Raw genomic sequence first — 57,671 nt, 5'->3', positions numbered from 1 at the left:
TTACGACCGCAGGACCAACCGGTCGGCGCACGCGACCGTACCGGCGCATTGGGTCGACCCCGCGACCGGCGCCCTGAATGTGCCCGGTTACGGCACCGTCCGGCCGTTCCTGCCGCTCCGTACCGAGCACGGCGGATTCTCGTACGCGCCCTTCCCCGGCCGCCCGGCGCTGATCAGCACCACGGAGTGGGACCAGCCGGAGACCGGGACGCCGATGAGCCTCGAAGAACTGGGCGCGAGCGTCCAGCGTGTACTGGGCGCCGATCTGCCGCTGAGCCCGCCGGCCGGCGAAGGGCCGTACGTCCTACGGCGGTTGACCGGCGGCAACACGCGGGTGGCCGAGCGCTTCCGGGACCGGCGGGTGTTCCTCGTCGGCGACGCCGCCCACATCTACACGGCGGGCGGCGGCCCCGGCCTGAACCTCGGCCTCCAGGACGCGGTCAACCTCGGCTGGAAACTGGCCGCCGCGATCCACGGCACCGCACCGGCCCACCTCCTCGACAGTTACGACGCCGAGCGGCGCGGGGCCGCCGACCGTATGGTCGTCTACGCCCAGGCGCAGGCCGCGTTGACCGCTCCCGGCGATGACGTCACGGCGCTGCGTCAGCTCTTCTCCGAACTGCTCGCCCAGCCCGCGACCGTCCAGCACCTCGCCGACCTCACGGCGGGCACCGACGTCCGCTACGACATGGGCGATCCCGAACCGCACGCGCTGGTGGGGCGGTTCGCGCCCGACCTGGACCTCCCCACGCCGGACGGCACGGTCTCGGTGGCCGAACTGGCCAGATCGGCGCGGCCGTTGCTGCTCGACCTGACCGACGACGCGTCGGCCGCGGCGACGCTCGGCCCGTGGAGCGACCGCGTCACCGTCGTCACGGCGCACGCGCCGTCCCGGTCACAGCAGCCGCCGTCGCGGCCGGACGACGCTGCCGACCCGACCGCCCTGCTGATCCGTCCCGACTCCTACGTGGCCTGGGCGTCCTCCGACCCGCGTCCCGGCGCGGCGGCCCTGGACGCGCTCCGGTCGGCCGCGCGGCACTGGTTCGGCGCCGGGGAAGCGGCCGGGGATCAGGCCGGGCGTCCGGCCGGGGGCGCCGTCTAGCAGGCCAGCATCTTCTGGATGGCCTGGCGGCTCACGCCCAGTTCGCGGGCGATGTCGGACTGCGAAACGCCCTGCCCGATGAGCTCCTGCATCAGATCGCGCCGCTCGACGGCGAGCTGTCGGGCCAGGCGGGTGTGGTGGATGGCCTGGGCGCGCACTTCCTTGATGCGGGCGAAGGTCGGCTCGTACATCGAGAGATCTTTCCTGTCTGCCATGCCCCCCACAGTGACAACGAGGGGTTGTCACTGTCAACCCCTCGTTGTCAAAAGCGGCCCTCACTCGTTCGGGGGACGCTCGGCGTAGCCTGAAGTGGTGCCGCGTCGAGCCGAGCCGAGAAGGAGCCGCGATGTTCAACTTCATGGATGAGCTCTTCGCGCCCGGCCGCAAGCACACCGAGGACGAGCGCAACCGCCTGGAGCTGTCCCGCGACGACGAGGGCAGCAGCGATCCGGCGCGCGGGGCGATAGACCTCGACTCCGGCTCGGTGGTCATCCGTCCGGCCCACGCCGATGCACACGTCACCGAGGCGGCCCCGTCGGAGCCCGCCCCCGCCGGGGAACCGGCCGTGGACGCGGACGAGGAGTGAGGCGCGGGCACGCCTCATCCGCAGGTCCCGAGCGATCCACGCCTCACGGCTCCTCGCCACCGAGACGACCGGCCGCCTCGGTCGCCACCCTGGCCGTGAAGTCCTCCCGGATCGGTGCTGCCATCGTCGGAGCGGCCGGCGGGCGGCGCCCGTTTCACACGCGGCAGTGCGATATCCGTATCACCGCAGGTCAGAGGGTGCGGGTCTACGGGTGGTCGGCGCAGCAGGGGGTCGGGTTCGGCACCTCGAAGGGGGCTAGCGTGCCACCGGGCGCGGGGGTCAGGTCCAGCACGAGCCGTCCGTCGCGCCACTGCGGGCGTACGTGGTCGCGGGTCCGCACCGCGATGTGCGGATCGGGCCCGTCGCCGTCCGTCGCGGGCGGCGCGCCGACCAGGACGACCTGGTCGATCGCGGTACGTGCGAGCAGGTCCGCGAGCGCGACGGTGCCGGTCAGGGCGTCGGCGCCCGGATAGAGCACCGCCCGGCCGCCGCTCCTGAGGGTGTGTTCCGCCGCCGCCGCGGTCGCGGAGCGCGCCTCCTCGGCCGGGCCGTGCGCATCAGGGCCGAGCGCGGCGCCCGCCCCGTCGAGTCCAGCGCCGGCGAGTCCCGCACTGTCGAGCCCCGCCCCGCCCGGTCCCGTCGTGACCTCGGGCGAGAGCCGGGCCAGCAGCCGGTCCCATGCCGCCGTCGCGGCCTCGGCGTCGGGCAGCGCGAAGGAGACGGCCGTACGCGGGCGGGCGGTGGTGCGTACGAGGTGGGTGCAGGCGACGGTGGCGGCCGGGAGGTCGAGCACGTCGGCGAGGTGCCGGATGAGGTGGTCGGCCTCGCGCAGATTCACCGACCCGGCGGCCACGCCGATGACGGTGTGGCCGCCGGGGCCTTCGTGCGGGGTCGTCATGCGGGCAGGACCCACATCGGGTTGGAGTAGAACCACAGGTCCTTCCACGGGTCGGCGTCACCGATCACGTCCATGGCGGGGCCGACCGGGTCGACGGAGGCGCCGTTGACGCCGACGGCGGTGCGGTTGCCGTCGGTGCCGCGCAGGCGGACGTACACCGGCTTGTCGACCCGGCCCAGGGAGTAGGTCAGGCGGACCGTGCCGGTCGACTTGTCGACCTCGAAGGACTTCACGACCTTGGTGTTCGGCGCGGCGAGGGTGTCCTTGTCCCGCGCGGCGCCGGTCACCTGGCCCTGGATGACATCGACGCGGGCGAGCTTGGGGACGAACTGGGACCAGTTCGGGCCGCCCGCCAGGGCGACGGTGACGACCAGGTCGACCTTGCTGCCGCGGCGCACGTGCAGGACACCGCCGAGGGTGACCGACCGGCTGCCGTCGCCGAGCCGCGCGTCGAGCCCGCTGATCAGGCCGCCGTGGTCGACCCAGACGCGTCCGGCGCGGATGCCGTCCATGACGGCCGCGTAGGAGAAGCTGGCGGAGCCGACGTGGGTGCGGCTGTACTGGCCGGGCCAGAAGTCGGTGTCGGTGAGGTTGAGCGCGCCGCCGTAGACGGGGTCGTCGTACTTGCCGTTGGCGTTGAAGTCGCCGTTCGGGCCGCGCACCGAATTGTCGGCGTAGACGTTGTGCGAGTCGGAGTTGGCGGTGATCCACCAGGGCTTGCCCTCGGCGAGGAGGCTGTCCCACAGGCCGCCGACGGTGGAGGTCATCCAGTCGAAGCCGCCCCAGGTGCGGTAGCTCTCCAGCGGGTAGCCCGGGAAGGAGTCGGCGCTGGGGCTGTTGTCGTAGATGCCGCGCCCCGACCCCGCGCCCTGCGGGGCGGGCAGGCCGCCTGCCTGGTGGCCGGGGGCGCCCTCCATGCCGACGGCGATCCCCGGCTGGGCGTCGCGCCAGGCGCGGATCTCGTGCGGGGAGTCGATGCCCTTGCGCGCCGGGTGGTTGGCCAGGAACAGCACGTCCTGGACCTTGCGCCGCCTGACCTGGTCGGCGAGGAAGTTCAGGCCCGAGATGGCCAGCGCCTCGTTGGCGGGCGTGCTGGCGCTCGCGCCCTTCACCGAACCGTCGAAGGAGTTCTCGAACTCCTTGAGGACCGCGACCTCGTTGCGGCCGGGGTGGACGAAGACGGTGCCGTGCTCGGCGGCCGGGATGTTCCACTCAAGCCCCTGGAAGACCAGGGTGTCGGAGACCTTCGCGCGGGCCGCGACGATGTCCGGATTGACCTTCTCCACACCGATCTTGGCGTGCTGCTCGCTGCCGTGGTCGGTGATGACCATCCAGTCGAGGCCGTGCGCGTTGGCCTGCCGTACGTGGTCGATCACGCGGTACTTGGCGTCGCTGCTGTACTGGGTGTGGATGTGGTGGTCACCCGCCAGCCACAGCAGGCCGCCGGGGTGCGAACCGCCGTGGCCCGCCTGACCGCCGGAGGAGTGCGCCGCCGCCTGGCCCGCTCCGGCCAGGACGCTCCCGGCCGCGAGTCCCGCGCCCAGCAGGCCCGTTCGACGCAGCATGGAGCGCCGCGAGAGCTGACTGGGTGTCAACTCCTCGTCCGGTACCGAGGTGTCGAGGGCGGGAGGCAGCGAACCGCCGTCGGTGTGACCGCCGTGCGCGTGATCGTGGGGCCCGTGCTGGTGACCGTGGCTGTGGCCGTGGCTCATATTCAGCTCCCGCTGACGACAGGATGTACGCGTAGGACGCGGCGAGTCTGGGCAGCGCGGGTGAACGGCGGGAGGCACCGCGGGGTGACAAAGGCGAAGTAAGGCGTAAGCAAAGGCCCACGGCGTGCGCGTCGCGTCACGAGGCCCCCTCACATGCGAGCGTCGTCGGCGGTACGGGCGAGGACGCGTCCGGCCCCGGACAGGACCGCGTGGCGGCCCGTCGTCCACGGGCTCGGGACCGGTCCCGAGTCGGCGCCCGTAATCTCCGCGGACGAGGGACGACCCGAGGAGTACCCGCGTGACCGCTCGGCAGAACTGGTCCCTGCCCGCGTCGGTGAACTGCGTCCTGGCGCGCCGCGGCCCCGCCGGGCTCGCCATGGAACTGGCGGCGGCCCGCCGGGACATGACCGAACTCACCCTCGCGCCGGACGACAGCCGCACCTGCCTCTGCCCCAAGCGCGCCAGCGTCGTCCGCCACCAGGGCAAGGCGCTCGCTGGCAGCCTCCGCCGGATCAGCGCCCGCCTCCGCCGGGGCGGCTGCGCGCGCCTGCGGGCGCACCCCAGGCTGGGACGGTACGTCAGCGTCCACGAACGCGACGTGCTCGACGGCGGCGGTGTCCTCGCCGTCCGCCGGGGCGTCCTCGAACCGACCCGCGCCCTGGCGACGTTGCGCAGCCGCGAGTCGTTCTACGTCCGGGACCGGGACCGCGAGATGTCGAGCACCAGGTCCCGGATGAGCGCGTACGGCGCTTCGCTCGGCACCCTGCTCGACACGGTGGTCCTCGACCTCACCGCCGCGGACCTGTCCGGCCTGAACGCGCACGCCGTCTCCGGGCTGCACGCCCTCTGGTCCCCGAGTACGGTCCGGACCCCGGCCGCCGCCAAGAAGGCGCGCGCGACCTCCCGCGAGATCGGCCCCGGCGTCTTCCTGCTCTGACGCGGTCCCGTCGCCGCTCCGAAGCGGTGGGCGCGGCGCCCGCCGGGCGTGGTGTTCACCAGCCCGTCGCGGCGACCACCTCGCGGGCGATGTCCACGACGCTCCTGCCGTCCGTGGCGATCCGTACCGCGTCCGGAGGCGCGTGTTCTGCCAGGTGGCGCGCCATGACGTCGCTCCGGCTGATGTGCGGGGCGAGTTGGGAGCCGATCTCGCGCCGGGCGAGCCGGGCACGGGCCGTCGCGTCGTCGGCGGTGAGCAGCACCCGGACGACGCGCGGCGGGCCGCCGCCCAGGGCCCGGACGACCATGTCGTGCTCCAGCACGCTCACCGTGTTGGTGTAGATCAGCCTGCGGTGCCCCAGCGCCGCGAAATTCGCCCACACCGCGGCCAGATTCCGCTCGGTGATCGCGGAGCGGTGCGGATCGTCCGGCGGCGCCGGGTGCACCTGCCCCATGAGGTCGCCCTCGATCACGCAGTGCGCGACCTCCGCCTCCCGCAGCAGTTCGGAAACCTCCCAGGCCACCGTGGACTTGCCCACGCCCGAACGCCCCCCGATGAGCAGCACCTCATACGTCGTCACGCCGGGAGCCTCCCAGAGGCGGGCCCCGTCGGACCACGCGTTTTCCCCGGCCAGGGCGCATACAGGCTTACGCGCGAGCCGACCGGCCGCGTTCGGACCCGGCGCGGCGCCGGGAGCCGCCGGGACCCGGAAGGGGCGTGGGGGTCCGCGCCGCGCGCCGCCCTGTCATACGTCAGGAGCGCGGCGCCGCGCCGCGCTCCTACGGTGCTGGTGGCCCTGCCGGGCCGTCACGCGACGAAAGGAAGAGACGATGCGCAAGATCACGCGAGGCGCCGCGGTGCTGGCTGCCGCTGCCGCGACGGTGACCGTACTCGGCGCGACGCAGGCCCACGCGGAGGGTGTGCACGGGTGTCCCGTGGGGGCGGTCTGCGTCTATCCGGGGAGCGACTACAACAACGACCACCCGTCGCTGGCGTTCTACAGCTACGGCGCCCACAATCTCAGCGGCCAACTCGGCACCCACATGGTCGTCAACAACCAGTACGGCGGCGCCAAGGCCAGCTTGTGGAGCGGGTACAACGGGACCGGCTACGTCCTGGACATCCTCTCCGAGGGCGCGGCCTACCTCGAGAATCTGACGCCGGTGAACTCGATCAGCCTCGACCGCCCCTGACGGGGCATCACCCACACCACCCTGAGGATGCCCGGCGGTCGAGAACGACGCGCGCCACCGCCGGTCTCGGCGCCGTGCGGACGACCCCCCATTTTCCAACGTTGACCGCCGCCCGTATGGACACCGGCCAGGCGCTGTGCTGTCATGCCATCGACATCGTTTGCAACGATGGAAGAAGTGCGGGGAGGTGCCCGTGGGACGCGGGTGCCGCCTTTGTCCAGCATTCCGCCAGGTCGGACCTCAGGAGCCCACGCCGTACGGGGGGCCGGGCTCCGACAACGCTGTCAGCGGCCGACGGAGCCTCACGACGGGTCGACAAGGGGCCCGCTTCAGGACGGAGTTGTGCGTGAGAAGAAGACGAGCGTGGCGCACGATGCGGTACATGCGGCGACGGGCAGCGGTGGTCGCCGTGACCGCCTGCGTGGCGGGGATGACGGTGGCCGGGGCGGGCCAGGCGTCGGCGGGGCCGGGGCACGGGGTGGGCCACCACGCCATCCCTTCGGTGACCTCGGGCGGTGCCCGCTTCCAGGTGCTGTCGCCGACGTTGATCCGTACCGAGTACGCGCAGGACGGGAAGTTCACCGACGCCGCGACGTACAACGCGATCGGCCGCGGCGACTTCGCGCCGGCCGCGTACACGACGAGCACGTCCAACGGCTGGCTGACGGTCGCGACGAGTGCGATGACGCTGCGGTATCAGGTGGGCTCCGGGCCCTTCAGCGCGCGGAATCTGTCGGTGCGACTGACAGCCGGATCCTCGGCGGTCACCGCGGCGCCGTGGCAGCAGATGACGTGCGCGGTCGGCGCGCTGTGCGAGGCGGAGAGCCTGTCGTACAGCGGGGTCGGTGTCGCCACGGACCACACCGGGTACACCGGCTCCGGCTTCCTGGCCGGCTTCCAGGGGACGGGCAGTTCGCTGTCGGCCGATGTCGAGGTCGCGACGGCGGGCACGTACCAATTCGACGCGCGGTACGCCAACTCCGTCGCCGGCGACGGCCAGAACACCACGCGCACGCTCACCTTGACGGTGGACGGCGGCGCGGCGCGGACGCTGAGCCTTCCGGTGACCGGCAGTTGGGACACCTGGAGTCTGGCGACCGCCGCGGTGCAGCTCGGCGCGGGCCGGCACACCGTCACGCTGTCCAGGGCCGCCGGGAACTCCGGCAATGTGAACATCGACAGCGTCGCGCTGGTGAACTCGGGGAGCGCGTTCCCCTCGGCCTCGGCGACGGCGATCACGGACTGTGCCTTCGGCGCGAGTTGTGAGGCGGAGGCGGACCGGATCGCGGGTTCCGCGAAGGTGGCCACCGACCACGGCGGATACTCGGGCAGCGGCTTCCTCGGGGAGCTGAACCAGGGGTCGAGCGTGACGACCCATGTCGTCGGGGTGCCGTCGGACGGGACATACTCGGTCCAGGTGCGCTACGCCAACTCCACGGGCGGCGACGGCCTGAACCAGACCCGTACGGCCACGGTGTCGTCCGGCGATACGAGTCAGACGCTCTCGCTGCCGGTGACCGGCAACTGGGACACCTGGCAGACCGCCTCGGTGCCCGTGGCGCTGAAGGCGGGCGCCGACGACATCACCGTCGGCTGCCCGAACGCGGCGAGTTGCCACATCAACCTCGACACGCTGTCGGTGACCGCGTCCGGCGCGGCGGCCCCGCAGCCGCACCTCGCGCTCGGCGGATACCGGCGCAGCCTGGACGGGCTCAACGGCGACAACGGCAATCCGACGACCACGCCCGGCCTGATGTACAAGGACGGCTGGTATCTGCTGGACGACACGACGTCCGCGCTGTACGACACCGCCGCCAAGAAGGTCACGCAGCGCCCCTCGCACAACGGGACGCCGTACCAGGACGGTTATCTCTTCGGGTACGGCCACGCCTACAAGCAGGCGCTGTCGGATCTGGCGACGCTGACCGGCCCGGCGCAACTGCTGCCGCAGTGGGCGTACGGCGTCTGGTACTCGGAGTACATCGACAGGACCGCCGCCGACTACGCGAACAAGATCCTGCCCGCCTTCCGCTCCGAAGGCGTCCCGCTGGACGTCCTGGTGACCGACACGGACTTCAAGTCGCCCAACGCGTGGAGCGGTTGGGAGATGAACACCGCCAAGTTCCCCGACCCGAAGGGCTTCTTCGACTGGTCGGCGGCGCAGGGGCTGCACAACACGCTCAACACCCACCCGAGCATCCTGGCCTCGGACCCGCAGTTCGCGCAGGCCCAGGCGACCGCCAAGGGCAAGCTGGTCAAGGGCGGTTGCGCGGCGGGGGCGAGCGCGGGAGGCGACTGCTACGTCTTCGACTTCGGCGACCCCGACCAGCTCAAGGCGTACATGGACCTGCACAAGACGATGGACCAGCAGGGCAACGACTTCTGGTGGTTCGACTGGTGCTGCGACAACTCCCAGTCCTCGCTCGCCGGTGTGACGCCGGACGCGTGGATCAACCAGGCGTACGCGGCGGAATCCGCTCCGGCGATCGGCCGCGGCTTCGTCATCTCCCGTGCCTACGGCTCGCTCCAGGCCGGCGGGTACAGCGGCCAGCAGGGGCTGCCCACCGGACCGTGGGCCGACAAGCGCACCACCGTGCACTTCACCGGTGACACGTCCTCGACCTGGGGCACGCTGCGGTCCGAAGTCGGTTACACACCGGGCGAGTCGGTCGCGACCGGCATGTCCGCGGTCAGCCACGACATCGGCGGTCACAACGACACGACGGGCCTGACCGGCTCCGAGACGTACACCGACGGCGGCGCCACCCACACCACGCACAAGCTGCCGGACGACCTGTACGCCCGGTGGGTGCAGCTCGGCACCTTCCAGCCCGTCGACCGCCTGCACAGCAACCACAGCGACCGGCTGCCGTGGCAGTACGGCACCGCGGCCCGGCAGTCGGCGGACAAATTCCTCAACCTCCGCGAGAACCTGGTGCCTTACACGTACAGCCTCGCGCAGCAGGCGGCCACCACGGGCGTCCCCGTGGTCCGCGCCACGTATCTCGAATACCCGGACGAGCCGCAGGCGTACGCCACCGCGGGCAGTGAGTACTTCTACGGCTCCGACATGCTGGTCGCTCCCGTCACCACCCCGGGGACGACGGCCACGACATCGGTGTGGTTCCCGCCCGGCCAGTGGACGGACTACTTCACCGGGCAGACCTACACCGGCGGCACCACCCAGAACATCACCACGGGGCTCGACCGGATGCCGGTGTTCGTGAAGGCGGGCGCCGTCATCCCGACCCGTACGGACGATGTCACCGCCAACGACAAGGCGCCGCTGACCAAGGTCACGCTGACCGTGGCAGCGGGCGCCTCCGGCTCGACCTCGCTCTACGAGGACAACGGCACCACCGGGGGTCCCGGTCGCAGCGCCACCACGACGGTCCGGTACCGCGAGAGCGGCGGTCGGCACACCGTCACCGTCAGCCCGGCCGCCGGGTCCTTCCCCGGCCAGGTCAGGACCCGGCAGTGGACGGTGACGCTGCTCGGCGTCGCCGCGCCGAGCCACGTCACGGCGGCCGGCAAGGGATTGTCGCCGGACGCGTACCACTACGACAGCGCGACCCGCTCCCTCACCGTCACGCTGCCTGCGCGCAGCGTGCACGCACCTGTCACCCTCAGCTACCGCTGACCGACCGGCCCCGTACGGGCCCGCGCGTACCCCCGCGCGGGCCCGTACCCACGCAACAGGCCCTAGCCCGCGCCACCGCACAGCTCCGCGAAGCGCGCGGTGTCGATGTTGCCGCCGGACAGGATCAGGCCGACGCGGGGCGGAAGGGGGGTGACGCGGGCGGAGAGCAGGGCGGCCAGTGGCGTGGCGCCGCTGGGTTCGAGGACGATCTTCAGGCGTTCGAAGGCGAAGCGCATCGCCTCGCGGATGGCGTCCTCGGTGACCAGGACGATGTCGTCCACCAGCCGCCGGTTGATGGAGAAGGTCAACTCGCCGGGCACGGAGGCCGCCTGCCCGTCGGCGATCGTGCGCGGGACGGGGATGGCGACACGCTCGCCCGCCTCCAGCGAGCGCTTGGTGTCGTCGCCCGCCGCCGGTTCGACGCCGATCATCCGGATGGCGCTGTCCAGCCCCTTGACGGCGGTCGCGCTTCCCGCGAGGAGTCCCCCGCCGCCGACCGGCACCACGAGGGCGTCCAACGGCCCTGCCTCCTCGAGGAGTTCCAGGGCGGCGGTGCCCTGTCCCGCGATGACGTGCGGGTGGTCGTAGGGCGGGATCAGGGTGAGGCCGCGGTCGGCGGCCAGCGCCTCGCCGATGGCGACCCGGTCGCCCGTATACCGGTCGTAGGTGACGACCTCCGCGCCGTAGCCCTCGGTGGCCTCCCGCTTGGAGCGCGGGGTGTCCTCGGGCATCACGATCACCGCGGTGCTGCCCAGCTCCCGCGCGGAGAGCGCGACGGCCTGCGCGTGGTTGCCTGAGGAGTACGCGGCGATGCCCTTGGCCAACTGCTCGGGCGTGAGCCGTGACGCGGCGTTGTACGCGCCGCGGAATTTGAACGCGCCGACGCGCTGGAAGTTCTCGCACTTGAGATGGACCTCGGCGCCGACGAGGTCGTCCAGGGTGCGCGAGCGCAGTACGGGCGTACGGTGCGCGACGCCGTCGATGCGGGCGGCGGCGTCGCGGACGTCGGCCGGCGTGACCGGCGCGGCGGCGGTCGGGGGGCGGTGGGTTGAGGTCACCACCGCACCCTACGCCGTGCTCCTTGAGGGTCTCGCGGGTGGCCGGACCTCGGACGCTACGGTCCCGCGGCGGCCGCGGCGGCGGTGCACGGGCCCGGGGGCGCGCCCGGAGTGGGTGATTCCGGCAAGGCGTTCATGTGCGCTTCGTCGCGCGTTGGCTGGGGCTGTCATCTCGGTCCGTAGCGTCGGCTTCTGCCGGCCGGACCTGCCCCGTCGACCTCTCGGGGACCCCTCACAGGTTCCGTGCTGCCCCACGGCGACGACCGATGAACCGAACAACAGCGCAGACGAATGAGAGACGCCCATGTGCAGTCCGCAGCACCAACCCGAGGGACCCCTGCCCGGCGCGAGCCGCCGATCGTTGCTCGTCGGAGCCGGACTCGCCGGAGCCGCGGTGGCCGGTCTGTCGGCCGCGGGACCCGCGTCGGCCAGTACGCCGGGGACGGCCGGAACCGCCGGCCTTCCGGGGTTCGGCGGGCCGTGGCGGCCCGACACCGACGACCAGCGCTTCACCGTCGTGGTGATGCCGGACACGCAGTACATGTTCGACGGTGACGCCCTGTACCCGGCGCCGGTCGAGGCGGCCTTCCGCTATCTGCTGGCGAACGGCAAGGACGAGAACATCGTCTTCATGGCCCACCTGGGCGACCTCACCCAGAACGGCAAGGCGGGCGAATTCACCTCCATCAGCAAGGCGTTCAAGATCCTGGACGACCACCAGGTGCCGTACAGCGTCCTGGCGGGCAACCACGACATCCCCGGCAAGGACGACCAGCGCGGGAACACGCCGTACCTCGACCACTTCGGACCGCAGCGGTTCCGCAAGGCACGCTCCTTCGGCGGCGCGAGCCCCGACGGCTACAACACCTTCCACACCTTCCGGGCCGCGGGCCGGGAGTGGCTGGTGCTGGCCCTCGACTGGCGGCCGTCGGCCGCGGGCGTCGCGTGGGCGAAGAAGGTCATCGCCGCGCACCCGAAGTCCCCGGTCATCCTCACCACGCACGAGATCGTCGGCGCCGACACGTACGGCGACGAGGCCGAACTGTCGGCCTTCGGCCAGCAGTTGTGGGCCGACCTGATCGACGGCAACGACCAGATCTTCCTCACGCTCAACGGCCACTTCTGGCCGCCCGCGCGCACGGTGAAGAAGAACGCCGCCGGGCACGACACGCATCTGCACATCACCAACTACCAGGACCGGTACTACGGCGGCGCCGCGATGATCCGGCTCTACCGCTTCGACCTGGCGCGCGACACCATCGACGTCGAGACGATCTCCCCGTGGATCCTCGGCAAGGCCGCCGACAGCCTCAACGAGTTGGAGCGGCAGGAGATCGAACTGACGGGACCGCAGGACCGGTTCTCGCTCGACATCGACTTCGAGCAGCGCTTCTCGGGCTTCGCCCCGGCCACCCCGCGGCCCGCACGGCCCGTCAACCGGATGCTCGTCCCCGGCACCCTGGCGTACTGGCGGTTCGACGGCTCGCACGGCACCGACCGGATCGTCGACCTGTCGGGGCGCGGCAACGACCTCACCAAGGTCGCGCTGCCCGGCGCCACGGACGCGGCGCTGACCTGGTCGGCCGACCACCACCCGGACCAGCCCGGCCACGCCAGCCTGTACTTCGGCGGCGACAGGGACAGCGGCGGCCCGCACGGCGCCTACCTCCAGACCGTGGACAGGGCGCCGCTGAACGCGGCCACCTTCCGCTCGGCATACACCTTCGAGGCGTTCTTCAAGCTGCCCGCCGACTGGGACGGCAACCGCAACGGCTGGTCGGCGCTGCTGAGTCGCTGGGGCACCAGCGGCCAGGCGGGCAAGACGGGTTACTCCGAAACCGAGCCGATCGTCACCCTCAGCCTGTCCGGCGGCGCCGAACTCCAGTGGAACGTCTACCCGTTGAACCTCACGACGTCGACCACCAACTGGGGCCACTACCTGCCGATCAACGTGTGGTGGCACGTCGCCGTCGTCAACAACGGCCGACAGACCACGATGTACGTCGACGGCTGCCCGGTCGTCCGCAATCCGTCCACCCGCAACAACGGCCTGACCTCGCTCAATCTGCCGTGGATGATCGGCGGTCACGCGGACGGCGGCAAGCCGGACCAGGTCATGCGCGGCTGGATCGGTGACGTCCGGATCGCCGAACGGGCGCTGACCCCGCGCGAGTTCATGAACGCCTGACGGACACAGCCGCCGGGGGGCGGGTCCCGACCCGACCGCACCCGTCCCCCGGCCCCGTCCTGCGCCTTCCGTCCCGTTGCCTTCCGTCCGGTCCGGCCCGCCGTGGTCCGGCCAGGTCTGAGCCCGGTGCACCCGCCCGTGCGGACCGCACCGTCGGCCGATCCCGGATCCCAGGGCCGAGCCCGGACCCGGACCTCGCCCTCGACCGGACCCGGACCTCACCGCCCGAGCAGCGGTTAGCCTCGGGCGGTGAAACGCATCCTCGTCGCAGGCATCACCGGGGCGGGCAAGACCACCATGGCGCGGGCCCTCGCCGAGCGGCTCCGCCTGCCCTTCCACGAGATGGACGCCCTGCGGTTCTCGGGGCCCGACTGGGCCACCGACCCGGAGTTCGAGCGGAAGGTCGCGGACCTCGCGGCCGGCCCCGAGTGGATCGTCGACTCCTTCGGCTACCCGGAGGTACGGGACCTGCTGTGGACGCGCGCGGACACGGTGGTCTGGCTCGACTACCCGCGAGCGGTGATCATGCCGCGCGTCCTGCGCCGGTCGCTGAGCAGGACGCTGCGCCGGGAGCGGGTCTTCGGCGGCAATGTGGAGACCGTGTCGGGCTGGTTCAGCGGCGAACACCCGGCGTGGTGGGCCTGGTCCCAGCACGGCGCCCGGCGCGCGGACATCGGCGGGCGCGGCCGGGACCCCCGCTTCGCACACCTCCAGGTGCTCCGTTTCCACTCGCCGCGTCGGGCCGAGGCGTGGCTGCGCACCGTGCGCCCGTGACGCGGTGACCTCGCGGGCTCGTCGGCCCGATGGCCGCGTGCCGAACCCGGTACCCCCGCGACCGACGGCTGAGCCGGGTTCCGGATCGTGCCCCGCGCCTCCCCCGGCCGCCCGTCCCTCGCCCCCCGCAGCCCGCGCGCACCGCGACTCCCACCGGCCACAGTCCGCCCGGTCACCGGTCGCGGTCCGTCCGCTTTGCCGTCTCCCCAGACCTTGACGGCCGCGTCCAAGACCGCAAAGAATGGCTCGGCAGCCAATGACAACGTTGTCTAAATGCAAGAGGAGATCTGCCGTGACCCACGACCCCGCCGGACTGGGCAGACGGCGCTTCGCCCAGCTCGCCGCGCTCACCTCCCTGGCCGTCGCCACGCCGCTGTCGATCGGCGCCGCCTCCGCGGACGCCGCGCCCGCGGGGCAGCACGGCACCGGAGGGCACGGCCCTGGCCACGCTCCCGACGACGATGTCGCCGCCGCCTACTACCAGGCACTGCTGACCCACACCCGCTGGGCCGAGACCCAGTGGGACGCTTCGAAGGGCTACTACACGGGGACCGACTACAACTTCGTGGTCGTCCTCGGCAACGCGGTGCTGCTGACCCGCGGTACGTACGACGCCACGAGCGCGGGCATCGACAAGGAGACGCTGCGGGCGCACACGCTGGCCACGATCAAGCACTTCGCCGCGTCCAACCGCCTGACGGGCGGCACCGAGTGGGGCCGCACCCTCTTCTTCGACACGACCTTCCAGCTCTACTTCGTGCTCGCGGCGCACCTGCTCTGGGACCAGTTGGACGCGGTGACGCGAGGTCACGTCGACACGATCGTGCGCGAACAGGCCGCGTACACCACGGCGTTGGGCACCGCCAACGACCCGGCGTCCGGCAGCTGGACGCCGAACGGACTCAAGGGCGGCTTCGTCGGGGACACCAAGCTGGAGGAGATGGGCGTCTACGCCCAGTCCCTGGCGCCGGGTCTGGCCTGGGCCAGCGACGATCCGCGGTATGCCGACTGGAGCGCCGCGTACGGCCGTTGGAGCCGGAACGAGACGGGGCTCCCGGCCGCCGACCTGGCCAATCCGACCGTGGTGGACGGCGTCGCGGTCAGCGCGAACACCGCGACGAATCTGTACGACTCCTTCATCGTGGAGAACCACGGCTCCTTCGGACCGCACTACCAGCAGGAGTTGTGGCGCACCTCGGGCCGTAACGCCGTGCACTTCATCACCGCGGGCCGTCCGCTGCCGCAGGTGCTCACCGAGCAGCCGAACGCCAAGCAGTTGTGGCGCACGCTGCTGATGGTGATGAGCGACGCGGGCGAGCCGCTGATGCCGATGGTCGCCGACCGCGAGCACCTCTACGGCCGTGACGTGATCCCGCTGGCGTTCCTCGCGCAGGTCGCCGGGGACCGTACGGCGGCGTGGGGCGAGGCCGCGATGGCGGCGCGGCTGGCGCCGTACCAGGCGTACGCGCCGCTGTACCGGCTCGCGAAGTTCTCCGGTGAGCCGAAGTACGAGCCCGAGGCGCGCGCCGAGGTGGCGATCAGCTATCTGCTGCACGAGTGGCGGGCGGCGCACGGCGGGATCGTCAAGCCGCTGTCGGACGCGGAGATGTTCGCGCGGGCCTCCGGCGTCAAGGACTTCGGCACCGGCCCCGGTCTGGTCGCGCAGCAGACCCCGGCGGCCTGGGCGGCGGCGGTCAGCAAGCCGGGCTTCGTGAAGTTCGGCTGGCAACCCGCCCACGACGACTGGCTGTTCGCGCTCAGCGGCACGACGCCGATGTTCCTGCCCGCGACGGCGGCGAAGGTGCTCAAGCGGTCGGTGACGACGTACCGGGAGGTGCGCGACGGCTTCGACGCGACCGCGACCGTGCTGACCCTGGACTCGGGCACCGCAGGCTTCACCACTCTGCCGTCCGGCGCGGTGGTCTACGCGACCAGCGGTACGGCGTCGGGCGAGGGCTCGCTGCGGGTGCAGAATCTGACGATGCCCGGTGTCGCGGGGCTCGTCGGCAGCCGTACGTACACCGCGGCCGAGGGCAGCGCGAAGGTCGCCTCGCAGGACAGCGGCAACGCCGGTGTCGGTCCCGGGCCGCGGGTGGACGAGCTGACCGTGCCCAGCGGTTCGTGGCGGTACGTGCGCATGCAGGGCGTCGCGGGCCACACCACGTACGGCTACTCGCTGTACGCCTTCGAGGTCCGTGACGGCGCGAGCGGTCCGGATCTGGCCCAGGGCAAGACGGCCACCGCGTCGTCCGCGGACTCCGGCAAGGGCGCGGCGCTGGCCGTGGACGGCAATGCGACGACCCGGTGGGCGGTCGCGGTCTCGGACCGCGGGCGCGCGGACAGTTGGCTGACCGTGGATCTCGGCGCCGCCAGCGCCTTCGACCGTGTGACGCTGCGCTGGGAGACGGCGGCGGCGCGCGCGTACCGCGTGCAGGGCTCGGCGGACGGTAAGACCTGGACCGATCTGATCCGCTTCCCGAGCGCGGACCTGTCCAGCCGCGGCGGCTGGCTGTCGGTGGACGGCCGGGCGGGGCTGGTGGTGCGCGGCGCCGCCAACCCGCTGTCCGTGTACGGCGATCTGGTGGTGCTCTCCGACGGTCCCGCCGAGCCGTTGCTGGTGGAGGGGCTGCCGTCCGGCGACCCGCGTGCGGTGAAGGCCGCCGCCGCGCTGCCCGCGCCCCAGGCGCGCGACGCGGCGGTCAAGGCCAGTACGGCGGGCGGGCACTTGAGCCTGTTCAACCTCTCCGCCGGCTCCGTCGCCACCACGGTGTCGGTGCCGCAGAGCCGGTCCCGTCTCACGCTCTACGCGGGAACGCAGCACGTCACCGCGGACGGCACCGACGTCGCGGCCGAGCTGACGGCCGCGAGCGCGGCGGTCGTCCCGGCCCGCTTCACCCTGACGTCCCGCGCGGGCGGTTCGGTCCCCACCGGTCTGCGGGTGGAGGTCGTGGACGCCGCGACCGTACGGGTGAGCGGTCCGCGCGCCCGTCTGCTGGTCACGGCGCCGTCGGGCGCCTGCGCCCAGGTCGATGTCCAGCCGGGCAGGACCGCGCAGGTCACCGTGCGCGGCGCGAAGCCGTACCCGCTGGAGGACGTGGCGGTCGGCTGCGACACCTTCCCGACCGGTCCGCTGCCCGCGGGGATGTCGGATCCGGCCGCGGCCGTGGACGGCGACCCGGCGACGTCCTGGCGGCCCGGCTCCGCGCGCGGCCGCATGGTGGTCGATCTCGGCGCGGCGGTCGATGTGCGGGAGATCCGCACCACCTGGACCGGCGGCCATGTGCCGTCCGCCGCCATCGAGTTCAGCGCGGACGGGCTCACGTACACCTCGGCGGGAGAGCTGCGGCGGCGCGGCCGTGCGGCGACGCTCGCGGCGCGTACGACGGCACGCTATGTGGCGCTCGCCGTGTCCGGCGGTCGCGACACGGACGCGCGGCTGGTGAGCCTGGAGGTCGTTCCGGCCTGACCACGGCCGGACAAGAGCCCCGGTTCGGGGCGGCAGACCGGGTCAGGCCGGTCTGCCGCCCCGAACCGGCATTGCCGCGAGGATGTGGTCGACGCCCCAGGACGCGAAGAGGTCGGCGTACCCCTGGACGTACTGCTGCGCGCCGGGCTTGCCGAAGTCGATCCGCCAGGAGTCGTCGTGCGTGTTGCCGGGCCGGGTGGTGTCCGCGATGTCGGCGAGTGGTACGCGGTGCCCTTGATCGGCAGGTTGGCGTCGACTGCGGCCTTGGGAATGCCGGGGGTGAGGTAGACGCCGAATTTCAGGCCGAGCCGGTGCTGGTAACCGGCCACGGCGGGAAGGCCGTTCGGGAAGCGGTCGGTGTTCCAGGCGTCGCGGCCGTACGCGTCCAGGTGGTCGGACCATCCGGCGTCGATGTTGATGTAGCGGTAGCCGTGCGCCGCCAGGCCGCTGTCGCGCATGGCCAGAGCCTGGGCCTCGATGTTGTGTTCGGTGGGCTTGCTGCGCAAAAAGCTCCAACTGCTCCAGCCCATGGGCGGGGTGGCGGCGACGCGCGGGGCGGGTGCGTGGGCGCGGCCGGGCGCCGCGGTGGGTGGTGCGGCGCCGCCGGGTGGTGCGGCGAGCAGGGTTCCGGCGCCGGTGAGGGCCAGGGCTGTCGGGGCGACGAGGGGCCTGCGGGACAGTCGCATCGTGCACACGACGGGTTTTGATGCCTGAAAGGGAGTCATAATCGTGAGCGCGTTCGATCCGATGACTGCCGCGTCTGCGCAGCTCCTTGACGCCCCGTTCGTGTCTGCCTCCCGATAGGTCGGATGTGTGTACGCATATGTGAATGCTGACATGCGTACCTGTGAATGCTCGGACAACTCAGGAGGCGTCATGCACGGCGGAAGTGATCTCTCCCGGCGCACGGTGCTGGGCGGCTCGCTCGCGGGAGTCGCGGCCGGTATCGCGGCGGCCGCCGCCGCGGCGGCCCAGGACACCGCGGGCCCGGAGGCGGGCAGTGTGCTTCCGGCGGCGCCCACCGGAGTCAAGCTGCGCGCCCAGGCCACCGCGGGCACCGTGGCGTGGACGCCGCCCGCGGACATGGGCGCCTCGGTCGTCATCGGCTACCGGATCACGCTCGCCGACGCGTCCGGCGCGCGGACGGTCGAGGTCTCCGGGCGGGACGCGCTGGTCACCCAGCCCACGCTGAAGGGGATGTTCCGCGTCGTCGGCGCGCTCACCCCGGGCACGTCGTACACCGTGAGCGTCGCGGCCGTCACCGGGACCGGCGTCGGCCCCGCGGCGACGGCCACCGGCAGGACGCCGTCCGCGTAGGGCCCATGAGGAGGCCCGCTCCCGCCGAGGGTGGGGCGGGCCTTCAGGCCACGTCGGCCGCGAGGCGGCTGAGCAGGAAACCGGCCATGCCGCGGACGCCGAACCCCAGCGCCCGCTCGTCGGCCGCGAAGTCCGGTGCGTGCGGGGCGCCGTTCATCCCGGCCTCGGGATTGGCGACGCCGAGGTAGAACATCGCGCCGGGCACGCCGTTCAGGAAGAGCGCGAAGTCCTCGCCGTTGAAGGGGAAGGAGGCGTGCAGCACCTCGACCGCGTCCGGACCGAGCGCGCCGCGCAGGTACTCCGCCGCGGTCTCGCTCAGTTCCGGCGAGCAGACCATCGCGGGGAACGGCTCGTCCGCGAAGACGGCCGTGGCGCCCGGCAGCATTTCCACCGCGGCGCGTACGGTGTCGCGGATCTCGGCGTAGCGGCTGTCGGGCCAGGCGCGCAGCGAGACGCGGACGAGCGGGCTGCCGTCGTCGAGCGCGGTCAACTCGGGCCAGGTGACGACGAATCGCGCCAGCGGCCCGTCGGGGTCGCGGAGGTCGGCCATCAGACGGTCGTACTCCTCGGGGTTGCGCGGAAGGCGGACGGTGGACAGGCCGTCCACCAGGTCGAGAATCCGGCGCGCGTCGGACGCGGCGTCCCGGCCGGTCAACTCGACCTGGAAATGGTCCTGTCCCGGCAGTCCGTGACCGGGCATGACCGCGAAGGTGCCGACCGGGAACGGCCCGCAGTGCAGCGCGTAGACCTCGCGCGGGGGTGTGTGTTCCAGGGCGCCGTCCTCGATCATGGCCCGCGCTCCGGCCAGCGTCTCCTCGGCAGGTTGAAAGAGGAAGACGATCCGGCCGTGCCAGCGCTCACGCAGCCGGGCGAGTACCTGGGCGACGCCGACCCCGACGGCCGTGTGCAGATCATGGCCGCACAGGTGCGCGGTGCCGGGGACGCAGGAGGCGAAGTCGCTCTCGAACAGCTCGTCCAGTTCGTCGTCGTCCACGGCGTCCATGTCGGCGCGGTAGGCGAGGGTCGGTCCCGGTCCCGCGCCGTCGAGCACCGCGACCACGCCGTGGCCGCCGACGCCGGTGGTCACCGTCAGGCCCGCGGCCCGCAGCCGTTCGGCGACCAGCGCCGCCGTACGTTCCTCGGCGCCTGCGGGCTCGGGGTGGCGGTGGATGTCGCGGCGCAGCAGCACCAGGTCATTGTCGAACTCTTGCGCGATACTGCCGATCTCCTGGCTGTCCAGTGCTGATGGCATGCGTGGGAGGGTACCGGACTGCGGCGCAGGGTTCGTCGCGCCCGACAGCCTTGACCGGGCGAATGGTTGACCCGCGCGTGCGACGTGAGTAATTTACCGACGCCAGCTGCCATGCGGTAGGAATCCTTCCACTCCCCCGGCGTCCCTCCCTGCCGCTCCCGACCACTGCTCCCGATCCAGCCGGCCTCTACAGACGAGGTTTCCATGCGGACCCCTGCACTGACGGCAGCCGCGGCGCTGCTCGCCTCCCTCTCCCTCGTACTCGCCGGGAGCGCCGACGCGACCCCGGCCCCGCAGCACGGCGGGAGCGGCCGGTTCGACCGGCCGTACTCCGGATTCGCCCCGGCGGACACCGTCCTGCACCGGGGCACCCCCCGGTCGGCCGGGCTGGACGCGGCGCCGATCGACGCCTTCGAGCGGCAGATGGCGGGCTGGGAGGACCCCGCCTCGGGTGCGAATCACCTCTTCCCCGGCGCGACCACGCTGATGGCCCACGACGGCGTGGTGGTGGAGCGCGACGCGGGCGGTTACGCGGTCGAATACGCCGACGCCACCCACGAGTTGCCGGCCGACCAGCGGGTCCCGGCGCGTACCGACACCATCTACGACCTGGCCTCGCTGTCGAAGCTGTTCACCTCGATCGTGGCCATGCAGCAGCTCGAAGCGGGCCGGATCGACCTCGACACGCCGGTGGCGCACTACCTGCCGGAGTTCGCCACCAACGGCAAGGGTGCCATCACCGTCGAGCAACTGCTCACCCACACCTCGGGGTTCGACGCCGATCCGGTCCCCTCCCTGTGGCAGGGCTACCCGGATCTGCCGTCCCGCGAGAAGGCGATTCTCGACGCGAAGCCGATCAACGCGCCGGGGACGACGTATCTGTACTCGGATCTGAACATGCTGAGCCTGCAACTGGTGTTGCAGAAGGTGACGGGCAAGCCGCTCGACACGCTGGTGCGCGACGGCATCACGGGACCGCTGCGGCTGACCGACACCGGCTACAACCCGTCGGCCGCGAAGCTGCCGAGGATCGCGGCGACCGAGTACGAGACCAGCCCGGCCCGCGGCATGGTGCGCGGCCAGGTGCACGACGAGAACGCGTGGGCCATGGGCGGCGTCGCGGGCCACGCGGGCGTCTTCTCCACCGTGGACGATCTGGCCGTCCTGGCGCAGACGATCCTCAACGGCGGTACGTACAAGGGCCGTCGGATCCTCAGCCGGAACAGCGTCACGCTGATGGAGCAGAACTTCAACCAGGCGTTCCCCGGTGACTCGCACGGCCTGGGCTTCGAGCTGGACCAGATCTGGTACATGGGCGGCCTGTCGGGTCCGCGCACCCTCGGGCACACCGGTTTCACCGGCACCTCGCTGGTGATCGACCCGCAGTCGCGTTCGTTCGCCGTCCTGCTCAGCAACCGGGTGCACCCGACGCGGAACACGCCCTCGACCAATCCGCCGCGCCGGGCCATCTCCACCGCACTCGCGCAGGCGATCGCGGTCCGGGCCCCCGGCGGCGGCCCGCTGTGGTACTCAGGGCAGGGCGGCGGCACCACCAGCACCCTCACCACGGGACCGATCACCGCGAAGGCACCGGTCGACATCGACTTCTCGGCGTTCGTCAACACCGAGTCCACCGACCTGCTCACCGTCGAGTCCTCCACGGACGGCGGCACGACCTGGCAGCCGCTGCCGCTGCGGGTGACCGGCAAGGGCGCGCCGTCCGGCGCCCCGACCTCCCTGTCGGGGCAGGACGTCCGCGCCTGGTGGCGGGTGCGCGCCGAGCTTCCGCGGGGCGCGGCCGGTGCGCTGATCCGCTGGACGTACGCCACCGACCCGGTCTACGAGGGCCGCGGCATCGACCTCGCGGGGCTGTCGGTCACCTCGGGCCACCACGACCTGCTGCGGGCCGCGGGACTCACCCCGGCCGGCGCCTGGCGGACCGCGCACTGATCCGTCCGCCGGCCGCGGAGCGCTCACCCGCGCCGGGGCTCGCCCGAGGCCACGTTGACCCCGACGATCACGGTGGATACGTTTCCCCCGTGTCAGCCGGTTCCGACAACGAATCCCCCGAGGCGAGTCCCTTGGCGCGCGTCCGGTCGCTGCTGCCGGACCTCGCTCCGGCCGAGCGGCGCGTGGCGGCGGCCGTGCTGGCCAACCCGGCGCTCGCCGCGCGCAGCAGCATCACCGAACTGGCCGAGGCGGCGACGACGAGCGAGACCACGGTCATCCGCTTCTGCCGTTCCGTCGGCCTGCGCGGCTACCCGGAGTTGCGGATCGCGCTGGCCGCGGACGCCGCGCGCGCCGAGACCCGCGACGACCGGCATCTCGGCAGCGACATCACGCCGACCGACGACCTGTCGGAAGTCGTCGGCAAGGTCGCCTTCGCCGACGCGCGCGCCGTCGAGGAGACCGCGCGGCAGCTGGACGTCGACACGCTGCGCCGCGTCGTGGCGGCGGTCGCGGCGGCGGGCCGCGTCGACATCTACGGCGTCGGCGCCAACGCCCTGGTCGCCGCCGACCTCCAGCAGAAGCTGCACCGGATCGGGCGGGTGAGCTTCGCGTGGAGCGACACCCACATCATGCTCACCTCGGCGGCGGTGCTCAGCCCCGGTGACGTGGCCATCGGCCTCTCCCACACCGGGGCGACCGCCGACACCGTCGAGGCGCTGCGGGTGGCGCGCGGGCACGGCGCGACGACCGTCGCCCTGACCAGCTTCCCGCGCTCGCCGATCCGCGCGGTGAGCGACCACCTCCTGACCACCGTGGCCCCCGAGACCACCTTCCGCTCGGGCGCGACCGCCAGCCGTATCGCCCAGCTCACCGTGATCGACTGCCTGTTCATCGGCGTCGCCCAGCACCATCTGGACAGCGCCCGCAAGGCGCTCAAGGAGACGTACGACGCGGTCGGCGACCACCGGCTGCCGGAGCCGTGACCGGCCGGGTGAGAACGCCCGCTACGCCGACGGCCGGGGCGTGTGGATGATGCCGTTGAGCAGGACGTCGAATCCCCAGGTCAGTCGGCCGGTGCCGGTGCCGCTCAGCAGGTCCATGCCGAGGGCGGCGATGTGGGGGTAGGTGTCGGGCGTGGCGGAGAGGATCGCGTTGGCGAGGTCGCTCTCCTCCTGCTCCGCGCCGTCGGCCACGCTGCGGGTGCCCTGTTCGGTGGCGGTGGAGGTCGCGAAGTGCAGCAGCAGGTCCACCGCCCACGCGGTCCGCTCCGCGGGGACGCCTTCGGCCAGCAGCGCGAGCAGGCCGTCGACCAGCCGTAGGTAACCGGGGCCCGCGGGCCTGGTCACCAGCGCGGACTGGGCGAGGCCCGGGTACTCCATCAGGGCCCTGCCGTACGACCACAGGAGCGTGAACAGCCGCTCGCGCCAGTCCCCGGGCGCGGTCACCGGGCCGAGATCGAGTCCGGCGAGCAGGTCGTCGAGCATGTACGCGCGCAGCTCGGCGGTGTTGCTCACGTAGACGTAGAGCGAGGCCGGCCCGGTGTCCAGCTCCTGGGCGAGGCGGCGCATCGTGACGCGGTCGAGCCCTTCGGCGCGCATGATCTCCAGCGCCGTGCCGACGATCCCCTCGCGGGAGAGCGCGGGTTTGGCGGGCCGGTCGCGGCGGCTGATGGGGGCGGCTTTCCCAGGCGTCATCGCCTCAGCATAACGAACGCGTTCGCCCGGCCATGGCGTGATCACGCCCGCTGGAACGAACACGTTCGCTCTGAACGCGTTCGCGACGAACATGTTCGTGTACGCTCGTGGATGTGGCCGGACAGACCGGTTCGATCACGCGACGTCACAGCGGACGTCACCCGACGTCACCCCGGAAGGAGGTCCCGCCATGACCACCGCGACCACGACTTCGACCGCGGCCCGTCCCGCGGGCACCAGCACATCGGCCCGGCTGATGTGGGCGATCCTGGGGCTGGTGCTGCTCGCCGACGCCCTGGACATGATCGACTCGACCGTCACCAACATCGCCGCTCCCACCATCAGCGCTGAGCTGCACGGCGGCCAGGGCCTGATCAAATGGCTGGGCTCCTCCTACATGCTGGCCATGGGCGTCCTGCTCGTCATCGGCGGGCGGCTCGGCGACAAATTCGGCCAGCGCCGGATGTTCCTGATCGGCATGGGCGGCTTCACCCTCGCCTCCGCCGTGGCCGGGCTCTCCCCCGATCCCGGACTGCTGATCGCCGCCCGTGTGGTGCAGGGGGCCTTCGGCGCCCTGATGATCCCGCAGGGCATGGCGATCATGACCAAGACCTTCTCGCGCGACATGCTCGGCAAGGCGTTCGCGTTCTTCGGGCCGCTGCTCGGCCTGGCCTCGGTCGGCGGCCCGATCCTGGCCGGGTTCATCATCGACGCCGACCTCTTCGGCCTGTCCTGGCGGCCGATCTTCCTGATCAACCTCGTCCTCGGCGCGGTCGGCCTGGTCCTGGCGGTCCGGCTGCTCCCGCACGACGACGGGGACCGTACGGTCGTCGTGGACGGGATCGGCTCGGGTCTGCTCGCCGTCACCATGTTCGGCCTGCTCTTCGGCCTGGTCGAGGGCTCGACCAACGGCTGGACGGCCACTCCCGTCCTCTCCCTCGTCGTGGGCGTGGCGGCCTTCGCCGCCTTCGCCCGCCGCCAGAGCACGGCGGCCGACCCGCTGCTGAAGGCATCGCTGCTGCGCAACCGCGGCTTCAGCTCGGGACTGGTCGTCGGGCTCGTGGTCTTCGCGACCACCAGCGGGCTGATCTACGTACTGTCCCTGTTCATCCAGGAGGGCCTGCACGCCTCGCCGCGCACCGCCTCGCTCGCCCTGCTGCCGATGACGCTCGGCATCATCGTGGCCGCGGGCGCGTGCATGGCGCTGATCAAGAAGCTCGGCCGCACGCTGATCTTCGTCGGCATCGCCATCCTGCTGGCGGGCGGCGGCTGGCTGCTCGCGCTGGTCGCCCACTCGGGCACCGGCGTGGGCCTGTGGACACTGGCCGCGCCGATCTTCGTCACCGGGCTCGGCATGGGCGCCTGTTACGGCACGATCTTCGACATCGCGCTCGGCGACATCAGCCCCGACGAGGCGGGCAGCGCCAGCGGCTCGCTCTCCGCGATCCAGCAACTCGCCGCCGGTATCGGTTCGGCCGCGGTGACCTCGGTCTTCTTCCAGACCGCGGGCGGCGGCCTCGGCCATGCCATGAAGATCAGCCTCGCCGTCGTCCTGGGGCTCAGCCTGCTGTGCCTGCCCGCGGTCGCGCTGATGCCCAAGCGCGCCCCTGAGGAGACCGGCCACTAGCCGCCGCAGGCCGCCGCGAAGGACCCCGCTCCCTTTGGGGGGCGGGGTCCCGGCGTGCGTGCCGCGCACCGAGTCGCGCCGGGCGAATCCCGTACGACGAGGTGAACCGCTACCAGGTGAACGCGGTGGACTGAGCGCTGGTGGCGATGCAGTAGACGGTGGTCACCGAGGGCGACGTGGTGACGATCTTGACCGACCAGTTGGTGGCGCTCGGCGTGCCGGACAGCACCCAGGAGTCGGTCTTGTCACCGGCGGCGAGCGTGCCGGTGGACTGCGGGAGCGGGCCGAGGGTGACGGCGCCGGTCATCGCGGGGTTCACGGTGCCGGAGAAGTCGACCTCGGTCGAGCCGTTCTGCTTGACCTTGATGGTCGTGGTGATGCTGTTCGGCGGCACCGTGGTGCCGGCCGGGACCGTGATCGTGGAGGAGCTCAGTTTCAGTTTCTTGACGCCGCCGGAGTCGGTGGCGGTCAGCGTGGCCGTCCCGCTGCCCCAGGTGCCGCAGTTGTAGCTGGCGGTGGCGGTGGCCGGGGTGACGGCGACCGCGTGCGGGGCGAGGGTCAGACCGGCGAACAGTGCGCCGCCGCTGAGGACGGCGATCGTCCCCATACGCTTGGATCTGGACATGGCAAAGCACTCCAATCAAGCAGGGTGAGGGTGCGCCGGGGGACGACCTCACGCAGGCACCCTTGACATCCCGTTGTCGAGTGACTACCCGCTGTCCGGCCCGGCGCGCTGGTCGGGAGTGAAGCCCCATGACCTTGAAGAGTCAAGCGCCACGAGGCGACGTGAACCGCGGCTTGACCCGCGGCCGACCTCGCCCGGTGCGACCGGCGGCCCAACGCCGCGAGGTTACCGGCGGGTTCGCATTGACTTCTGCGTCCCGCGCTGTCGCAATGCCCTGGAACCAGCACCTGACGCACCGTCATATACACGTATGCGTCCCGGAGTCAGGAGGCACGCGTTGCATCATGCAGGGCAGATCTCTCTACGGCGCCTCGCGCGGGCGGCGGTGCCGGCTCTGGCCCTGGCCGCGGCCTGCACGCTGGCCGCCCCCGCGGCGCACGCGGACACGGTCACCCCGACCGTGCACTGCGTGCTGCCCGCTGGACAGGGTGAGAACACCGGGCCGCAGTCCGTCTCGGTGACCCTCACCCCGGCCACGGTCGCGCCGGGCGGCAAGGTGCACGCCGAGGTCACCCTCGGACCCTCGCCCGCGACCAGCCCGCTCGCACTGTCCGCCGTACCGACCACACCGAGCATCTACTTCACCATGTCGGGCGGGGCGACCGGGACGGTCTCGGTGACCGGCCCGACCGTTCCCGTGGACATCCCGGCGGCGCCCGCGCCGATCGTCATCCCGCCCTACGGTGGGGACTTCTTCGTCCCCTCGGACGCGTCGGGACCGGTGACGTTCACCCCGTTGAAGATGAACACGCAGACGGTGGTGCTCGGCAGCACCTTCCAGACGCCCTGTGACATCGTCTCGGGCAGCGGCGGCATCGGCACGGTCACCGTGCAGGGCGGCGGCGGTGGGGCCACCACGCTCACCGCGCCGGCCTCGGCCGTACGTCCCAGCACCTCGGTCGCGCTGAGCGGCAGCGGATTCACCGCGGGGGGCACCCCCGTGGTCTCGCTGTGCGACGCGCAGGGACTGGGCTGCGACCCGTCCCGCTTCACCGCCGACACCCTCGCGATCGACTCGTCCGGCGCCCTCTCGGGGAGCGCGACACTGGCCGCGTCGTCCGTGATCGCCGACGGCTCCTACCAGGTCCAGGTCAGCGACGGCGCCAAGCACGCCACCGCCGACCTCACCGTCAAGGCGTTCGTGCCCACGGGCGCCCGCAGCGTCACGCTCTCGCCCGACCACGGCCCGCTCGGCACCGTGGTGACCGTGAGCGGCGGCAACTTCCACCAGGACCAGTACATCAACGTCTGGGGGGTGGACGCCGACGGCAACCAGACCGCCGACGACGCCGTGTACCCGGTCAGCACACCCGACGGCACCTTCACCGCCGAGTTCACCGTCAACGACGCCGCCACCACCGCGATCCACACCGACGAGAGCGGTGCGGACGGCTCCGACGTGAACGCGAAGTTCACCGTGGGCGACAGCGGCGGCGCGACGGCCACCCAGAAGATCAGCGCCACCGTCACCGCGGGCAATCTCCAGATGACCCAGTCCGGGGACACCATCGACTTCGGCACCATCCCCCTGACCGGACGGTCCCAGACCGCCACCAGCGCGCTCAACACCGTCACCGTCGTCGACTCCCGCGGCGTCGACCTCGGCTGGTCACTGACCGGCACGCTCACCGACCTGACCTCGGGTCAGAACACCATCCCCGCCTCGGCCGTCAGTTGGACACCCGACTGCGTCCGTAGCTCGCAGAGCGTCGGCACGCCCGCACCGGGCACGCCGGGCCCGCTGGGCAGCACCGCGGCGACGCTGTGCCAACTCACCGCGGCCGACGGCGAGAAGGTCGTCGGCGGCACCGTGAAGGTCAACGCCGACATGGACCTGCGGCTCCCCGCGGTGACGGCGCCCGGCGACTACAGCGCGATCCTCACACTCACCCTCACCTAGCGCCACGCCCCCGTTCCGCACCAACCGACTCCGACGTCCCTCCTCCTGATCCGTTCCTCCCCCGGGCCCATTTCCCGGGGGAGGAACGTCCCGGACCCGACCCCGGGCCCTCACCTTCTCCCCCGGGGCCCACCCCCCGCGGACTCATTCCCCGGGACCCCACCCCGCGGACCTTCTCCCTCTTCCCGGACCCCTCCCGTGCCCAGGCTCAGGGAGGGGTCTGCCATGCCCGAAAGGCGGCGCAGCAGATGTTCCCACCCTTCCACCGCAGGCCCGGACGGGGCTGGCGGGCGAGAATCGCCACGGGCGCCGTCGCGGTGCTCGCCCTCGTCGGCGCGGGTCTGACCTCCGCGACGACGGCCCAGGCCGCGACCATCAACCCGACCGTGCACTGCACGCTCCCGGCGGGTCAGGGTGACGCCACCGGGCCGCAGTCGATGACGGTGACCCTCACCCCGGCCGTCGTCACCCCCGGCGGCAAGGTGCACGTCACCGTCACCCTCGGCGCCAGCCCCGCCATCCCCGGCACCTCGCTGTCCAACGTGCCCACCACGCCCTCCATGGACCTGGCGATGTCCGGCGGCGCCACCGGCACCGTGACGGTCACCGGCCCCACGGTGAACATGAACTACCCCTCGGGGCAGCCCGTCGTCGTTCCCCCGTACGAGGGTGACATCTATCTGCCCGCCAACGCCTCGGGGGCCATCACCTTCACGCCGACCCGTACCCTCACCAGCACCGTGGTCCTCGGGGGTACGTATCAGACGCCCTGTGTGGTCACCGCGGGCGGCGGACCGGTCGGCACGGTCACCGCGCAGGGAGCGGGCAGCGGCGCCTCGCTGTCCGGGCCCACCGGCGTGGTCCGGCCGCACACCGCGATCGACCTCGCGGGCGGCGGCTGGACGGCCGGCGGCACTCCGACGGTTTCGCTGTGCGACACCAACGGCGCGGGCTGCAACCCGGCCGACTTCACGTCCAACACCCTCGCCATCGACAGTTCGGGCATCCTCACCGGCACCGCGACGCTCGCCGACGCCAACACCGTGGCCGACGGCTCGTATCAGATCCAGGTCAACGACGGCACGACCCATGCGAACGCGCCACTGACGGTCAAGGCGTTCGCGCCCACCGGTCCGAGAACGATGACGCTGTCCCAGAACAACGGCGTGGTCGGCACGGTGATCACGGTCGTGGGTCACAACTTCCGCCAGGACCAGTGGATCAACATCTGGGGACTCGACGCCGCCGGGAACGCCCTCGACGACGCGGTCTACGTACAGAGCCTGCCCGACGGCACGTTCAGCACCGACTTCACCATCGACAGCGCCGACCTGGTGGCCGTCTACGCCGACGAGAGCGGCACGGCCGGGACCAGCGTCACCGTACCGTTCACCGTCACCACCACCGCCGTGACGCTCAGCGCCACCACCCCGACCGTCCTTCCCGGCCACGCGGCGACACTCACCGGATCGGGCTGGCCCGCGGGCACCACACCGACCGCCGCGCTCTGCGCCGCGGACGGCACCGCGTGCTCGGCCGCGTCCGTCTCGTCGAGCAGTCTGAGCATCGCCTCCGACGGGAAGCTCTCCGGCTCGGTCACCGTGGCGAAATCCGTCGCCACGGGCTCCTACCAGGTGCAGGTCACCGCGGGTTCGATCCACGTTCTCGCACCGCTGTCCGTCGCCACGACGTTCATCACGCTCAGCCCTGCCTCCGGTCCCGCGCACACCAAGGTCACGGTCGTCGGCCAGGGCTGGGCGCCGGTCGCCACGGTGGAGATCGACGGGCTCAAGGCGGACGGCTCCCGCACCTCCGACAGCTACGCCACCAAGATCATCGGCCTGGACGGCTCCTGGTCGCAGACCTTCACGGTCAACGACCCGGCCACGGTGGCGCTCTACGCGCACGAGTGGCTGATCAACGGGCACACCGCGACCGCCGCCTTCGCCGTCAACGGCAGCACGGCCCCGCCCGCTCCCGCCTACTCGCTCAGTCCGGCCGCGGGACCGGTCGGCACCTCCGTGCTGGTCAGCGGGCGGAACTTCGCCCCCGTCGCCACGGTCGTCGTGTCCGGGCGCCGCGCCAACGGCGCCCAGAGCTCCGACTCCTCGGTGCTGCGCGTCATCGGTCTCGACGGTACCTTCGCGCTCAACTTCACCGTGCGCGACCCGAAGACCGTCGGCATCATGGCCGCCGAAGTGCTGGTGAACGGCAAGACGGTCCAACTCCCCTTCACCGTCCGCTGAGTTGTCACCCACGGCCTGCCCGGACCGCTCGCGCCGCGGCTCCGGGCAGGCCCCGTGCCGTTCCGGGCCGCCGGGCGGGGCCGCTACTCGACGGTCATCGCGGGCTGCACCCCGGCGATGCAGCAGGCCGCGAAGTACAGCAGGATCGGGTGCGTGTACGGCACGGCCTGGTCCGGCAGGTGGATGACGTCGTGGCCGCCGGACGCGTCGGGCAGCGTCTCGTACGCGGGCACCAGCACGGCCGCGTCGACCAGGTAGCGGGTGGAGGACGGCCACTCCACGTCGATGTCGGAGCCGGTCGGCACGATCCACGACCACTGCCGTCCGTTGGTGAGGACGCAGCCGGCGCTGGGCAGGCAGCCGAGGATCCGCATACCGTGCTCCGCGGACGTCTCGACCACGTCGCAGGCCAGTCCCGGCGGGAAGTCTGCGGTGGTCGGGACATGGATACGTTCCCTGGCGGCGGGAGTCCCGCCCACGCGCGGGGCGAGCCAGTCGAGGCGGGTGCTCCGGAGCGGCAGGGCGGAGCGACGGCCGGCCGGGGGGACACGCTTCATCGGGGGTCCTCCGAGTACGTGGCCGACGCGTCGTCGGCCGGGGCGACGGGCACGGTGAAGGTGGCCCAGGCCGTCCAACCGGCGCCGGGTGAGGGGACGTTGATCCCCCAGGTCGTACTCAGGGCCTCCACGACGACCAGCCCGCGGCCCCCTTCGTCCGGCGGCCGGGCGTCGTGCCGCGACGCGCTGCGCCCCTGGGAGCCGACCTCGACGTAGACCTCGGGGCCGCCGCCGCGCAGATGGCAGGTCACGCTGTCGCTGAGGCTGTGCACGATCGCGTTGGTGACCAGCTCGGAGACGACCAGCACGATGTCGTCGCAGACGGCCTCGGGCAGGCCCCAGCGGTCGAGTTCCGCGCGGGCCTCGTGGCGGGCGGCGCTCACGGAGGTCCGGTGGGCGGCGAGACGGAAGACGGCGTACACATCGCCGCTCGGGCGCGATGACGTGATCGGGGGGGTTCGGAGACCCGTTAATGCTGCCATGGCCGTCACCTCTCGTGGGGGCCGCGTATGTGGGGTCGCGGTTGCGCGCTCGGCGGCATCGCTGCCGGGCTCGACCATCGGCGTCATTGCCTGTGTCGGTGCTTCCGCGATGACGACGGCTGAGGACGACCGGGCGCGTGGCGGTTCCTGACAACGTAGTCATCATGGTGATCGGCTACGCCGTCGACTCCAACTATGGTGCTGCTACCCTCAACTCGCAAGCCACAAAGTGCAATTCGCAGAATGAGCCAGGGTGGCGGGAGACTGCGGGGCAACATGGCACACTGCGGCGAGCACTGAACATTCGCACGGGGAGGTAGCAATGGCGGCCACCGACAATGGGTGGGGCGGCGGCCCTCCTACGGTGCTGCGGATGATACTGGGACGCCAGTTGGAGGAGCTCAGATCCCGCGCCGGCGTCTCATTCGAGCAGGCCGGTGAGGTCATCGGGGTGAGCCATTCGACGATCCGCCGGATGGAACAGGCCAAGGTGGCACGGCTGCGGCTGTCCGACGTCGAGAAGCTGCTGCGCACCTACGGCATCACGGAAACGGCCGAAATCGAGACCTTCCTCGAACTCGCCCGAGAGGCCAACAAGCACGGCTGGTGGCACACCTACCGCGACGTGATGCCCGACTGGTTCGGCGCCTATCTCAGCCTGGAGCAGGCGGCGGTCCACATCCGCGCGTACGAGGCGCAGTTCATCCCCGGCCTGCTCCAGACCGAGGAGTACGCGCACGCGCTGCTCACCGCGGGCGACCCGCAGGCGTCGGCCGAGGACATCGACCGCAGGGTCGCCCTGCGGCTGACCCGGCAGCAGATCCTGACTCGCGCCCAACCCCCGCTGCTGTGGGCGGTGATGGACGAAACGGTGCTGCACTGGCCGGTCGGCGGACCGAAGGTGATGCGCGCTCAGATCGACCATCTGCTGGAGATCGGCGAACTGCCGAACGTACGCCTTCAGATGATGCCCTTCGCCAACGGGCCGCACCCGGCGACCCGCGCGGGGGCCTTCCAGCTCTTCCGGTTCGAGGCCGCGGAACTGCCCGATGTCGTCTATCTCGGCGGCTTGATCGGGTCGACCTACCTCGACAAGCAGGACGAGGTCGCCGCGTACCGCGAGGCCATGGACCGGCTCGCCGCCCAGGCGGCGCAGGAGAAGAAGACCAAGGCACTGCTGGGTGCCCTACGCAAGGAGCTCTGACGTGGATCACATTCGCAACGGCATGAGTGCCGCCGACCTCGGGCCCCTCGGCTGGCACAAGCCGTGGAGCGACGATGCCGGCGGAGCGTGCGTCGAGGCGATGAAGCTGCCCGACGGCCGGGTGGCGCTGCGCCAGTCCACCGATCCGGGCGGCCCCGCGCTGATCTACAACCGCCGGGAGATCGAGAGTTTCATCCGGGGCACCAAGGCGGGCGACGCCGACTTCCTGCTCCAGCAGTGACGCCAGGCCGCGCGAGCGGCACCACCGCACATCGACAAGGAAATCCGGAGGACCGCGTGCCCGAGAACGGCTGGCCGGCCGACCGTATCGACACCAAGAACCCGCACCCGGCACGGGTGTACGACTACATCCTCGGCGGCAAGGACTACTATCCTCCCGACCGCGAGGCGGGCGACGCCATGGTGGAGGTGTGGCCGTCGATCGTGCCGCACATGCTGGAGAACCGGAAGTTCATGCACCGCGCCACGCGCTACCTGGCGCAGGAGGCGGGCATCCGGCAGTTCGTCGACATCGGCACCGGCATACCGACCCGGCCGAATGTGCACGAGGTCGCGCAGTCCATCGCCCCCGAGTCGCGGGTGGTGTACGTGGACAACGACCCGATCGTGCTCACGCTCTCGGCGGGCCTGTCGTCCAGCACCCCCGAGGGGCGGACCGAGTACATCGAGGCGGACATGCGGGACCCCGCCGCGATCCTCGGCTCGCCGCAGTTCCGCGAGACCATCGACCTCGGCAAGCCGGTGGGGCTGACGTTCATCGCGATCGTCCACCTGATCATGGACGAGGACGACCCGCTCGGCATCGTCCACCGCCTGCTGGACCCGCTGCCGTCCGGCAGCTACCTCGCGATGTCGATCGGCACCGACGACTTCGCGCCGGAGGAGGTCGGGCGGGTGAACGCCGAGTACACCGCGCGCGGCATGCCGATGCGGCTGCGGAATCTCAGCGAGGCGCAGGCGTACTTCGAGGGCCTGGAGTTGGTGGAGCCGGGCATCACGCAGGTGCACCGCTGGCGGCCGGACGACTCCGTCGACCCCGCGGTGCGGGACGAGCAGATCGCGATGTACGGAGCGGTCGCCCGTAAGCCCTGATCGCCTCCCGTTCCCCTGTGGCCTGGTCTCCGGTGACTCCGGAGGCCGGGCCACGACGCGTTTCGGGGCGCACTGCCGCGTCCCGAACAAAGGCAGTCCGGGCAGTCGGCGTAATGACATTCGTTTCCATTAAGGTACGGTGAGTCCGGTCGCCGGGGCATCGGCGGCGGTCGTCCGGGCCGTCGCGGGCCCTCGCGAGTCCGCAACCGCCCTGGAGGCACCGTGTCCGCCCACTGCCAGCTCACCGGGCGCAAGCCCGGTTTCGGCAACGCCATCTCCCACTCCCATCGGCGCACACCGCGCCGCTTCGACCCCAATATCCAGCGCAAGCGCTACTGGCTCGCCTCCGAGGGCCGCTTCGTCCGGCTGACACTCAGCGCGAAGGGCATCAAGACCGTCGACCGGATCGGCGTCGAGGCGGCCGTCGCCCGGCTGCGCGCCCGCGGGGAGAAGGTCTGATGGCCAAGAAGAGCAAGATCGCGAAGAACGAGCAGCGTCAGGCGGTCGTCGCGCGATACGCGGCACGCGGCTGATACGGCATGGAAATCCTCATGGGGCGAAGGGACTTCGCGGGACCGTAGCACGCGGAGGTCGGCCGGTGTGATCGTCGTGCGGGGCCGCGCGGCCCGGACCCCGTGCCGCTGGGGCGCGGGGTCCGGGTGCCGCCGGAGGCGGGCGCGGTCGGAGGGCGACGGGGCTCAGAAAGTGGCCGCCGGGTTGACCTCGGACGTGGTGATGCCCGTGCCAGGCACGTCCCACTTCGCGAAGATCTTCGCGTAGGCGCCGTCGGCGATCAGCTTGTTCACGGCGTCGCTGAGCGCCTTGCCGATCGGTGAGCCCTTCGCCGTCACGAATCCGACCGGCGTGGTGCTGATCTGGCCGAGGTACTTCGTGTGGGGCACATGCGTGGCGTCGTACTTCAGCGCCAGCGTCGGGCCGAAGTAGATGTCCACCTTGCCGTTCGCCAGCCCCAGGAAGATGGGGGCGGAGTCGGTGAAGTACTGCACCTTGTACGGCTTCTTCCCGGCGCCCGAGCACTTCGAGGCGCCGTCGGTGAGGATCTGCTGGAAGGTGGAGCCGGGGCTGGTCGCCACGGTCAGCCCGCAGAGGTCGGTGAGCTGGGTGACCGAGTCGACGGGCACGTCCTCGGCGCCGAGGAAGGACTGGCCGTCGTTGAGGTAGGTCGCGAAGTCCACGACCTCCACGCGGGCCTTGGTGACACCGAAGTTGTCCTGGCCGACGTCGTACCGGCCGTTCTGCACACCGGGGATGACGGTCGGGAAGGTCCCGTACTGCACCTTCCACGTGATGCCGAGCACCTTGCCGACGGCGTTGCGCAGGTCGACGTCGAGGCCGATGGGCGTGCCGTCCTCGCTCTCGCCGCCGTGCGGGAGGCCGGTGACGCCCGGCGCGCGGGTGGTGCCCAGGGTGAGCGTGCCGCTGCTCTTCGCCGCGGCGGGCAGTTCCGCCGTCAGCGCGGGGTCGGCCGCGATGCCCGAGACGACGTCCTCGGTCGGGATGGCGGTCGATCCGGCCGACGCGGACGACGACGAGGTGGCGCCGGCGGCCCGGGACTTCGGCGTGCCCGAGTCGTCGGACGAGTCACCGCAGGCGGCCAGCAGGGCGAGGCCGATGACGGCGGTGAGCGTGGCGGCGGCCGGCCGCGGGAGACGGCGGGCGGGGCGTCTTTCGGTGGTCACGGGGGTGCCTTTCGCAGCGGGGTCGAGACGAGTGCGGGCAGGTGTGTGCGGCCTGGCGTGAACCGCTCGACGGCGAGCGTCAATTGGAGGAGTGCGGGGGGCGATGCGGGACCGGCGCTACAGGACGGCCGCGAGGAAGGACCGCGCCCGGGGGTGGCGGGGGTCGGCGAGGACGTCGGCGGGCGGCCCTGACTCGATGATCCGGCCGCCGTCGAGGAAGGCGACGGTGTCGGCGACCTCGCGGGCGAAGCCGATCTCGTGGGTGACGACGATCATCGTCATGCCGCTGACCGCGAGGTCCTTCATCACAGCGAGGACGTCGCCGACGAGTTCGGGGTCGAGGGCGCTGGTGGGCTCGTCGAAGAGCAGCAGTCTCGGCTCCATCGCGAGCGCGCGGGCGATGGCGACGCGTTGCTGCTGACCGCCGGACATCTGCCGGGGGTAGGAGTCCTCGCGCCCTCCGAGCCCGACCTGTTCCAGCAGGGCGCGCGCCCGGACCGCCGCCTGTTTGCGCGGCACGCCGCGCACCGCGACCGGCGCTTCGGTGATGTTCTCCAGCACCGTCATGTGCGGAAAGAGGTTGAACTGCTGGAAGACCATGCCGACATGGGCGCGCTGCCGGGTGATCGAGCGGGCGCGCAGTTCGTGCAGTCGGCCGCGGCCCGGCCGGTAGCCGACCATGTCGCCGCCGACCTCGACGAAGCCCGCGTCGGGCCGCTCCAGGTGGTTGACGCAGCGCAGCAGCGTGGACTTTCCGGAGCCGGAGGGGCCGAGCAGGACGGTCACCTCGCCCTCGTGGACATCCATGTCAACGCTGTCGAGGACGAGTTGCGTGCCGAAGCTCTTGCGCAGGCCGCGGATCCTGACCAGCGGACGTCCGTCGCCGGTCATGACAGACCCGCCAGGTCGGTCCTGGTCCGGCCGAACACCGGGATGTTGGCGCGGGTGACCTCCCAGAAGCCGCGCTTGGGACCACCGCCGCCACCGCGACCGCTGCCGCGCGCGTAGTACCGCTCGACGTAGAACTGGCCGATCGACAGCAGCGTGGTGAGGATGACGTACCAGACGGTGGCCACCAGCAGCAGCGGCATGATGAGGAAGTTCTGGTTGTAGATCAACTGGGCCGAGTACAGCAGGTCCTGGACGGCGATGACGCTCACGATGGAGGTCGCCTTCAGCATGCCGATCAGCAGGTTGCCCGAGGCGGGGATGATCGCGGGCATGGCCTGCGGGAGCACGATCTTGCGGAAGATCCGGCCGTTGCCGAGGCCGAGCGCCTGCGCGGCCTCGCTCTGTCCCGGGTCGACGGACAGGATGCCGCCCCTGACGATCTCGGAGGAGAAGGCGGCCACGTCGAGGGTGAGGCCGACGTAGGCGGCGAGGATGCCGCTGAACAGGTGGGCGGTCTTGACGGTGACGAATTCGTGGCCGAAGGGGATGCCGAGCGATATCCGCGGGTACAGCGAGGCGAGTTCGTACCAGAAGAGGAGTTGCACCAGCGGGGGGACGGAGCGCAGCAGCCAGACGTAGCCGAAGCTCAGGGCGCGCAGGACGGGGTTGCGGGACAGGCGCATCGCGGCGATGCCGATGCCGAGGAGGTAGCCGCTGGCCATGACGGCGCCCGTCAGCCACAGCGTGAGTTCCAGGCCGTGCAGGATCGATCCGCGCAGGAAGTAGTCGCCGACGGTGCCCCATTGGAACCGCTTGTTGGTCAGCAGGGTGTGCACCAGCATGGCGAACAGCACCAACAGGACCAGCGCGGAGACCCATTGGCCCGGCCTGCGCAGGGGTACGAGCCTGGCGGCGAGCAGTTCGTCGTCCGTGGGGCGGCTGTCGAGGGCGCGCGGCGCGCGGGTCTTCCCCGGTTCGGCCGGTGGTGGCGGGTCTTCGGGCACAGCGCGTACGCGCTGGAAGGTGTCCTGGTGCTCCATGGTCGGTGCTTCCCGTCTGGATGTGCGGTCGCGGCAGCGCGCGTACGGCGTCAACGGCCCGGTGCGGCGGGCGGGTTGACGTCGGGGAACGGCGGCGGGGAGGGCGAGTGCGCGGGGGTGTGCGGGCGCGCGTCGGCGAACGGCTACGCGCCGCCGTGCGGGAAGCGGGGTCGACGTCCTGACGGGACGTGCGGACCTGCGGGCACCTGGACGGTCAGCGGGCCGGGAGGGTTTCCGGACACAGGGCGCTGCTCACGCGCAGCAGGTCGACGTGGCGCCTGGCCACGTGGAGTTGGAAGGACCCGCCGGGGCGGGGTGTGCCGCCGCTGTCGTGTGCGCTGCGCATGCCCGTCCCCTCACTCGCGTCGGTCCTACCGGAAAACAGCAATCACGGTAACCGGCCCGCGCCGTGGGGACAATGCCCGCGCGAGTGACGGAGATCGCACGCGGGACACGCATGAAGCCGGGCGGCGGTTCTCGCTACGGCACGCCGGTCCTCACTCCTGGGCGCCGCGGCGTGTGCTCGGGGTGTCGAGGATACGGTCCTCGCTCAGCGCGACCTCGGCGAGGACCGCCTCCTCGGGGAGTGCCGGGGTGTCGCGTACGGCGGCCTCCGCGGCGGCGCGGTCGGGGGACGGGACCGGGTGCGACTCCCCCCGGTCGGCCTCCTCCAGCGCGCGGTGCACGGTGCTCAGGACCGCCGCGCCGGCCGCGACCACCACCGCGCCCAGGACGAACGGGACGTGCGCGTTGTAGTGCTCGACCAGCTTGCCCGCGACGAAGGGCGCGAGACCGCCGCCGATGAAGCGGACGAATCCGTACGTGGCCGAGGCTACCGGGCGCGGCACCGGGGCGATGCTCATCACGGCGGTGGTGACCAGCGTGTTGTTGGTGCCGATGAAGACGCCGGAGACGATCGTCGCGCCGATGACCACGGCCCTGTGGTCGGGGAAGACACCGATGACCAGGGTGTCGACCGCCATCAGCAGCATGGTCGCGTAGAGCGTACGGGCGGTGCCGAAGCGGGACTTGAGCATCGGCGCGCCGAAGACGGCGAAGAGGGCGACCAGCACGCCCCAGGCGCAGAAGACTGCGCCCAGCTTCAGCGGCGACAGGTCCATCAGGAAGGGGGCGTAGCCGAGGATGGTGAAGAAGGCCCAGTTGTAGAGCAGACCGGTGACGCTCGTGGTGGCCAGGCTGCGGTGGCGCAGTGCCTTGATCGGCTCGCTGAGGGAGGAGGGCCGGTCGGGCCGGGGCGTCGGGGGGACGAGCACGGCGGTGGCGACCAGGGCGATCAGCATCAGGACGGAGACGCCGAAGAAGGGGCCGCGCCAACTGATGTTGCCCAACAGGCCGCCCAGCAGCGGCCCGCAGGCGATGCCGACGCCGAGCGCGGTCTCGTACAGCACGATCGCGCCGCTGAATCCGCCGCTGGCCGAGCCGACGATGACCGCGAGCGAGGTCGCGATGAACAGGGCGTTGCCCAGGCCCCAGCCGGCCCGGAAGCCGACGATCTCGCCGATGCTGCCGCTGGTCCCCGCGACGGCGGAGAACACCACGATCAGCACCAGTCCGGTGATCAGTGTGCGTTTGGCGCCCAGGCGGCTGGAGACCCAGCCGGTGACCAGCATCGCGACCGCGGTGACCACCAGATAGCTGGTGAAGAGCAGTTCCACCTGGCTCGGGCTGGCCTCCAGCTTGGAGGCGAGCGACGGCAGGATCGGGTCGACGAGGCCGATGCCCATGAAGGAGATCACACAGGCGAACGCCACCGCCCAGACCGCCTTCGGCTGCCGGAACGGGCTGGGCGTCTCGACGGCTTTCGCGTGCGCCGTGTGCGTCATGGGCCTTCCTCTCGTCAGAGGAGACCAACTGTATCGACCATCTATATAGACGGTCAATGGACGTGCGCTCACGGCCGCGGCTATGCTGCGGCACATGAGCCGATCCACAGCCGTGACCAGCACGGATCACGCCGACGACGGCACGATCGGTCCCGCCGACGCGGTGTACGCGCTGGTCTCCACGCTCGTCCGGCACTCGCGCCGGGACGTGAGCCTGACGTCGGCCTCGACGCTCGGCACCCTGCGGCGGACGGGCCCGCGCCGGATCACCGACCTGGCCGCGATCGAGGGGGTCACCCAACCGTCGGTGACCGCGCTCGTCACCTCCCTGGAGCGGGCGGGCCTGGTCGAGCGGCGCAGCGACCCGGCCGACCGGCGGGTGGTGCTGGTCGCCCTCACCGACGCGGGCCTGGACTATCTGGCCGAGCGCCGCCGGTCGAGTGTCGAGGTCTTCGCCCGGCTCATCGACCGGCTGCCCCCCGACGAGGCGGCGGCGCTGGCCGCCGCCGTCCCCGCGCTCGAACACCTCCGCGCCCTGGACGACGCGCAGCGCGAGCCCGGCCCCGCTTGACCGGCGTCAGCGGCGTCAGCGGCGTCAGCGGCGTCAGCGGCGTCAGCGGCGGTGGAGCGTCTGCACCGCCTCGATCAGCACCTTCGGGTCGTGCCCGCCCTTGTGAACCGGCGGAGGCTGCCGCTCGAGACCGAGCAGTCCCGCCACGGCGGTCCACGCGGTGCGCACCGAGTACTCCACGGTGAAGACGACGTCGTCGGGCACTTCCGCGTACTGCCCGATGAAGGCCAGGTTGGTGGAGCCCTCGGGGACGACCTGGGGGCGGTCGCCCGCGGAGCGGACCAGGAACTGGCTGGTGATGTACGGCATCATCGCCGGGATCACGATCGAGTCGTCCAGGATGCGCGGGCGCTCGGCGAACCGCAGGTGCTGAAGGACCTCGTCCAGGATCTCTCGGCCGGTGCACCGCGCCATCGGCTTGCCGACGAAGTCGCCCTCCCGGTCGGGGAAGAGCGCGTAACCCCACCAGACGTACGTGTCCTCGGGCTGCTCACGGAAGTGCGGCTGGTGGTTGAGGACGATGGTCAGCAGCCACTTGGAGTCCTTGAACGTGATCAGGCCGCCCTTGCCCGCCTCGCTGCCGCTGAACTCCTCCATCAGCTTGAAGAAGAGCGGGTCCTTGGTCGTGACCGTGAACGACTCCCAGGTGGAGTCCTTGACGGAGGAGTCGAACACCTTCGGGTCGCCGAGCCCGCGGCGCTTGGCGGCCAGCGTCTCCCACAGCGCCCAGGACCCGGCGGTGCTCGTGGTGTCCAGGGCGGGCACGGTGTCGGTGCCGCCGAGGGTGGAGTTCGCGGTCATCGAACCGTTGGTGACCATCACCAAATCGTCGGGACCGACCGCCGTCTCCTCGGTCGCGCCGCCGCGCACCCAGGTGATGGCCTCCACGGTGAGCTCGTCGCCCGGCGCCAGCCGCAGATCGGTGACGCGGGTGCCCAACTGCACGACGACGCCCTGATCGGCGAGCCATTTCATCAGCGGGCGCACGATCGAGTCGAACTGGTTGAACCTCGTGCGGTAGATCCCCGACATGCTGTCGAAGGACTTGAACAGGTGCACGAAGCGGTTCAGATAGCGGCGGAACTCGATCGCGCTGTGCCAGGGCTCGAAGGCGAAGGTGGTGCACCACATCGCCCAGAAGTTGGTGTGGAAGAACTCCTCGTGGAAGCAGTCCGCGATGCGCTTGCCGTCCAGCAGTCTCTCCGGGGTGGCCACGCACGCCACCAGCTCCAGCCGGTCGCGCTCGGAGAAGGTCATCGAGTGCGCGTCGATCACCTTCCCCTCGGCGTCCACCAGCCGGGCGTGGTCGTTCCAGGCGAAGTCCTCGTGGAAGGCGAAGGTGTCCTCGGTGACGGACTTGGTGGGGTCGTCGAGGGAGGGGACGGAGGACAGCAGGTCGTAGGTGCAGTCGAAGTGCACCTCGAACATCCGGCCGCCGCGCATGGTGTAGCCGCTCTCGGGCGTGCCCGCCGCGTCCAGACTGCCGCCCTCGCGGTCCTGCTCCTCCAGGATCACGATGTCGGAGCCCGTGAATCCGCCCTCGCGGATCAGGAACGCCGCCGCCGAGAGCGACGCGATTCCGCTTCCCACCAGATATGCCTTGGCCACAGCCACTCCTCGATCGGTGTCGTTCGGTACGTCGGAACGTTCGGTGCGTCGGTGTCGGTCGGTGTGTCGGAGCAGGTACGCCGGTATCGGCCGGTACGTCGGAGCAGGTACGCCGGGCACGTCACGGTCTCAGAGGCGGGCCCCGGTCAGGTGGGCGTAGACGACGACATTGCCCAGGTACTGCTGCCGCTTCTTGTCGAATCCGCCGCCACAGGTGATCAGGCGCAGCTCCGGCCGGGACGCGGGGCCGTAGACCTTGTTGTTCGGGAAGTCCTTGGCCGCGTAGACCTCGATGGCGTCGATCGTGAACAGGGCGGTACGGCCGTCCTGGCGGCCCACCTCGACGGCGGCGCCCTTCTTGAGCGCGCCGAGGTTGTAGAAGACGGCGGAGCCCTGCCGGGTGTCGACGTGACCGGCGAGGATCGCGGTGCCGACGGCTCCCGGCGCCGTACCGCCCCGGTACCAGCCCGCCAGATTCCGGTTGTCGTCCGGCGGCGCGGCGAGGTGGCCGTCCTGTCGCAGGTCGAGGCCGGTCACCGGGGCGTCGAGGCGGATGGAGGGAATCCGGACCTCGGTCGGCGCCGAGGGCGGCAGCACCGTGATCGCGGGGACGCCGGGCCGCGTCGGCGCGGGGCTCGGCGTGTCGTCCTGCGCCGCGAACGCCTGGGCGGCGCCCGGCTGCGGCGGGGGCGTCTGCGACTGGGCGCCGTTGCCGATCAGGGTGATCCCGACGGACACCGCGACCGTCGTCAGCACGGTCAGCGCGATACGGCGGAGCAGGCCGCTGCCTGCGGGGGCGTTGTGGTCCACGGGGTTTGCCTGTCTGACGTCACGTACGGGGGAGGCGGCTCGGGCTGCCGGGCGACGCGGCCAATGGGATGAGGCGGCAAGCAGGCGCCGGGGCGCGGCCCCGCACCGCGCGGTACGACCACGGGGTACGGGGCACGGGTGCGACCGCGGCGGGCCGACCAGGCCGTGGCGGCCTGTGACCAGGACCGCGTCAGGCCTGCGCGGCCCGCGTCGGCGACCTCGCGTCGGACCTTCGTCAGACCTGGCCACCGGCGCGGCGGCGGCGCAGCACGAGGGCGCCCGCGCCGACGACACCAAGCAGACCGGCGCCGAGCGCGATCTCGGTGGTGTTGCCGCCCTCGCTCGTGCTGCCGATGCCGGTGTGCACGGTGCCGGACGGGACCTTGGCGTCCGGGCAGACGCGCGAGGCGTCGGAGGCCGTGACGTTGACCTGGTTCTCCAGCGCGGAGAGGTTGTCCTGCTCGGCGGTGCCGGGGTGGCCGCCCGCCGCGACCTGCTTCTTGTAGTCCGCCAGCGCGGCGTCGTAGTCGGCCTGCGCCTTGTCGGCGGCGGCCACCGCCTTGGCGCACTCGGCCGTGGTCTGCGGCAGCGCGGCGGCGGCGTGAGCGGCCGGAGCGGCCAGCGCGATGCTCGCACCGAGAACGGCGGTGCCCAGAAGCGTGTTGATCGAACGCATGAGTGATCCTCCAGCGAGTCCGGACGCGGATGCCGGTGCACCGCAGCGGGGGAAATCCGTACTCGCGCTTTCGAGGCAACCCGGCGGCCGGGCTCCGCGCCTGCTGACAGCCCGTCACTTCTGGCGGCATCCGGCAGCGTGTCGCGCTCGACATGCGGCAATTCCACAGGTCAGCGTGGTATTGCGGCTCCGCTCGAGGCTCCGTCACTCTGATCGCCGAATGGGTGAGTCCGCGCGGGCACCCGTCCGGCCTCGTATCCAGGCGGCATCCGACCCCGTATCCGGCCCCCCGTACCCGGCCGCGTGCCCGGCGTCCGCTCCCGACCTCCGCGCCCGGCGTCCGCTCCCGACATCCCCGCCCGGCGTATGCGACCGCCGGTCAGATCCAGCCGCGCCGGGTCGCGACCACCCCGGCCTGGAAGCGGTTGGTGACGACCCCGAGACGTTCGTGCAGGCTGCTCATCCGGCGGCGCATCGTACGGATGGACCAGCCGGGCTGACGGGCGATGGCCTCGTCCTTCAGGCCGCCGACCAGCAGCGACAGCATCAGGCGGTCCTCCTCGGCCAGCGGGTCCTCGGCCGGGGCGTTCAGCGGGGCGGCCTGCTGCCAGCGCAGCTGCCAGTATTCGACGAGCGCGTCCAGCAGTGCCGAGCGGCGGATGACGGCCGCGCGGACGTCGGAGAGGTCGAGCGACAGCGGCATCGGCGCGATCCTGCGGTCGGCGATCGCGACCTCGACACGTATCCCCGGCAGGACCCTGGCCTGCTCGCCGCGGCCGACCAGGTGCCTGATGTCGTCCAGCACGCCCGGCCACTCCAGCGCCTCGGGCGCGTAGACCACGCGGTAGGTGACGCCCTTGCCGAGCGCGCTCTCCTCGACCGGGTTGCTGGTGGTGAGCGCGTACGGCGGCCGGTCCAGGGCGCGTACCTCCTCGCGGGCCTCCTGCTGGAGGCGGACGAACCAGCGGCCCAGCGCCTCGCTGCCGTGGATGATCTCCGCCTCCGCCGCGTGGCCGTGCTGGGTCGCGGCGAACAGCCGGGACAGTTCGGCGGAGGCCACCCTGACCCGGTCGAGCTCCACGGTCCTGGCGCGGACCAGTGTCTCGACGGCGTGCTGCGGCTCGATCTCGGCGTAGCGGCGACGCGCGCCACCCGTGGGAGTAGGGCGACATCGTCGTACCGCTTCCTTTGGCGCCAGCACTTCATCACCGATCCGGAGCGTACGGCGAAGGTCGTCCGTACCTGGAGGCGCGGGCGCTACGGAGGGACCCGCCGCTCCCCCGTCGGCGCAGGTTCCGTAACGCCGACAGCCGCGCCTCCGCACAGGGCGGGGGCGCGGCTGTCGGTCCGTCAGGTCACCGCGACGGAAGCGGCGTTCAGGACGTTCAGGACACGGAGTCCCGCTCGCGATCCGTCGTGAAGTCGGCGTGCAACCTGCGGGTGTGGTCCACCGTGCGGGCCGGGCCGGTCAGGGCGCAGACGACGGTGAGCCGCAGATCGGTGGAGGAGGCGCCGAGCCGCAGCTCCAACTCCCCCGGTTCCACGACGCGTCGACCGTCGCGGCCGGTGAACGCGGCCAGGTCGGCGGGCACGGTGACCTCGACGCGGGCCGACTCGCCGGGCGCCAGGGCGACCCGGTGGTAGCCGACCAGCCGCTGCACGGGCTGCACGACCGAGGCGACCGGGTCGTGGAGGTAGAGCTGGACGACCTCGGTGCCGTCGCGACGACCGGTGTTGCGTACGGTGAAGGCCAGGGCGATCTCCCCGTCCGTCCCGGTGTGCAGGCGCGGCACGTCCAGGTCCGTCCACTGGAATCGGGTGTATGTCAGCCCGTGGCCGAAGGCGAAGGCCGCGGTGGGGTCGATGCTGGAGACCTCGCTGGCCTTGCCGAGCCGCGCCGCCAGATACGTGGAGGGCTGGACGCCGGGGCGGCGCGGGACGCTGACGGGCAGTCGGCCGGAGGGCTCGACCCGGCCGCTGAGGATTCCGGCCACGGCGGCGGTGCCCTCCTCGCCGGGGAAGAAGGACTGCACGACGGCGGCGGCCTCGGTGGCGGCGCGGCCGAGCGCGTAGGGCCGCCCGGCCAGCAGGGTGACGATCAGCGGGGTGCCGGTGTCGGCGAGCGTGTCCAGCAGGGTGTCGAGGAGCTGCTGCTGTACGCCGGGCAGCGTCAGCGACTCCGCGTCGCAGCCCTCGCCGCTGGTGCCGCGTCCGAACAGGCCCGCCCGGTCGCCGAGGGCGAGGACGACGGCGTCCGCGCCGCGCGCCACCCGTACCGCCTCGGCGAAGCCGTCGGTGTCGGCGCCGTCGACGCTCGCGCCGAGCGCCGAGACGATCCGGGCGTCGGGGAATTCGGCGACCAACGCCTCGCGCAGGGTGGGCAGTTCGATGCCGAGCGGGGTGTCGGGGTGCTGTCCTCCGACGTGTACGGGGAAGGCGTAGCAGCCCAGCACGGCGGTCGGGGTGTGGGCGTTGGGGCCGATGACGGCGATGGTCGCGGGCCGGTCCAGCGGCAGGGTGTCGCCGTCGTTGCGCAGCAGGACGACGCTCTGCTCGGCGACCTGCCGGGCGATGGCGCGGTTGGCGGGCGGGTCGAGGTCGACCCGCCCGCGCAGCGCCTCGGTGTCGATCTCGGCGTCGGTGAGGTCGGCCGTGCCATCGGCGGAGGCCGTGCCAAGGCCCTTGAGGGCGGCGGGAGTCGGGTCCCAGTCGGCGTCGAGGAGTCCGAGCTGTGCCTTCTGGATCAGCACCCGGCGTACCGCGCGGTCGACGAGGGCTTCGGGCACCTTCCCGTCGGCGACGGCCTTGAGCAGGGGTTCGCCGTACGCCTTCACGGTGGGCAGTTCGACGTCCACGCCGGCCGCGAGGGCGGCGCCCGCCGCTTCGCCGAGGGTGCCCGCCACGCCGTGCAGGGTATTGAGGAAGGCGATGCCGAAGTAGTCGGCGACCACGGTGCCGGTGAATCCCCAGGTGTCCCGCAGGAGTCCGGTCAGCAGGAGTTCGTCGGCGGCGGAGGGGACGCCGTCGGTGTCGGTGTAGGCGTGCATGACGGAGCGGACCCCGCTCTCCCGGATCGCCATCTCGAACGGCGGCAGGATCACGTCGGCGCGCTCCCGTACGCCCATGCCGACCGGGGCGAGATTGCGGCCCGCGGTGGAGGCGGAGTAGCCCGCGAAGTGCTTGAGGGTGGCGACGACTCCGGCGGACTCCAGGCCCTGGACGTAGGCGGTGCCGAGGGTCCCGACGAGGTACGGGTCCTCACCGATCGTCTCCTCGACGCGGCCCCAGCGGGCGTCGCGCACCACGTCGAGGACCGGGGCCAGGCCCTGGTGCACGCCGACCGAGCGCATGTCCTCGCCGATGGCGCGGGCCATGCGGCGGATCAGCCCGCGGTCGAAGGTGGCGCCCCAGGCCAGCGGTACGGGGTAGGCGGTGGCGCCCCAGGCGGCGAAACCGGCCAGGCACTCCTCGTGGGCGAGCGCGGGGATGCCGAAGCGGTTGGCCCCGGCGATGGCGCGCTGGGTGCGCAGCAGCGACAGCGCGCCGAGCGCGGGGTCGACCGGCGCGGTCCCGAACGACCGGGTGAGCTGACCGAGTCCTTGCGGCAGCAGCGCCTCCAGGTCGACCGGCGCTTCCATCTCGTGCTGGAACGGGGCGACTTCGCCGCCGTCGTCGGACGCTCCGACCCAGACGCCGACGAGTTGCGCGGCCTTCTCCCGCAAGGTCATCGCGGAGATCAGCGCGTCGGCCCGCAGTTCGGGGGCCAGGTCGGGGTCGCGCCAGGGTTCGGTGACGGGTTCTGTCTCTTCGACCACGGTGTCGGTCACTTTCCTCCGACGCCCATGAGGCCCTGGACCAGGGCGCGCCGGGCGAACAGGTAGACGATGAAGATGGGCAGCATCGACAGCACCACCGCGGCCAACAGGCCGGGGACGTCGATGCCGTGCTCTGTCTGGAAGTTGTAGAGGCCGAGGGTGATGACCTTGGACGAGTCGGACTGCGTCAGGACCAGCGGGAACAGGAAGCCGTTCCAGGACTGGAGCGCGGAGAAGACCACGATGGTGGACAGGCCGCCCTTGGACAGCGGCAGCACGAGCTGGAAGAAGACCCGCCAGGGCGCGGCGCCGTCCATCGCCATGGCCTCGTAGAGGTCGGGGGTGATGTCGCGCATGACGCCGGACAGGATCAGCGCGCACACCGGCATGGAGAACGCGGCGGTCGGCAGGATGACGCCGATGAGGTTGTCGTAGAGACCGGCCTTGGTGATGACGTAGAACATCGGCACGATCACGGCCTGCGCGGGGATGGCCAGGCCCAGCAGGAACACCCGGAAGACGCCGGTGGTGAGGCGCCCTCTGCCGCGGACGATCGCGTACGCCAGCGGCGGCACGAGCAGCAGCACGATGGCGACGACGGCGAGGGTGACCAGCAGGGTGTTGAGGAAGTACTGGCCGAAGCCGTTGTGGAAGTCCTGCGTGTAGTTCTTCAGCGTGAAGTGCCGGGGGAAGCCCAGCGGGCCGCTCTTGAAGTAGTCGCTGCGGCTCTGGAGGGTCGCGGCGAGCATCACGTACAGCGGCAGGCCCACGAGGAAGAGCCAGACCAGGGAGCCGAGCCCGGCCAGGTAGTTGGGGCGGTGGCGGTTGGTTCGGCGTGTCATCACAGGCCCTCCGCCGAGCTGCGCATCTTGTCGTATCCGGAGACCTTGACGACGATCAGCGAGACGATCGTGGCGATCACGACCAGGACCAGGGCGATGGCGGAACCGCCGCCGAAGTCGAAGCTCTTGAACGCCTTTTGGTACATGTAGTAGGCGCTGATGGTGGTGTCGGTGCCGGGGCCGCCCTGGGTGAGGATCAGCACGGTGTCGAAGGTGGTGAGGCCGCCGACCACCATCAGGACCATCGAGGTGATCATGGTGTTGCGCAGTTGCGGCAGGGTGATGTGCCAGAACTGCCGGATGGTTCCCGCGCCGTCGATGGCCGCTGCCTGGTAGAGCACGGGCGGGACGGCGCGCGCGGCGCCCTGGTAGATCAGGGTGTGGAACGGGGTGTACTGCCAGGCGCCGACGAAGACCAGCACGCCGATGGCGCCGGACCGCATGCCGAGCAGATTTCCGTCCCCGAAGAGCCATTTGGCCTGCGCGGGCACACCGAAGTTGGGGTCGAGCATCGCCCGCCACAGGACCGAGATCGCGGTGGCCGACAGCAGCAGCGGGATGAAGTAGACCGCCGAGAGGACCGCGCGGTTGCGCTGGTGGCCCGCGGCCCAGACGCCGAGCAGCAGGCTCAGCGGCGTCTGGATCACGACGCCGAGCACCGTGATCAGCGCGCTGAGCCACAGGCTCTGGATCATGGTGTGGTCGTGGATCAGCGCCTTCCAGTTGGCCACGCCCGCCCACCGGGGTGAGCCGAGGCCGTCCCAGCTCGTGAAGGACAGCACGGCGACCAGCAGCAGCGGAACGACGGCGAAGCAGACGAAGAACAAGGTGGCGGGAACCGCCCAGGCCAGACCTGGGCGGGTCACCGCGGAGCCGGAGCGGCGGCTCATCCCGGCCCGGTGGGCCGTGCCGCTCCGTGCCGCAGGGGGCGATGTGGTGATCATGTGGAGGGTTCCCTGGTCAGGACGACGGCAGGGCCTGCATGGCCTTGATGAACCCGTCGGCGTCGAGCTTGCCGTCGAAGAACTGCTGGACCGCCGTGTGCATCGCGGTGCTCGCCGACTGCGGGTACGCCTGGTCCCAGGAGAGCTGGAAGGACTTCGCGTCCTTGACCAGGTTGTACTGGTACTTGGAGTAGGCCGGATCGGCCGAGGTGTCGAGGAACTTCTCGGTGTTCCTCGTCGTCGGCAGATTGCCGATGCCGAGCTGTGCCTGGACGAATTCGTCGCTGTACTGGAGCTTGAGGAATTCGGCTATCGCGTCCGGGTACTTGGTCTTCTTCAGCACCGAGTAGAAGTTGTTGGTGTTGCCCACCACGTCGGTCGGGTCGCCGACCCCGCCGGTCACGGTCGGGAAGGTGCTGAAGCCGAGGTCGTTCTTGGCGAAGTCGGCGTTGGCGTCCTGCTGGGTGGAGTAGTACCAGGAGCCCATCAGCTCGAACCCGGCCTTGCCGGTGGCGACCAGGGCCGCGGAGCCGTTGTCGGTGAACTTCACCGAGTCGTAGTTGGTGCCGAAGGCACCGGCGTCGACCAGCTCCTTGAGCATTGACAGCGCCTTCTTGCTGTCGGCGCTGGCCCACGCGCTCTTGTCGCCCGCGAGCGCCTTCTCGAACAGGCCGGGGCCCGCGACGCGGTCGTAGACGTACTCGTACCACATCAGGGTCGGCCACTGGTCGCCGCCGCCGAGCGCGATCGGGGTGATGTGCTTGGACTTGAGGACCTTGACCGCGTTGAGCAGGTCGTCCCAGGTCTTGGGCTCGGTCAGGCCCGCGTCGGCCAGCACCTTCTTGTTGTTGAAGAGCAGGACGGGCTGGGTGCCGCGCATCGGGACGCCGTAGGGCTTGCCGTCCACCTTGGCGCTGTCGAACACCGACGTCAGGAAGTTGTTCTTGAGCCCCGGGTCCTTGGCGATCATCTCGTCAAGCGGCAGCAGAAGCCCTTTCTTGACGAAGGGGGCGATGCTGCCGCCGCCCCAGTTGAAGAAGACGTCGGGCGCCTGCTTGGTGCTGATGAGCGTCTGCAGTTTCTGCTGGTAGTCCGCGCCGGGGATGGTGTCGAGGACCGCCTTGACCTTGGACGTCTTGTTGAACGTCGCGACGATCTGCTTCTCGACCTTGTTGGTCGCGTCCCCGTAGACCAGCACGTGGAACGAGCCGGCGCCGCCCGAGTCGCCGCCGCTGCTGCCGCCACAGGCGGCCAGGGACATTCCGAGCACGAGCGCCACGCCGCCGGCCAGGGCTCTGGCGGTCGCGGCGCGGGAGAGCAATGCGCGCTTCTTCATCGGTCCAGCCTTTCGAAAGATTCGGCATCATCGCCGAAATTTGCTGCGCGCTGTGACGGTAAAGTGCGCCCGGAGAGGGGGTCAAGGCTCGCGCCATGGGTTACCAAAGCGTGACCCAACACCCGATCGGGCCACCGAACTGACGCGGTGTCGGCTTCGACAGTTTCGAGAAAGATGTCGGGACACGGGACGAGACCGGTGAGCGGGGCCGACGGCGGGCCGGGCGCGGGGGCGGCGCTGCCCCACCGTTTCAATGACGTTTCAATTCGGCGTCGCGAAAATGCGAAGCCTTGGCCGACGGATGTATTGACCCCCAGCTCAATCGCGCCATAGGTTCAGCGGCGCCGAATTGAATCGTTCTTAGTGGTGCGGGCCGCAGGACGCGGCTCGTGGAACACCTGGAGCCCTCTTGTCCTCTGCGCATCCCCTCCGTGGCACGCTCTCCCGACGGTCGGTCCGCATCGCGCAGGCCGTCGCCGTCGTCGGCGCGCTCACCGCGACCATGGCCCTGTCGGGGCCGGCCTCCGCCAACTCCCCCCACTCCGCCTCCTGGCGGAAGTACGTGCGGGCACCGTCGAGCCGCGAGGTGCGGCCGGTCGCCGTGACGGCCACCACCGGCGATGTGGCCCACCCTCAGGGCGTCCTCGGCAAGGGCACCGCCACCCTCAACAGGCCCGCCCCCAAGGCCAAGCCGACATGGCCGGCCGACACCACGGCCACCGCCTCCTCGTACCACGACGGCAACAACGGCAACGACGGCAAGCCCCGTACCTACGTGCCAGGCAACGCGGTCGACGGCGACACCGACACGTTCTGGAACGACGCGAACGCGGCGACGTATCCCGCCTGGCTGGAGATCACCAGCCCGTCCCCGGTCGCGCTCCCCGGCATCACGGTGCTGTCCAACAGCGACGGCGTCCCGCAGGACTTCACCGTCGAGACCTGGGACGGCTCGGCCTGGACCACCCGCGCCACCGTCACCGGCAACTCCGACGTGCAGCGCGCGGTCGCCTTCTCCTCGTCCGTGACCACCGCGCGGGTGCGGATCACCGTGACCAAGGACCAGTCCTCGGGCAAGGGCGAGTACACCAGGATCAACGAGGTGTGGCCGGGACTGGTCGCCGCCGAGCCGGTGCCCAGCGTCACGCTCGACTTCGGCAAGGTCGTCTCCGGCTACCCCCGGATCAGCTTCGCGGGCGCCTCGGACAACAGCCCCGGCGTGCGGGTGGCCTTCTCCGAGACGCTCGACTACCTCACCGACCGCTCCGACTACACGCGCTCCGACGTCTCCGGCGGCCCCGGCACCGATCAGTACGCGGTCCCCCGGCAGGGCGGGATCTGGACCGACCACAAGAGCTGCCTGAGCGGTACGAAGGTGTGCGCCGACGGCCTGCACGGCTTCCGCTACATGAAGATCAGCCTGGACGCGCTACCCTCCGACGCGCCGCTCGCGCAGCCGTCGGGCACCGTGCGGATCGACGGTGTCTCGCTCGACTTCACCCCGTTCCTCGGCACCCCGGACTCCTACACCGGCTGGTTCGAGTCCTCGGACGCCGAGCTGAACCAGTACTGGTACGACGCCTCGTACACCAACGAACTGGTCACCGACACCTTCCGGTCGGACGACGTCGACCCGCGCAACGCCGACAGCCCGACACTGGACGGCAAGCTCGTGCTGCACGACGGCGCCAAGCGCGACCGCGACCCGTACGTGGGCGATGTCGCGGTCTCCGGCCGCACCACGTATCTGACCCATGACGCGGCGGTCGCCGCCAAGAACGTGCTGGCCGACCTCGCCGACCACCAGCGCGGCGACGGTTGGATACCGCCCGCCTCGATCAACAACTACACGCTCCCGCTCTTCGACTACCCGCTGTGGTGGGTGACCAGTAGCTGGGACTACGTGCTGTACACCGGCGACACGGCCTACGCCCGCGACTACTACGCCAACCTGGTCAAGACGCTGGACAGTTGGTACCCGAGCGTCACCGACGCCAACGGCCTGCTGTCCAAGGGCCTGAACGGCACCGGCGGTTACGGCGACTACGCCTTCCTGCCCCGCAGCGGCGAGGTCACCTACTACAACACCCTCTACGTCCAGGCGCTCAAGGACGCGGCGGCGCTGGCGACGTCACTGGGCCACGGCGCGGACGCCGACCGCTGGCAGAAGCGCGCCACCACCGTGAGCACGGCGATCAACACCCATCTGTGGGACAGCGCCGCGGGCGCCTATCTCGACTCGGCGACCGGCGCGGTACGGCACGGGCAGGACGGCAACGGCCTGGCCGTGGTCGCCGGGGTCGCCGACCCGACACGCGCCGCCTCGGCGCTCGACCACCTGTCCAGGACCACCGCCCAGCGGTACGGCAACGCCTTCATGGACAACAACACCCTGGTCTCGGACGGCTCCCAGCGGGTCTACGCCTTCACCTCGTACCCCGAGATCCAGGCCCGCTTCCTGGCGGGCAAGGCCGACTCCGCCATCGACGAGATCAAGCGGCTGTACGGCTGGATGGCCGGGCACGGGCCCGGCATCACCGACTGGGAGGGCATCGGCCCGGGCGGTTCGATGTACGAGGGCGGCTTCACCTCGGCGGCGCACGGCTGGTCGACCGGGGTGGTCCCGGCACTGACCAACGACCTGCTCGGCGCGACGCCCGTCACACCCGGTTTCGCCACCTGGAGCGTCGCACCGCACCCGGGCTCCGTCACCTGGGCACGCGGTCAACTTCCCACGCCGCACGGTCCGTTGACCGTCGGCTGGAAGCGCGGCGGCGGTGACCGGCAGTTCACGCTCGACCTGACGGCGCCCAAGGGGACGTCCGGTGTCGTCGACCTGCCCGCGACCGGCACGCGCGTCACCGTCAAGGTGGACGGCCGGGTCGCCTGGGACGGCTCGGGGGCGCACGCCTTCCAGGCCACGCTCAAGGACGGCCGGGTGACGCTGCGCGGCATCCCGGCGGGCAGCCACACGATCACGGTGACCGGCAAGGTGTCCTGAGCCGTCCGCCGCACACGCTCTCTCCCGAACCGGCGCCTCGGCCGGTCCGGGAGAGGCCGGTTTCAGGAACGGTCCGTGGATTCCGGGAGATCCGTGGATTCCGGGAGATCCGTGGAATCGACGTAGTGGACGCTCGGCCGGGGGTGCATCAGGAAGTCGTGGTGCGAGATGTTCCAGGCGTACGCCCCGGCGAGCGCGAACAGCACCCGGTCGCCCGCGCGGAGTCCCGCCGCCGGGACCCGCCGGGCGAGTACGTCCTTGGGCGTGCACAACTGGCCCGCCAGCGTGACCAGTTCGCCGTCGGCCGCCGAGCGCGGCCACGGGTGCGGCCAGTCGTCGACCGGCAGCAGAGCGCAGGGCTGGTCGTGGCCCTTGGCCGCCGGGGTCCGCAGATGGTGGGTGCCCCCGCGCAGCACCGCGAACTCCTCGCCGTGGCTGGGCTTCACGTCCAGCACGTCGGTGGCGTACCAGCCGCAGTACGCGGTCAGGGCGCGGCCCGGTTCGATGCGCAGCAGCGGTCCGGGGTGGGCGTCGAGCAGCCGGGCGAGCCCGGCGCCGTACGCGGCCCAGTCGAAGCGGTCCGCCGGGCGGGTGTAGTCGACGGCCATGCCGCCGCCGACGTTGACCTCCCGGAGCGGGACGCCGTGCCGCGCCGTGAGGTCCGTCGCCCAGGCGACCACGGACTCGGCGACGGCGAGCAATCGCGGCGCCGGGAGGCCGCTGGCCAAATGGGCGTGCACACCGCGCAGTTCGAGGTGCGGACGGCTGCCGTCGGTGAGCGCGCGGACGACCGTGTCGGCCTGCGCCGGATCGAGGCCGAAGGGCGAGGGTCCGCCGCCCATGGCCAGCACTCCCGTCGCCAACTCCCCCGGCGCGACAGCGAGGTTGAAGCGCAGCAGCACGCCGACGCGGGTCCCGCGCACGGCCACGAGATGCGAGAGCATGCGCAGTTCGTACGCGCTCTCCACGTGGAAGCGGTCCACGCCGAGGTCGAGCGCGGCCGTGATCTCGGCAGGGGTCTTCCCCGGTCCGCCGAAGGCCAGCGGGCGGCCCGGCACCGCCGCCGCCACGTGGGCGGCCTCGCCGCCGGACGAGACCTCGTAGCCGGTCACGTACGGGCCGAGCGCCGTCAGGATCTCCGGCTCCGGGTTGGCCTTCGCCGCGTAGTACAGCTCCGCCCGCTCGGGCAGAGCCGCCCGCACGGCCGCCGCGTGCGCGCGCAGCGCCGCCATGTCGTAGAGGTAGGCGGGCAGTTGGGCGGGCGGCAGGGCGAGAGCCGTGGTCCGTACGGAGTCGGGGACGGCGACAGGTGCGGGTGCGGTCATGACTGCGTCCTCGCGTCGTCGGGGTCACGGTCTGTGCCGCGCACGGGGTGTCCGGGTCCGCCGTCCGGTGACAGCAGGATGTCCTCGGCGAGCGGTGACGGCAGGACATCCTCGGCGAGGGGCGACGGCAGGCGTACGTATCCCGCGAACCGGTCGGCCGCGCGTTCCCAGCGGGTGAGGAGATTGGCCTTGGCGGGCAGCGGCGCTCCGGCGAGCAGGGCGTCGAGCCGGGGGTGGTGGCCGTGCTCGTCCGCGTGGTCGCGGATGGCGCGGCGGACCTCGGCCCACAGGGCGGGTTCGGTGTCCGGGTGCAGGTCGGCGAGGGCGGCCAGCATCTCGGCGACATGGTTGACCAGCAGGCAGTAGACCACCCGGTCCCAGCCCCGGTCGGCGTCGTAGCGCAGGGGCTCCGCGACCTCGGGCGGCAGCGCGGCCAGGGCGTCGGCGCAGGGTCCCGAGAGCAGTTCGGGGACCAGTTTGGTGCCCTCCAGGTCGCGGAAGAGCACCTGGACGGGGTCGCCGTCGGTGTCGACGCAGACCAGCACGTTCTGGAGGTGGGGTTCGAGCACCACGCCGTGGTCGAAGTAGGCGGCCAGCACCGGGGGTACGAGCAGCCGCAGGTAGGCGCGCCACCAGCGCAGGGCCGCCGCCGGGCCGCCGTCCGCGACCAGCCGGGAGATGTGTCCCGGTCCTGTCGGGTACTCGTCGGCGACGGCGGCGGCCAGCAGCGCGGTGCCGCCGGGCCCGAGCCGCCGGTCGAGCCCTTCCCTGACGATCACGCCGAAGCCTTCGAGCAGCGACTGGTCGGGGCGGCCGTCGCGGCCGGGCAGGGCCAGGCTGCGGTAGGCGGGCTCGCGCAGTACGTCGGCGCCGGGGAAGCGGGCGGCGAGGTCGGCGAAGGCGGGCCGCAGCATCCGGGTCAGGGCGACGGCCCCGGCCAGTTCGTAACTGGCGTTCTTGCGCAGGCAGTTGGTGATCCGCACATTGAGGCTGAATTTGAGGAAGGTGTCGCCGTCGTAGAGGGTGCGGACGGAGGCGGTGGCGGCGAAGCGGGTCCTGCCGGGGCCCAGGTCCAGCACGTCGCGGCGGTCCAGGGCGGCGCGCAGCGCGGGGTGGCGGTGCAGCAGGTCGTACTGCCAGGGGTGGGCGGGCAGCAGCCTGTAGCCCGGGGGCACGGCCGCGAGCCGGTCCAGTGGGTCGGTGGCGCCGGGCTCGGCGCACTCCTGGACGGTCAGGCCCTCGCGCACGGCGAGCAGCCGCAGCGGGAAGGACGCCGAGGTCTCCGGTGCGTAGGCGGCCCATGAACCGGGGTCGCCGCCACGGGACTTGGGGGCCGGGTGAAAGCGGTGGCCGTAGACGAGCGACTGTTCGGAGGCGAGGTATCCGGCGAGCGGGAGCCCGGCCGCGACCGGGCGCGGGGCGCGCAGCGCGGTGGCGACTCCGTGGTGGCTGGACTCCACCTGGTCGAGGAATTCGTCGTTGGGCACGCCGGTGAGCGAGGTCAGCTCGGCGTGGGTGTGTTCGGCCAGCCGTCGCCAGTCGATCTCGGTCCAGTCGTCGTGGCCGGTCTGTTCCGTGACCGGTCCCTCGAAGCGGTGCGCGCCGAGCAGTGAGGTGCGGCGCAGCGCGACCCGCAGCCGTACTCCGGTGCGGGGCAGCCGTACCAGCAGGCGGCCGTCGATGACGGCGGTCTGGTGCTCGGGCCCCGACACCTCGCGGAGCAGGCAGTTCAGCAGGGTGTGGGCCACGGCCCGGTCCGCGTCGGGCAGTCCCGCGTGCCTGGCGCGGTCGGCGGGTCCGGTGATGGTGGGCAGCGTCATCAACGGCTCCGCAGAAGGTAGTTGGGTCCGGTGGTGTAGTGCTTGTTGATGTCGGTGGCTCCTGAGCGGTCCTTGGCGAGCAGCGTGCCCGCGCTCACCATCGCTTTGACGGGCAGGCGCGGTGCGTCGAGCACGCGCGCGCGCAGGGTCTCGCCCGCTTCGCCCGGCCCGGTGCCGAGCCGCCGCGCGGCCCGGTCGAGCAGGTCGCGCACGCGGTCGAGCAGGTCTTCCAGCGGGGCGCGGCCGAGCCGCGCGAGGGCGAACGCGTAGGCGCCCGCGCACAGATGGACGGTGATGGTGGTGAACAGATCGGCCACCGGGCCGTCGTCGTCCACCAGGATGCGCGGGTCGTCGAAGGCGGCGCGCTCCGGCGCGCCGGGGCCGAGGGCCGCGCGCAGCCGTACGCGGTTGACGCGCAGACCGTCGTCGTCCTTGAGGAGCAGGCGCAGCCGGGTGCGGCCTTCGGGGTCGTCCAGCAGCAGCGAGACGTTCTGCTGGTGGGACTCCAGGGCGATGCCGTATCCGAAGAGCGTGGTCTGCCAGTCGAGGAGCAGGGTGAGGACCGCGTCGAGCAGGGCGAGCGGGTCACCGCCGTAGTAGCGGTGGGCGAGGTGGTCGATGACCGGCCGGCCGTCGGGGGCCTCGGCGAGCAGCGCGGCCATGGGCAGGACGGCGCAGCCGTCGAGGCCGGGCGGGTGGCGGCGGACGAGCACGGCGAGGAGTTCATGGCCCGCGTGCGCGAACCGGGTCTCGTCGGCGTGCAGCACGCTGTCGCGAAAGCGCGGTTCGCGCGCGGTCACCGCCTCCAGCAGCCGCTGTCCGGCCGCGCCGTCGATGAGGCTGCCCGGTTTGATCGTGCGCCGGTTGAGCAGCCCCAACGTCGAGGTGGCCAGGGGCAGTTTGAGGTGGGCGCCGGGGTCGGCGAGGACCGCGACGGTGCGGGTCGACAGCGTGGGCGCCACGTCCAGGTACGGGCGGTCGGCCAGTACGGACCTGCCGTCGAGGCCGGTGGCGCGCAGTGCGTCCCGCAGCGGGCCGTCCGCTGTGAGGGGGTGGACGGGGAAGGCGACATGGGTGCCGTCCAGCTCCTGCGGCAGGCCGAGGGCGAGGGCGGACGGCCGCAGATCGCCGAGGCCGAGGCCGTCGGGCGCCCGATCGCCGTCCGCGCCGTGCACGGTGACGGCCTCTTTGGGCAGGGCGAGCCAGCGCAGGGCGAAGCGCGGCGCGAATTCGGGCGCGTAGGCGCGGAGCTGATTTTCCGTCAGCCCGCTGCGGGCGGCAGAGGTCGGGTGCACCGGGTGGCCGTGCCGGGCGGCCAGGGTGTCGTACGCGAGGGCGCCGGTGAGTCCGGTCCACCCTGCGGGGTCGCCGCCGTGGCGTGCGGTGAGCCGGGCCACGGTGTCGGCGCGGGTCGCGGTCCGCAGCCGCAGGGCGGTCAGCGCGTCCCGGTACTCGTCCGCGAAGGCGGTGAAGCCCGCGCGGTCCTCGGGCGCCGCGAGAGCGCGCAGCGCCGCCAGGACGTCCTCGCCGGTCGTCAACTCCCGCCCGCCGGGCTCCTGGAGCAGCAGCGGGAGCCGGGCGGCGCACTCGCTCTGGAAGCCGTCCGCCGTGACCGGCAGCAGGAGCGCCGACTCCTCACCTGCCGGGTCGGTCACGGGCAGCGGCAGCGGCAGCACGTCCGCATCGGCCTCGGGGACCGGCTGCCGCAGCGCGGCTGACCACCGGCCCGAGCCCGCCTCGGACCTCGGTCGCCGCAGCGCGGCCGTTCCCCCGTCCGCATCGGCCTCGGGGACCGGCTGCCGCAGCGCGGCTGACCACCGGCCCGAGCCCGCCTCGGACCTCGGTCGCCGCAGCGCGGCCGTTCCCC

Annotated in this window: 47 protein-coding genes and 1 pseudogene (1 of these 48 running past the window's edge); 21 read left to right on the top strand and 27 right to left on the bottom strand. The window is 71.7% G+C overall.

From position 1 onward, the window contains the following. Positions 1 to 1,102: the 3' portion of an FAD-dependent monooxygenase gene (locus ACFZBB_RS04670; protein WP_391118469.1), read on the top strand. The gene continues 560 nt to the left of window position 1, outside the view; 1,102 of the gene's 1,662 nt are visible here — the last part of the coding sequence; its start codon lies beyond the left edge, outside the window; it ends in the stop codon at positions 1,100 to 1,102. Here ACFZBB_RS04670 and ACFZBB_RS04665 read toward each other — a convergent pair. After that, on the bottom strand, positions 1,099 to 1,317 hold the full coding sequence (locus ACFZBB_RS04665) for a hypothetical protein (RefSeq protein ID WP_391117796.1): 219 nt from the start codon (positions 1,315 to 1,317) through the stop codon (positions 1,099 to 1,101). The genes ACFZBB_RS04670 and ACFZBB_RS04665 overlap by 4 nt on opposite strands. Positions 1,318 to 1,448: 131 nt before the next feature. Here ACFZBB_RS04665 and ACFZBB_RS04660 point away from each other — a divergent pair, with 131 nt between their 5' ends. Beyond that, the gene (locus ACFZBB_RS04660) at positions 1,449 to 1,688 is read left to right on the top strand and encodes a DUF6191 domain-containing protein (protein WP_391045396.1); all 240 of its coding nucleotides are present in this window, start codon (positions 1,449 to 1,451) and stop codon (positions 1,686 to 1,688) included. A gap of 205 nt (positions 1,689 to 1,893) precedes the next feature. On the opposite strand, the gene ACFZBB_RS04655 is transcribed toward ACFZBB_RS04660, so the two are convergent. After that, positions 1,894 to 2,586, bottom strand: coding sequence for a hypothetical protein (locus tag ACFZBB_RS04655; RefSeq protein WP_391117794.1), 693 nt, complete (start codon positions 2,584 to 2,586; stop codon positions 1,894 to 1,896). Next, positions 2,583 to 4,298 (bottom strand): PHP domain-containing protein, encoded by a 1,716-nt coding sequence (locus ACFZBB_RS04650; RefSeq protein ID WP_391117792.1) that lies wholly within the window; start codon positions 4,296 to 4,298, stop codon positions 2,583 to 2,585. Before ACFZBB_RS04650 ends, ACFZBB_RS04655 begins: the two co-directional genes overlap by 4 nt. Positions 4,299 to 4,596: 298 nt before the next feature. On the opposite strand from ACFZBB_RS04650, the gene ACFZBB_RS04645 reads away from it, so the two are divergent. Beyond that, on the top strand, positions 4,597 to 5,235 hold the full coding sequence (locus ACFZBB_RS04645; protein ID WP_391117789.1) for a hypothetical protein: 639 nt from the start codon (positions 4,597 to 4,599) through the stop codon (positions 5,233 to 5,235). 55 nt (positions 5,236 to 5,290) lie between these two features. On the opposite strand, the gene ACFZBB_RS04640 is transcribed toward ACFZBB_RS04645, so the two are convergent. Continuing rightward, complete coding sequence (locus ACFZBB_RS04640; RefSeq protein WP_391117787.1) at positions 5,291 to 5,815, bottom strand: hypothetical protein; 525 nt, start codon at positions 5,813 to 5,815, stop codon at positions 5,291 to 5,293. A 250-nt stretch (positions 5,816 to 6,065) separates the two neighbouring features. On the opposite strand from ACFZBB_RS04640, the gene ACFZBB_RS04635 reads away from it, so the two are divergent. Together ACFZBB_RS04635 and ACFZBB_RS04630 are read left to right on the top strand one after the other, a co-directional pair. Beyond that, positions 6,066 to 6,428, top strand: coding sequence for a hypothetical protein (locus ACFZBB_RS04635; protein ID WP_391117786.1), 363 nt, complete (start codon positions 6,066 to 6,068; stop codon positions 6,426 to 6,428). Between the two features lie 430 nt (positions 6,429 to 6,858). Next, positions 6,859 to 10,068, top strand: a complete 3,210-nt coding sequence (locus ACFZBB_RS04630; protein WP_391118467.1) for a TIM-barrel domain-containing protein — start codon at positions 6,859 to 6,861, stop codon at positions 10,066 to 10,068. 62 nt (positions 10,069 to 10,130) lie between these two features. On the opposite strand, the gene ACFZBB_RS04625 is transcribed toward ACFZBB_RS04630, so the two are convergent. Beyond that, positions 10,131 to 11,126, bottom strand: coding sequence for a pyridoxal-phosphate dependent enzyme (locus ACFZBB_RS04625; RefSeq protein WP_391117784.1), 996 nt, complete (start codon positions 11,124 to 11,126; stop codon positions 10,131 to 10,133). 304 nt (positions 11,127 to 11,430) lie between these two features. Between ACFZBB_RS04625 and ACFZBB_RS04620 the strand changes: the two genes are divergently transcribed. The 3 genes from ACFZBB_RS04620 to ACFZBB_RS04610 all read left to right on the top strand — a co-directional run bounded on the left by ACFZBB_RS04620 (position 11,431) and on the right by ACFZBB_RS04610 (position 17,554). Then, entirely contained in the window at positions 11,431 to 13,314 is a 1,884-nt protein-coding gene (locus tag ACFZBB_RS04620; protein WP_391117782.1) for a LamG-like jellyroll fold domain-containing protein, read from the top strand. Between the two features lie 249 nt (positions 13,315 to 13,563). Further along, on the top strand, positions 13,564 to 14,088 hold the full coding sequence (locus ACFZBB_RS04615; RefSeq protein WP_391117780.1) for an AAA family ATPase: 525 nt from the start codon (positions 13,564 to 13,566) through the stop codon (positions 14,086 to 14,088). Between the two features lie 256 nt (positions 14,089 to 14,344). After that, entirely contained in the window at positions 14,345 to 17,554 is a 3,210-nt protein-coding gene (locus ACFZBB_RS04610; protein ID WP_391117778.1) for a discoidin domain-containing protein, read from the top strand. Here ACFZBB_RS04610 and ACFZBB_RS04605 read toward each other — a convergent pair. Further along, a complete protein-coding gene (locus ACFZBB_RS04605; RefSeq protein ID WP_391118465.1) occupies positions 17,479 to 18,240 on the bottom strand; it encodes a hypothetical protein in 762 nt (253 codons plus the stop codon). The genes ACFZBB_RS04610 and ACFZBB_RS04605 overlap by 76 nt on opposite strands. 190 nt (positions 18,241 to 18,430) lie before the next feature. Here ACFZBB_RS04605 and ACFZBB_RS04600 point away from each other — a divergent pair, with 190 nt between their 5' ends. After that, positions 18,431 to 18,871 carry a fibronectin type III domain-containing protein gene (locus ACFZBB_RS04600; protein WP_391117776.1) on the top strand — a complete coding sequence of 147 codons (441 nt, stop codon included), beginning with the start codon at positions 18,431 to 18,433 and terminating at the stop codon, positions 18,869 to 18,871. 43 nt (positions 18,872 to 18,914) lie between these two features. Here the strand turns inward: ACFZBB_RS04600 and ACFZBB_RS04595 are convergent, their stop codons facing one another. Next, positions 18,915 to 20,123 (bottom strand): amidohydrolase, encoded by a 1,209-nt coding sequence (locus ACFZBB_RS04595; RefSeq protein ID WP_391117774.1) that lies wholly within the window; start codon positions 20,121 to 20,123, stop codon positions 18,915 to 18,917. Between the two features lie 204 nt (positions 20,124 to 20,327). Between ACFZBB_RS04595 and ACFZBB_RS04590 the strand changes: the two genes are divergently transcribed. After that, entirely contained in the window at positions 20,328 to 22,073 is a 1,746-nt protein-coding gene (locus tag ACFZBB_RS04590; protein WP_391117772.1) for a serine hydrolase, read from the top strand. An 89-nt stretch (positions 22,074 to 22,162) separates the two neighbouring features. Beyond that, positions 22,163 to 23,056, top strand: coding sequence for a MurR/RpiR family transcriptional regulator (locus tag ACFZBB_RS04585; protein ID WP_317452484.1), 894 nt, complete (start codon positions 22,163 to 22,165; stop codon positions 23,054 to 23,056). A 21-nt stretch (positions 23,057 to 23,077) separates the two neighbouring features. On the opposite strand, the gene ACFZBB_RS04580 is transcribed toward ACFZBB_RS04585, so the two are convergent. Beyond that, positions 23,078 to 23,767 carry a TetR/AcrR family transcriptional regulator C-terminal domain-containing protein gene (locus tag ACFZBB_RS04580; RefSeq protein WP_355345669.1) on the bottom strand — a complete coding sequence of 230 codons (690 nt, stop codon included), beginning with the start codon at positions 23,765 to 23,767 and terminating at the stop codon, positions 23,078 to 23,080. A 190-nt stretch (positions 23,768 to 23,957) separates the two neighbouring features. On the opposite strand from ACFZBB_RS04580, the gene ACFZBB_RS04575 reads away from it, so the two are divergent. After that, positions 23,958 to 25,394, top strand: coding sequence for an MFS transporter (locus ACFZBB_RS04575; protein ID WP_391117769.1), 1,437 nt, complete (start codon positions 23,958 to 23,960; stop codon positions 25,392 to 25,394). A 109-nt stretch (positions 25,395 to 25,503) separates the two neighbouring features. Here the strand turns inward: ACFZBB_RS04575 and ACFZBB_RS04570 are convergent, their stop codons facing one another. Continuing rightward, positions 25,504 to 26,019, bottom strand: a complete 516-nt coding sequence (locus ACFZBB_RS04570) for a hypothetical protein (RefSeq protein ID WP_188279510.1) — start codon at positions 26,017 to 26,019, stop codon at positions 25,504 to 25,506. A 337-nt stretch (positions 26,020 to 26,356) separates the two neighbouring features. Here ACFZBB_RS04570 and ACFZBB_RS04565 point away from each other — a divergent pair, with 337 nt between their 5' ends. Both ACFZBB_RS04565 and ACFZBB_RS04560 read left to right on the top strand, forming a co-directional pair. Beyond that, complete coding sequence (locus tag ACFZBB_RS04565; RefSeq protein ID WP_391117766.1) at positions 26,357 to 27,979, top strand: hypothetical protein; 1,623 nt, start codon at positions 26,357 to 26,359, stop codon at positions 27,977 to 27,979. A gap of 248 nt (positions 27,980 to 28,227) precedes the next feature. Then, complete coding sequence (locus ACFZBB_RS04560) at positions 28,228 to 30,225, top strand: hypothetical protein (protein WP_391117764.1); 1,998 nt, start codon at positions 28,228 to 28,230, stop codon at positions 30,223 to 30,225. Between the two features lie 83 nt (positions 30,226 to 30,308). Here ACFZBB_RS04560 and ACFZBB_RS04555 read toward each other — a convergent pair whose 3' ends face one another. Continuing rightward, positions 30,309 to 30,782: a hypothetical protein gene (locus ACFZBB_RS04555; protein WP_391117762.1), complete on the bottom strand. Its 474-nt coding sequence runs from the start codon at positions 30,780 to 30,782 to the stop codon at positions 30,309 to 30,311. Further along, positions 30,779 to 31,264 carry an ATP-binding protein gene (locus tag ACFZBB_RS04550; protein WP_391117760.1) on the bottom strand — a complete coding sequence of 162 codons (486 nt, stop codon included), beginning with the start codon at positions 31,262 to 31,264 and terminating at the stop codon, positions 30,779 to 30,781. Before ACFZBB_RS04550 ends, ACFZBB_RS04555 begins: the two co-directional genes overlap by 4 nt. 322 nt (positions 31,265 to 31,586) lie before the next feature. Between ACFZBB_RS04550 and ACFZBB_RS04545 the strand changes: the two genes are divergently transcribed. From ACFZBB_RS04545 to ACFZBB_RS04525, 5 genes and pseudogenes are all read left to right on the top strand, one after another. Then, a complete protein-coding gene (locus tag ACFZBB_RS04545) occupies positions 31,587 to 32,468 on the top strand; it encodes a Scr1 family TA system antitoxin-like transcriptional regulator (protein WP_391117758.1) in 882 nt (293 codons plus the stop codon). 1 nt (position 32,469) lies between these two features. Continuing rightward, positions 32,470 to 32,709 (top strand): DUF397 domain-containing protein, encoded by a 240-nt coding sequence (locus tag ACFZBB_RS04540; RefSeq protein WP_391117756.1) that lies wholly within the window; start codon positions 32,470 to 32,472, stop codon positions 32,707 to 32,709. Between the two features lie 56 nt (positions 32,710 to 32,765). Then, entirely contained in the window at positions 32,766 to 33,581 is an 816-nt protein-coding gene (locus tag ACFZBB_RS04535) for an SAM-dependent methyltransferase (protein WP_391045445.1), read from the top strand. Between the two features lie 222 nt (positions 33,582 to 33,803). Then, positions 33,804 to 34,040 (top strand): 50S ribosomal protein L28, encoded by a 237-nt coding sequence (gene rpmB, locus ACFZBB_RS04530; protein ID WP_355345697.1) that lies wholly within the window; start codon positions 33,804 to 33,806, stop codon positions 34,038 to 34,040. Continuing rightward, positions 34,040 to 34,108: pseudogene (locus tag ACFZBB_RS04525) on the top strand (30S ribosomal protein S14); the annotation flags it as partial. The gene rpmB and the pseudogene ACFZBB_RS04525, both read left to right, overlap by 1 nt. Positions 34,109 to 34,279: 171 nt before the next feature. Here the strand turns inward: ACFZBB_RS04525 and ACFZBB_RS04520 are convergent. The 5 genes from ACFZBB_RS04520 to ACFZBB_RS04500 all read right to left on the bottom strand — a co-directional run bounded on the left by ACFZBB_RS04520 (position 34,280) and on the right by ACFZBB_RS04500 (position 39,056). Continuing rightward, positions 34,280 to 35,281 (bottom strand): transporter substrate-binding domain-containing protein, encoded by a 1,002-nt coding sequence (locus tag ACFZBB_RS04520; protein WP_391117754.1) that lies wholly within the window; start codon positions 35,279 to 35,281, stop codon positions 34,280 to 34,282. Positions 35,282 to 35,398: 117 nt separating this feature from the next. Beyond that, positions 35,399 to 36,151: an ATP-binding cassette domain-containing protein gene (locus ACFZBB_RS04515; RefSeq protein WP_391118463.1), complete on the bottom strand. Its 753-nt coding sequence runs from the start codon at positions 36,149 to 36,151 to the stop codon at positions 35,399 to 35,401. Positions 36,152 to 36,168: 17 nt separating this feature from the next. Beyond that, the gene (locus ACFZBB_RS04510) at positions 36,169 to 37,212 is read right to left on the bottom strand and encodes an ABC transporter permease subunit (RefSeq protein WP_391117752.1); all 1,044 of its coding nucleotides are present in this window, start codon (positions 37,210 to 37,212) and stop codon (positions 36,169 to 36,171) included. A 214-nt stretch (positions 37,213 to 37,426) separates the two neighbouring features. Then, positions 37,427 to 37,558, bottom strand: coding sequence for a putative leader peptide (locus ACFZBB_RS04505; RefSeq protein ID WP_391117750.1), 132 nt, complete (start codon positions 37,556 to 37,558; stop codon positions 37,427 to 37,429). 151 nt (positions 37,559 to 37,709) lie between these two features. Beyond that, positions 37,710 to 39,056 (bottom strand): MFS transporter, encoded by a 1,347-nt coding sequence (locus ACFZBB_RS04500; RefSeq protein WP_391117748.1) that lies wholly within the window; start codon positions 39,054 to 39,056, stop codon positions 37,710 to 37,712. 94 nt (positions 39,057 to 39,150) lie between these two features. Here ACFZBB_RS04500 and ACFZBB_RS04495 point away from each other — a divergent pair, with 94 nt between their 5' ends. After that, positions 39,151 to 39,627, top strand: coding sequence for a MarR family transcriptional regulator (locus ACFZBB_RS04495; RefSeq protein WP_391117746.1), 477 nt, complete (start codon positions 39,151 to 39,153; stop codon positions 39,625 to 39,627). Positions 39,628 to 39,669: 42 nt separating this feature from the next. On the opposite strand, the gene ACFZBB_RS04490 is transcribed toward ACFZBB_RS04495, so the two are convergent. From ACFZBB_RS04490 to ACFZBB_RS04455, 8 genes are all read right to left on the bottom strand, one after another. Then, positions 39,670 to 41,241 (bottom strand): oleate hydratase, encoded by a 1,572-nt coding sequence (locus ACFZBB_RS04490; protein WP_391117744.1) that lies wholly within the window; start codon positions 41,239 to 41,241, stop codon positions 39,670 to 39,672. Between the two features lie 123 nt (positions 41,242 to 41,364). Continuing rightward, positions 41,365 to 42,045: a class F sortase gene (locus ACFZBB_RS04485; protein ID WP_391117742.1), complete on the bottom strand. Its 681-nt coding sequence runs from the start codon at positions 42,043 to 42,045 to the stop codon at positions 41,365 to 41,367. A 235-nt stretch (positions 42,046 to 42,280) separates the two neighbouring features. After that, positions 42,281 to 42,721, bottom strand: coding sequence for a hypothetical protein (locus tag ACFZBB_RS04480; RefSeq protein ID WP_391117740.1), 441 nt, complete (start codon positions 42,719 to 42,721; stop codon positions 42,281 to 42,283). 379 nt (positions 42,722 to 43,100) lie between these two features. Then, on the bottom strand, positions 43,101 to 43,922 hold the full coding sequence (locus ACFZBB_RS04475) for a hypothetical protein (RefSeq protein WP_391117738.1): 822 nt from the start codon (positions 43,920 to 43,922) through the stop codon (positions 43,101 to 43,103). A gap of 184 nt (positions 43,923 to 44,106) precedes the next feature. Next, complete coding sequence (locus ACFZBB_RS04470; protein ID WP_391118461.1) at positions 44,107 to 46,449, bottom strand: glycoside hydrolase family 3 N-terminal domain-containing protein; 2,343 nt, start codon at positions 46,447 to 46,449, stop codon at positions 44,107 to 44,109. 95 nt (positions 46,450 to 46,544) lie between these two features. Continuing rightward, on the bottom strand, positions 46,545 to 47,378 hold the full coding sequence (locus tag ACFZBB_RS04465) for a carbohydrate ABC transporter permease (RefSeq protein ID WP_188279491.1): 834 nt from the start codon (positions 47,376 to 47,378) through the stop codon (positions 46,545 to 46,547). Further along, complete coding sequence (locus ACFZBB_RS04460; protein ID WP_391118459.1) at positions 47,378 to 48,319, bottom strand: ABC transporter permease subunit; 942 nt, start codon at positions 48,317 to 48,319, stop codon at positions 47,378 to 47,380. Before ACFZBB_RS04460 ends, ACFZBB_RS04465 begins: the two co-directional genes overlap by 1 nt. Positions 48,320 to 48,338: 19 nt before the next feature. Next, entirely contained in the window at positions 48,339 to 49,658 is a 1,320-nt protein-coding gene (locus ACFZBB_RS04455) for an extracellular solute-binding protein (RefSeq protein ID WP_391117735.1), read from the bottom strand. 409 nt (positions 49,659 to 50,067) lie between these two features. Between ACFZBB_RS04455 and ACFZBB_RS04450 the strand changes: the two genes are divergently transcribed. Then, the gene (locus ACFZBB_RS04450) at positions 50,068 to 52,659 is read left to right on the top strand and encodes an alpha-L-rhamnosidase C-terminal domain-containing protein (RefSeq protein ID WP_391117733.1); all 2,592 of its coding nucleotides are present in this window, start codon (positions 50,068 to 50,070) and stop codon (positions 52,657 to 52,659) included. 62 nt (positions 52,660 to 52,721) lie between these two features. Here the strand turns inward: ACFZBB_RS04450 and ACFZBB_RS04445 are convergent, their stop codons facing one another. From ACFZBB_RS04445 to ACFZBB_RS04435, 3 genes are read right to left on the bottom strand one after another with little or no spacing between them, the layout of a single operon-like run. Further along, positions 52,722 to 53,984 carry a type III PLP-dependent enzyme gene (locus tag ACFZBB_RS04445; RefSeq protein ID WP_391117731.1) on the bottom strand — a complete coding sequence of 421 codons (1,263 nt, stop codon included), beginning with the start codon at positions 53,982 to 53,984 and terminating at the stop codon, positions 52,722 to 52,724. Next, positions 53,981 to 55,804: an IucA/IucC family protein gene (locus tag ACFZBB_RS04440; RefSeq protein WP_391117729.1), complete on the bottom strand. Its 1,824-nt coding sequence runs from the start codon at positions 55,802 to 55,804 to the stop codon at positions 53,981 to 53,983. Before ACFZBB_RS04440 ends, ACFZBB_RS04445 begins: the two co-directional genes overlap by 4 nt. Beyond that, positions 55,804 to 57,513 (bottom strand): IucA/IucC family protein, encoded by a 1,710-nt coding sequence (locus ACFZBB_RS04435; RefSeq protein ID WP_391118457.1) that lies wholly within the window; start codon positions 57,511 to 57,513, stop codon positions 55,804 to 55,806. The genes ACFZBB_RS04440 and ACFZBB_RS04435 overlap by 1 nt, the downstream gene beginning before the upstream one ends. Positions 57,514 to 57,671 lie beyond the last annotated feature (158 nt).

Source organism: Streptomyces sp. NPDC008139, assembly GCF_042957025.1.
Taxonomy (GTDB): Bacteria; Actinomycetota; Actinomycetes; order Streptomycetales; family Streptomycetaceae; genus Actinacidiphila.
This window is presented reverse-complemented; position numbering and strand designations above follow the sequence as displayed.

Bases quoted from the DNA above. Each gene is read 5' to 3' on its own strand.
- ACFZBB_RS04455 (WP_391117735.1), bottom strand. From the start codon at position 49,658: ATGAAGAAGCGCGCATTGCTCTCCCGCGCCGCGACCGCCAGAGCCCTG.
- ACFZBB_RS04465 (WP_188279491.1), bottom strand. From the start codon at position 47,378: ATGACACGCCGAACCAACCGCCACCGCCCCAACTACCTGGCCGGGCTC.
- ACFZBB_RS04570 (WP_188279510.1), bottom strand. From the start codon at position 26,019: ATGTCCAGATCCAAGCGTATGGGGACGATCGCCGTCCTCAGCGGCGGC.
- ACFZBB_RS04610 (WP_391117778.1), top strand. From the start codon at position 14,345: ATGACAACGTTGTCTAAATGCAAGAGGAGATCTGCCGTGACCCACGAC.
- ACFZBB_RS04605 (WP_391118465.1), bottom strand. From the start codon at position 18,240: ATGCGACTGTCCCGCAGGCCCCTCGTCGCCCCGACAGCCCTGGCCCTC.
- ACFZBB_RS04560 (WP_391117764.1), top strand. From the start codon at position 28,228: ATGTTCCCACCCTTCCACCGCAGGCCCGGACGGGGCTGGCGGGCGAGA.
- ACFZBB_RS04440 (WP_391117729.1), bottom strand. From the start codon at position 55,804: ATGACGCTGCCCACCATCACCGGACCCGCCGACCGCGCCAGGCACGCG.
- ACFZBB_RS04550 (WP_391117760.1), bottom strand. From the start codon at position 31,264: ATGGCAGCATTAACGGGTCTCCGAACCCCCCCGATCACGTCATCGCGC.
- ACFZBB_RS04590 (WP_391117772.1), top strand. From the start codon at position 20,328: ATGCGGACCCCTGCACTGACGGCAGCCGCGGCGCTGCTCGCCTCCCTC.
- ACFZBB_RS04505 (WP_391117750.1), bottom strand. From the start codon at position 37,558: ATGCGCAGCGCACACGACAGCGGCGGCACACCCCGCCCCGGCGGGTCC.
- ACFZBB_RS04620 (WP_391117782.1), top strand. From the start codon at position 11,431: ATGTGCAGTCCGCAGCACCAACCCGAGGGACCCCTGCCCGGCGCGAGC.
- ACFZBB_RS04470 (WP_391118461.1), bottom strand. From the start codon at position 46,449: ATGACCTTGCGGGAGAAGGCCGCGCAACTCGTCGGCGTCTGGGTCGGA.
- ACFZBB_RS04665 (WP_391117796.1), bottom strand. From the start codon at position 1,317: ATGGCAGACAGGAAAGATCTCTCGATGTACGAGCCGACCTTCGCCCGC.
- ACFZBB_RS04495 (WP_391117746.1), top strand. From the start codon at position 39,151: ATGAGCCGATCCACAGCCGTGACCAGCACGGATCACGCCGACGACGGC.
- ACFZBB_RS04545 (WP_391117758.1), top strand. From the start codon at position 31,587: ATGGCGGCCACCGACAATGGGTGGGGCGGCGGCCCTCCTACGGTGCTG.
- ACFZBB_RS04575 (WP_391117769.1), top strand. From the start codon at position 23,958: ATGACCACCGCGACCACGACTTCGACCGCGGCCCGTCCCGCGGGCACC.
- ACFZBB_RS04660 (WP_391045396.1), top strand. From the start codon at position 1,449: ATGTTCAACTTCATGGATGAGCTCTTCGCGCCCGGCCGCAAGCACACC.
- ACFZBB_RS04635 (WP_391117786.1), top strand. From the start codon at position 6,066: ATGCGCAAGATCACGCGAGGCGCCGCGGTGCTGGCTGCCGCTGCCGCG.
- ACFZBB_RS04600 (WP_391117776.1), top strand. From the start codon at position 18,431: ATGCACGGCGGAAGTGATCTCTCCCGGCGCACGGTGCTGGGCGGCTCG.
- ACFZBB_RS04580 (WP_355345669.1), bottom strand. From the start codon at position 23,767: ATGACGCCTGGGAAAGCCGCCCCCATCAGCCGCCGCGACCGGCCCGCC.
- ACFZBB_RS04630 (WP_391118467.1), top strand. From the start codon at position 6,859: ATGACGGTGGCCGGGGCGGGCCAGGCGTCGGCGGGGCCGGGGCACGGG.
- ACFZBB_RS04650 (WP_391117792.1), bottom strand. From the start codon at position 4,298: ATGAGCCACGGCCACAGCCACGGTCACCAGCACGGGCCCCACGATCAC.
- ACFZBB_RS04445 (WP_391117731.1), bottom strand. From the start codon at position 53,984: ATGACCGCACCCGCACCTGTCGCCGTCCCCGACTCCGTACGGACCACG.
- ACFZBB_RS04480 (WP_391117740.1), bottom strand. From the start codon at position 42,721: ATGCGTTCGATCAACACGCTTCTGGGCACCGCCGTTCTCGGTGCGAGC.
- ACFZBB_RS04595 (WP_391117774.1), bottom strand. From the start codon at position 20,123: ATGCCATCAGCACTGGACAGCCAGGAGATCGGCAGTATCGCGCAAGAG.
- ACFZBB_RS04655 (WP_391117794.1), bottom strand. From the start codon at position 2,586: ATGACGACCCCGCACGAAGGCCCCGGCGGCCACACCGTCATCGGCGTG.
- ACFZBB_RS04555 (WP_391117762.1), bottom strand. From the start codon at position 30,782: ATGAAGCGTGTCCCCCCGGCCGGCCGTCGCTCCGCCCTGCCGCTCCGG.
- ACFZBB_RS04500 (WP_391117748.1), bottom strand. From the start codon at position 39,056: ATGACGCACACGGCGCACGCGAAAGCCGTCGAGACGCCCAGCCCGTTC.
- ACFZBB_RS04510 (WP_391117752.1), bottom strand. From the start codon at position 37,212: ATGGAGCACCAGGACACCTTCCAGCGCGTACGCGCTGTGCCCGAAGAC.